Raw genomic sequence first — 54,518 nt, 5'->3', positions numbered from 1 at the left:
CCCAATAGGGCGGCTCAAATTCCCTGGGGGTGATGCCGAAGTGCACGATGCGCAGCAGCACCAGCACGGCAATGCCAAGGTAGAGCGCCACGCCCACCGACCATGACATGACCGCGAGCAGGCCGATCAGGTATTTTCCGGTGGAAACATGGGGCTGGATCACGCTCATGCCGATGGCCAGCGACTGGCTGGCCACCGCCCAGATGAACCAGGTGCCGTTGGTGCGGGAGAGGATCGGCCTGCCGTCGCGGGTCATCAGCACCTGCCAGGGCAGCAGGTAGCCGAACACGAACCACAGGCAGGCGGCGAAGAACACCAGCGGCAGGCTCAGCTGGATCCAGCCGGCTGCGCCCAGGCGCACCGCGAGCACATCCGTGCCGGCCACCACGGTGAAGTAGGCGAAGGCGATGTCAGGGGCCCGCAGGTCTGCCAGCATGGCGGCGCGGAAGGCGAAGGCCCGCCAGATATACAGGACCCACAACAGCACATAGCTGGCCGCGGCGATGGCCAGCAGCACCCTGGAGGCCGCTTCCTGGCCCACGTCGTGCAGGCCGATGGAGATGATGCCGGTGCCCATGACCAGGGCGAAGTAGCCCGGCGAGAGGTGCTCCAGTTCCCGGAGCAATCCCGGATTGCCCGCCGCAGTGGCTGTCCGGCGCTCGTCTTGCCCCTGCTGCGTCCTTCTCATGTTCCCAGCCTAAGACCCGGCGCTAGGGGCGGGGAAGCCAGGCGGCCAGCTGCTTCGAGGAGAGTTCCGCCAGCCACTTCTGCCACAGCGGGCCGAAGCTGACCCGGCGCACGCCCAGGGCCTGAAGCTCCCCCAGCCCGCCGGCGCCGTGCCCGTTGACCGGGTGCGCGGTGACGTTCACCGGCACGCCCACCGCCTGCACCATGGCCGCCACCTGGTCTGTGGTGCCCAGCCCCACCGGGTAGACGCTGCGCGCCCCTGCCTGTTCCATGAGCTTGATGCGCGCTGCTGCTTCTGCCAGCGGGTCGGCGAAGACCGCGGTGCCGGCCTTGAACGCATCGGTGCGGCCGTTGATGACAAATGGCTGTCCCGCCTCATCCGCGGCCTGGCGCGCCGCGGCGATGTAGTCGGCGTGTTCGGCGCGCTCGCGCAGCCTGCCGCCCTGGCTGTGCACGGTGTCTTCGATGTTCGCCCCGCTGGCTCCGGCCTCCAGCAGCCTGCCGATCAGTTCTGCAGGTTGAAGCCCGTAGCCGGATTCGACGTCGACGCTCAGAGGCAGGTTCACCGCGTCGACGATGCGCCGGGTGATCTGCAGGTACTGGCCGAAGTCCATCTTCTCGCCGTCCTGGCTGCCGATGGAGTCCGCCACCGGGTGGCTGCCGATGCTCAGCGCGGCGAATCCGGCATCCGCCGCCACCTGCGCGCTGAAGGTGTCCCAGACGGTGGGCAGCACCAGCAGGCCTCCGGAGGCATGGGCCGCGGCCAGGGCTTCGGTGCGGGTGCTGAGCTCAGACATGGCATGTTCCTTTCAGGAAACAGTGTTCGGGTTCTGAGCCCAGCCTAGGCGGTGCACCGGGCACTGGCAACGGACGCAGGCAGTGGGTGCTGGCAGCGGCTCAGGCGCCCAGCCTGCCCGAGTCTTCGACCTGCGCCACCAGCTTCATCAGCAGCGTGCCCAGCTGCGCCACGTCCTGCGGATCCCAAGCATCCAGCAGCGACCGGTACTCGGCATAGCTGTTGCGCTTGAGCTGCCGGTAGCGCTGCTGGGCCAATTCGGTGGGCAGCACCTGGAAGACCCTGGCGTCTTCGGTGCTGCGGGTCAACTCGATCAGCCCCCAGCTTTTCAGGTCCCGCAGCTGCCGGGAGACCACCGACTTGTCCATCTGGGTTTCGGCGACGATGTCGGAGACCGCCAGCACCCTGTCGGGGGTGCGGGCCTGGTGGATCAGCGCCATGCGCAGCACCGTGAAGCCGGCGCTGCGCAGCTGGGGGTGGAAGAGCGCGGCTGAGTCAGCCATGCGCACCTTCATCAGCGGCCCGAGCCGGGCGAAGGCGGTCTGGATGTCGTCCAGGTCGCCGGCCGAGCAGCCGTTCACGGCCGCTGCGCTCCCGCCTCCGTTGGCTGCTCCGGCTGCATCGGCTGCGCCTGGGCATCCTGCTGTGCCTCCGGCTCAACTGCTTCAGCCGGCTTCTCAGCTTCGGCGGCGTGGGCCTTGAGCTGGTCGATGGCCGCGTGGCGTCCCTGCAGGCGAAGCTCCCGGCGTTCGGCGTCCAGGCGTTCAAGGCGCTGTTCCAGCTCGCGCCGCTCGGACTCGACGACCTTGTCGCTGAGCAGGTTCAGCCGCTGGTCAAAGGCCTCCAGCGCCGATTGGGCATGGGCGAACTGCGCCTCGATCTGTGCGTGGGCGTCGCGGGCCTGCGCCAGCGCGCCGGAGAGCTCTTCGATCATGACCCTGGCGCGGCCTGCCTCGTGCTGGGCATCCAGTTCTGCCTGGGCCAGCGTCAGCTCGGCCTTCTCGCGGCTGCGCACCACCTGCTCGGCCAGGTCGCGTTCGTCCATGCGGCGCACCTTGCGGTGCTCGGCGCGGGCGGCCGCCAGTTCCTTCTCGTCGGGCAGGGTGATTGCTCCGGTGGCTACCAGCTCGTTGAAGCCGCTGCCTCCACGTTCTGCAGGCTCCAGCGCGGAGAGCTCTGCGCCGAGCTCTTCTTCAATCTGCTCGGAGGCGGTCTTGCGGGACAGCGGCTTGTTCGGCAGGAAGATCGCGCAGACCAGGGTGACGATTGCCAGCGGGACCACCAGTAGGAACAGGAAGGCGATGGATTCGCCGTAGGCGCTTTCCACCACGGTGCGCACCGGCTCGCACAGGTCGTTGACCGCTGGCACTTGGCCGCTGGTCAGCGCCTTGAGGCTCTCGGCGCAGTCCGGGTGGTCGACCAGCAGCTGTGGGGCGCCGGCGGCCTTGTTGATCTTTTCCATGATCGAGCCCATGCCGTCGGTCATCTTGCTGGCCACCTGGGTGCCCAGCACGGAGCCGAGAATGGAGACGCCGATGGTGCCTCCCAGCGAGCGGAAGAAGGCGATGGCTCCGGAGCCGGCGCCCAGCAGGCGCGGCGGCAGCGAGTTCTGCACCACCAGCACGAGGTTCTGCATCAGCACGCCGGATCCCAGGCCCAGCAGGAACATGCCCAGGTCCACGAACCACAGTTCGGTGTCGTAGCTGATCAGGCTCATCACGTACAGGCCGGCGGTCAGCACCACGCCGCCGCCCACCACGTACTTCTTCCAGCGTCCGGTGCGGGAAATCAGCTGGCCGACGACGATCGCGCCGAGCATGGAGCCGAGCACCATGGGCAGAGTTTGCAGGCCCGAGTGGGTCGGGGTGAAGCCGCGGGCCAGCTGCAGGTACTGGCTCAGGAACACGGAGGTGCCGAACATGGTCACGCCCACCGCAATGGAGGCAATGGAGGCCAGGGCGAAGGTGCGCTGGGCGAACAGGCGAATCGGGATGATTGGTTCCTTGGCGAAGTATTCCCAGATCACGGTGGCAATGATCAGCACGCCGGAGGCGCTGGCCATCACGATGCTCTGAGTGGAGTCCCAGGCGAAGCCGCCGGAATCCGGGGTCTTGCCGCCCAGCGAGATCCAGATCAGCAGCAGCGAGATGCCACTGATGATCAGCGCGGAGCCCAGGTAGTCGATCTTGGTCGATCCCTTGATCTGGGTGATGTGCAAGGTGGTCTGGATCAGGATGAATGCGCCCACGGCGAAGGGCACGCAGACGTAGAAGCACCATTCCCAGCCCCAGGTATCGGCGATGACGCCGCCCAGCAGCGGGCCGCCAATCTGGCCCACGGCCATGACCGCGCCCATGATGCCCATGTACTTGCCGCGTTCGCGCGGTGAGATGATGTCGGCGATGACCACCTGGCCCAGGGCCATCAGGCCGCCGGTGCCTACCGACTGCACCAGGCGCCAGCCGATCAGCCATGACATGGCTCCCTCATGGGTATCTCCCCCGATTTGGCTGGAGAAGCCCGCCGCCACGGTGCCGATCACGAAGACGACCAGGCCGATCTGCAGCATGAGCTTGCGGTTGAAGATATCCGAGAGCTTGCCCCAGATCGGGGTGGATACCGTCATGGACAGGAACGCGGCCACCAGCACCCAGGTGTATTCGGTGTTGGTGCCGTGCAGGTCGGCGACGATTTCAGGCATCGGGGTCGCCACGACAGTGGAGGAAACCAGCACCGTGAACATGGCGGCCATCAGGCCTGAGATGGAGAGCATGACTTGCGATGGTTTCATCGCGGCGGGCTGTTTTTGGTCGGATTGAACCGGGGGCGCAGAAGTTGACATTACTCAACTATCTAAAAATAAGTTGAGACTTGTCAACTTATTGCATAGTTGGACTATGCACTTTCTGACAAACCCTCAGGGCGACCAACTTCCCAAGTCGCAGCCGTAAAACTCGTTTGCCGAGAGCATCCAGCGAGGCGGTTGAGACGGCGAAAAATTCTCAGTTATTTTTCAGGTGCAACAGCGGGTAAGGCCTGCCATCCGAGTCCACCTCACTGCGCCCGACGATAGAGAAGCCCTCGTGCTGATAGAACCCGGCCGCCCCAGGGTTCTGCTCATTGACATCAACTGTCGCCACATCGTCTTCGGAAACAACATGCTTGAGCAGCGCCTTTCCGACGCCGCGGCCTCGGTACGAATCATGCACGAAGAGCATTTCAAGGCTGCCATGGAGCGTCCCGGCAAAACCGACAGCTACCCCGCCCACCTCGGCGACGCTCAGTTTTACCTGCGGGAAATAGTCGGAAGCCAAATGGGCCTCGATTTCCAATTTGTCGGCGGGCGAGAGGAAATCATGGGTCGCATCGACAGCCGAACGCCAGATCTGGACAAGGCGCCCATATTCGGCCGGTCCGCTACAAGGACGGATGGAAACAGGAGAAGCATTTTCGGTCATGCTTCAATGCTATAGAGTGATTGAGAATTCTCAATCATGAGCGGCCCGGAATGGGGAACATCACGTGGAGCACGAAAAATGGCAGGCAAACAGGGACCGGAACTGCCCCGAAGACGCTGCCCGGCTCCTAGCCACCGTCCCTGAATGGTTCGGGCAGCCTGATTCCAACGCCGCGTATATTCGCGATGCACAGACTTTGGATACGTGGACCGTCCGCAATGAGCGAGGCGAGGTTCTCGGCCTGACCCTGGTCAGCCACCACTTCCAGCACGTCAGCGAAGTCCACCTCACCGTGGTCAGCAAGAATGCCCACGGCTGCGGCATCGGCACCGCCATGCTGCAGGCCATTGAAGTCGACGCCCGGCACCGCGGCGTCAAGCTCCTGGAAGTCAAGACCCTCGGCCCATCGCACCCCGATCGGGGCTATGCCCAGACCCGGCGCTTCTACAAGAAATTCGGCTTTCTCCCCCTGGAAGAAACCGACCTCTGGGGCGCCGAAACACCTTGCCTGATCATGGTCAAGCCGCTGACTTCTTAGCCCGGCACCGTTATGACTGCAGGCGTTCCGCGGCAACCAACGGATGTTGGCGGAAACTCCAGACTTCCGTCAAAGAGCTTGACGGATTGGCCTATGATTGCCAACCCTAAACTCGAGGCGGGCATGTGATGGCCTGCTTCGCGGTGGAACGAAGCCACCGCCTTGCTCGGGTCCTTGATCCGAGGACCGTGTTCGTGGAAGAAGAGCCATGCTTCGCGATGGTGGACAGATTATGAATGAGATTCCGGGCGCTGGCCCGGGCAAGGTCTTCAAGCTTCACCGGCTCATCCCGGCGGTCTTCAGGTCCTCTCCTCCCTAGGGGCTGCTAGCACGGCCCACTCAGCCGATTCAGTGGCCATGCGGTCAGGCCGCTGCCGGGATCTAAGATTTTGCACAATTTGAATGGGGTGCTCGTCGGGGTCGATGATCCATGCGATCAGCAGTCTGCCGAGGTATTCGTGAGGTCCGTGCAACACTTTGAAACCCCGCTCTTTAAGACTTGCCACCGCTGCACGGGTGTCCTCGGTCCACAGGGTGATCGTTGCACGTTGTCCCTCATCAACCGGGTTCAGGCCATGGTCGGTTCGAGCAGAATCTATGAGCGCAAATCCAATGCGATATCCGTCCAACTCCATATCGATGTGAATCGGTGTTCCTTCTGTCGGCACCCTGAACACTTCTGTAAAGCCAAGGAGCCGGTAGAAGTTGGCTGATCTGTCGACGTCTGCGCTGAAGAGAATGGTTTGCGGGCTGCGCAGTTCAGTAATTGCTTCCATGGCGCCACCCTAAAAAATAGTTCTGCGGCTTTCCAAGGGCTCTGAGCAACTGCCAAGCATGTCAACGATTTTCCGCTCCACCTGCCAATCCCCTAGGCAGGGCGAACCCAAGGCAGTAGCATCGCCAAATGGAGCTGGAAGACATAGAGCAATATCTACAAAGTCTCGGCGGCTGTCAGCCGAGAAAAGTGGCGGGTCGAATCGGGTGGTACGTGGAAGGGCTGCTGGTGATGCGGCCCGACGTCCCCGGCACGATTCTGATCCGCGTCCCGCACAGCCACCGGGAGCAGCTGCTCATTGACTATCCCGAAACTTTCGGGGTGCCGCCGCGCTGGGAAGCACATGACAAGGTGCAGGCTCAGCTTGCTGGAGATTCAAAAGCCATCAAACTGGCATTGAGCATGACGTGGGAGTATCAACGGGCGAAGCGAAATAGCACCGGCGGCCTGTAGCCTCGGCAGCTAGCGTGCTATTGCTTCAAAGATCATTATTCTTTGGCTTGAATCAAATGGGGTTTCATCCCAGTCTCCAAATACATTCAGCACGTCGAATCCGGCATTCTTCAGGTCTGCAGCAATGCGTTCTCGGCTGCGAAAATTCAACGTCACCTCCTCGACGACCAGTTCTCCGGCGTCGCGAAAGTTGTTGTACGAGCGAAGCAAGATCCGACCGGCTCCAAGGTCCGCAACGGTGCACCATTCCTCCAATACCCCTTGCCTGGTGTTGGAAATTGTCTTTGGCTCCATGGCCCATTGCTCCCAGGATCTGGCCAACGGGCTGCGGCTCTCAAACGCTAGTCGGGCGTTGGGTGCCGCGGCGGACCGGAGAGCTTCCAGGGTGCTCTGCCATTGCTCTTCGGGGATGTGCTGCGCAACGTTGCCGCTCATGATCATCAGGTCGTAGCCGTTGTCCGGGATTGAACGCGAATCGCCGTGAACCCACCGGATGCGCTCGGATCCTGCCCGAGCCGATGCAAAGTTCAGCATGGCCGACGACGGATCCAAGCCAGTGACTTGTCGATTATCTTTCGCCAGTGTGACCGTCAGTATCCCTGTCCCGCAGCCCAGGTCGAGAATCTTTTGCGCCCGGTGTTTATATGCCAGTCGACGGTAGAATTCGTGGTCCGGGCCGTCGGGATTCTGCCCGTCATAGAGGTCGACAATCCGTGGATCATAGTCTTTGGAGCTCATGGTGCCAGATGTATTCCTGCCTGTGCAAGGATCGTTTCTTCTTGAATGCGCGGGCGCCAGTACACTGCCTCGGCTGCGGTGAGTTCTCGCAGATGTGGGGAAGTCAGCTCGTCCAGCGCCTTGATGTAGTCGGGGACGATTTCGCGGGGCAGCCTCAAGCCAAGGGTGAGGTGAGGTGTCCACCGCGGCCCGCGTCCCTCAGGATTCCGTGCGCTGATATTGCGAGCGGCAATTTCCAAGTCGTCGCTGGCTTCCAGCAGCCATGCGACCGTCTGCTTCCGCTTCGTCCCAAATACGACGGTTCCCACCCTGCGTAGCTTCGAGGGGATGAGTGGAGGAAGCAGTTGCGAGGCCAACTGTATGACGTCCGGCGCTATGGCCGGGGCAAAGGTGAGGGAGATATGCGGAGTCTGCTGCTGCCGTGGAAATCCTCGTGCTTCCAACTCCGCGAATAGCCCGCGGATCTGTTGATCTTCGGACGGCGAAAGGTGCAGCAGAATGTTTTCGGGCGATCTGCTCATACGTTCTCTCCCTGCATCATCCGGATCAACCAGGTCCAGGCAAGCTTTCCCAGACTGCTGCTCCAATCTAGCAAGGTGAACGGTTCTTGTACTAGTCACAAAGGCAATGCGGCTGCTGATGTTCGAACCCAGCGCTTTTGCCACAGGGTTTCCACCGCGCGCTTGCGGTAGTGCTCCCGAACCCACTTCACGGCGTCTTCTGCCGGTACACCGCTGAGAATTGCCATGATCGATAGTGCTGTTCCGGTTCGCCCGGTACCACCATTACAGGCGATTTCCACCCGTTGGGTCGCTGCTCGCCTGTGGGCTTCTTGCAGTAGTTCAATGGCCTGCTCAGTTGATTTTGGAAGGCCAAAATCCCGCCATGGTATCCACAGCGTTGGCCAGTTGGCTTCCGACGGCCTCTGGCCCAACAGGTACACTCCAAGCTCTGGTTCCTGCGAAGAATCGATCGGCTTGCTCAGACCCCTGCCTCGCACGCGGCGTCCGTCGGGAAATTCGATAATTCCTGGTCCTGGCTGCCATGCCCCCATGTCAGACTCCCCCATTCTTTGCGAAGTAAGCATCGATTGCCGACGCCAGATGCTCTGCCGGCCACAGCCGACGAAGGTCTTGGGAAAGATGCAGCTCCCCAGGCGCCAACCCTTGCTCAAGGCCCTGACAAATCTCCCGGGCCAGCAGCTCAAGGTGCGAGGCTTGACATACTAAGAAGTCCCGGTCGACAGCATCACCATGGCCCGGAATGAGCGTGGCGTCCGGCCGAATAGTTTGAGCCAGCTCATGCAGCACGACTGGCCAACCTGCAATATCCGAGTCGGGACCGAACATGGGCGGTCCAGACTGCTCGATCACATCTCCTAAGAACCAGACGTTGGCGTCGGGGACATGAACAGCTAAATCACTATCGGTATGCCCATGCGCCAACGGAACAAGGCAAATCGTTCTTTGATCAAGCTCCAGTTCGGTGCAGGAAGCAATCTCAAACCCGGGTGGAGTCAGCCGGACGTCTTCCCAATTCTTGTCCGGTTCCGAGGCAGGACTGTTCTTGACCCGTGCCAGATGCGGGCCTTCGTAGTTTTCGAAGTGCCTTTTCATCAGCGCATGACCATAGATTGGGACACCTGCGTCGGCAAACACCTGGTTTCCAAAGCAGTGGTCGTAGTGTGCATGGGTGTTGACCGCAGCCGCGATGGGGACGCCGAAGTCTTTCAACACATCGTCCATCAGCTCGCGTGCTTCCGCCGGGTTATTGCGCGTGTCAATGACCAGCGCACTTTGCTCGCAGAGTATTACGCCGACGCTCACATCGACCGGTTCATATCTTCGGTGGAATGCCCGGTTGCCAACCTCGACCCATGTCCCGTGGCCCATGAAGCTCCCTTGGTTTGTCTCTTGGCATAACCTTCGCGGTAATGACTTCACAGCATAGTCTTCTCCGGCACAATGGCCTCATGATCCGCGCAATTGTTTTCGATCTTGATGGCGTCCTTCGACACTTCGATTCCAAGTCGATAGACGAGATAGAACAGCGCCATAATCTAGCTCATGGGGCAATCCATTCGACAGCTTTCAGCACACCTCTGCTAGGGATGGTGACTACAGGCGCAATCACTCGCCGAGAATGGGTTGAACAAGTCGGAGAGCAGATCGGAAATTCCCAAGCAGCTGTGGAATGGAGCAAGTTGCGTCCCAGCGTTGATGGCGAAGTCCTAGAACTGGTCGATGAGCTTCGGACAAGTGACTTCGCCACCGCTATCCTCACCAACGGCACCGACGAAGTTCCCTATGAACTTCACTCACAAGGTATTGCCCCGCATTTTGACCACATCTTCAACTCAGCAGAGATCGGTGTGGCCAAGCCCGAACCAGAAGTATTCGACTTCGTTTTGCGTGTTCTAGATCTGCCAGCCGACAGCGTGTTTTTTGCCGACGACTCAGCTTCGAAACTAACCGGCGCCCATACTCGTGGAATCCACACTCATCATTTTCGTGACATCGCTGGACTGCGTCGGGCGCTGCGCGACGTCAACGTCATCTAGATTCCTGCTCCTTGTATTCAAGCAGCTGCAGAAAAGCCTTCGCTGACGGGGATGACGGCCGATCCGAAGGAGTCGCTAGAACAAGGTCGCGGGTGATCGCCGGTTCAATTTGTATCCCAATGACATTCTTGCTGAGTTCAATCGGGCCTGGAGGAAGCAGCGCGACTCCCATCCCCTTACCCACTAGCTGTACCAATTCCGAAATGTCATCGATCTCGCAGCAGATGCGCCGGTGCAATCCTTCAGCGGCATACACGGCGTCGAGCCTAGCTCGCAGGGATGAATCGGCTCTGAACTCCACGAAGTTCCTCTCTTGCAATTGCGCCAAGTCCACTGAGTTCTGCTGTGCCAGCGGGTCTTCTGCGGAGACTGCAAGGACGAGGGTTTCACTGCCCAGAGACTGCATCTGCGCAGTACGGGGATCCAACGGGCGGTCGACAATTGCCATGTCCAGCATGCCCGAGCCGATGGATTCAATCAGCGAATCGACACTGTCGTGGACTACCGAAATTTTGATTCCTGGAAACTTCCGGTGGTACTCGACCAAAAGCGACGGCAAGTCCAGAACGCCGAGGAATTGGATGCATCCGATGGCAAACGTGCCCCTCAGTACGCCCTGCACGGCATCGACGGCAGCGTGCCCATCTTCGACTGCAAGCAATGCCCGGCGCGCAGAGGGCAGAAATGCCCGGCCAGCTTCCGTCAATTCGACGCGGCGGCTATTGCGAATGAGCAAAATGCTGTTGAGTTCCTTCTCCAGGCTTCTAATCGATGCAGAGAGGCTCGGTTGGCTCAAGTGCACCCGGGCAGCTGCCCTCGTGAAGTGCTTTTCCTCGGCAACAGCAAGAAAGTGCACCAGTTGTCGGAGTTCCATACATAGACTCTTCTATGCTTTAGATCAGAATAAACACTTGGACTGATGCATCTTATGGCACGACCCTTAAATCATGAGCATTTCGCAGAAACCAGAATGGTCCCGCTTTCATTCGACGTCTGCTCATGAACAGCGGGCTGCTAAGAATCCCCTAGCTCCGCAACGCAGCACGGCTGAACGGCGAGGCATCATTGTGGCAGTGGTACTTGCCACCGCCATTATCATCAGCGCCGTTGTTCTCATTCTTCCGATGAAGAATCTTGTGGCCACACTCGCTCCGAGCGGTCAAACTTCCCATCAAGTCACCGCAAGCGTCATCGCCAACGACTTCGCTGATTCAGTCGACATCAACCAACAAACGATCCAGTGGTGGTGGAACGGGGAAAGATTCACCGATCAGCTGGTCCTCTATGAAGACCGAAATCAAAGTACAGAGGTGTTGATCAGCGTCGATGATTCCGGCCATCGCGTCGTCTCGTCCACCGCAGATCTCGGCGCGGGAACAATCACAGTCCTTTTCATAGCGACGCTGGCTGCCATCACCTCGTGGGCGCTGCGCTGGCTCCGCCGAGCACTGTCGTGGTGGTTGATGAAATGCTGCTTGGATTCGTGGGCCGCAGCTTGGGAAGAATTCGATGCTTCGGGTCTAAGCAAGCCATAGGCCTAAAGCCCAAGGACCGGTTAAGTAGCAGCACTTTATCGGGCGAAAATACGAGTTCGATCGCACGCAAATGGGCAGAAGAAGGCCCAGAAGTTTAGGGTGTACGCATTGGCAACTCCGGCGCTTCAGCCTTCAGATGATTCGAGCCGAAAGCTACAAGCAGCCCCCGACTCGAATTCTGAATTTTCAGCCCAGTAGCGATTTCACAGCAACAGATGGCAATCAACTACCCGACTTTGGTGAAACCGTGCCCGAGAATACCGCCACTGTGGCTCACGAGCAGTTCGGCCAGGCAACTATTTCAATATCGGAAATGAGATACCTCGGCAGTAGTCACAGCCCGGTCGCCAAGTTCAACTATGATTCTTCGTCGCCGTTCGATTTTTCGCTGAGCCGTTCCTGCAGTCCTGCCAATTCTTCCTCAACCGCGGCGAGGACTTCTTCGTCGTCTTCCCAGAGTTCGCGGAATTCCGACCCTTCTTCGAGCATGGTGCTTAGAAGCTCCTTCCCACGCTCCAACAGCGAATCAAGTGCGTCAAGATCGCCGGGCCAGACGTAGGTACGCCCAAGGACGTTGAGCATGTAGCACGCTGCACGGATCTGATCATGCTCGTCTTCATCTTCAAAAGCGGCGGTAATTCGGGCATCCACATCAACGCTGTCAAAGAAATCGGCAAACCAATCGGCTGCGTCGTCATTGTCCCAAGGACTCGTTCCCCATGCACCCATATACGGCACCTTCTTCTTTAGTCGACCGCGTTTGCGGCCGAAGATGTCATTTTTGCGTTGCCCCTTCATCGTGCCCTACACCACCGACATATAGGGCCCGCAAAACTAGCCGCTCTTGACGCCTCGGAGAATGCCCGCAGGTACGATCCCACGCTATCCAGATTTCCAACGGTGCTGAAAAAGAAAGTACACAAGGAATAGCAGAAGTTCTCCGCTCGTTCTAAGGCGAGCCTCGCCGAAGAGCTACACCCAGCCGTACGCTTGACTGACTGCAATGCAATGGTTTCCTTCGAACAAAGGCAGTCAATGACGCAATACATCATTTATTTTCATCAGCAGTGGGTTGGCCAGCATAGTGACGAATGGTTCGCCAGCCGCGGACCATTGGCAAATGCGGTGATCGAGCAAGCCAAGGCCGAGGGCATCTTGGTGGCAGCTGCGGGTGTCGAAGAAGATCTGGACAGGGCAGTCGCCGTCGATGCCACTAGCGGCTCGCCGCAGTTCAGCTCCGGTCTTGTTGCACCTGGACAGCAGTACCTCGGCGGGCTCACGATTATCGACGTTGAGAATGAGGAGGCTGCTCGCATGTGGGCCGGAAAGATTGCCGAGGCCTGCGGTTGGCCGCAACAGCTCAGGCGACTCTACTAGCTTCGAGTTCTCCGCTTTTCATTGACGGTTCATCAGGCAGTGGCTACTTTCCAAGCATGGAAAACATTGAGATGTTTTATCGTCCAGTTCCCGATCTGGCCAAGGCTCTTGACTACTACTGCAATGTGCTTGGCTGGGACGAGCATTGGAGGGAAGGCGACACCACGGCGGCGGTCAGCCCTGCCGACGGCAAGGTCACGCTGATGCTGGATGTTTCAACCTCCGACAGCGTTGCGCCGGGCCCGATTCTCAGCGTGGACGACGTCCGCTCTTGGGTCCGCGCTCGGAGGGAGAAGCTGACAGTCCTGGAGGAGCCAGTCCCGATCCCAGGCGGCTGGTGGGCGAGCTTGGCTGATCCTTTTGGCGGCCGGATCTACCTCATTGACCAGTCCACGACGGACCAGCCCAATAAGTAAAGCTGCCGCAGCCGTTGGTTCAACGGTTGCGGCAGCTTTGGGCGCTTAGGGCTGAAGCACGTAGCGCAGGGTTTCGACAACCTGGTCGGTGGTCTTGCACCAGCCCTGGGCATCGGCATCCACTTCCTTCAGCGGGTGGACGATGTCCTCGTCGTGCAGGGTGACGTATGGCTTGCCCAGCGCCGAGCAGTAGCCTGCGTCGAACGCGGCATTCCACTGCTTGTACTTGTCGCCGAAACGCACCACCACGAAATCGGCTTTTTCGATCAGCGTGCGGGTTCGGATCGCGTTGATCTTCGAGGACTGGTGGTCGCGCCAGAACCCTGGGGTGGTCTCGCCCAGGTAGTCGCCTGCGGCGTCGCTGGCAGGGTGGTCGGTGACCGGTGCGGTGAAAACGACGTCCAAGCCGGCGGCTTCTGCCCCGCGCTGGATTTCTTCGCGCCAGTCGGTGTGGATCTCGCCGGATAGGTAGACGTTGAAACTCATGCTTCAAGGCTCCTTAAACTCAGATGGATGGACTCGTCAGGTCCTCGAAATTCCCATCCTATTAGCAAGCCGCAGGATCTCTGCCTTGGGCGGTTCACGCCGGCTTAACAATCGAGGCAGCTTGCAGGTCTCACTGCTCGCCGTCGTGGCGGTGGACCGTGTGGCCTTCCTGATCGAAAATCATGATCATTTCTGCCGGCCCGCCCTCGGCGACGAACGCGTGAGGCGTCATGGTCGCGAATTCAGCAGCTTCTCCCTGCTCGACAATGATCACCCGATCCCCGAGAAACAGCTTCACCCTACCTTCGAGGACGAAGAACCAGTCGTGCCCTGGATGGACGCGCTGTTCAGGAATTTTGTCGGTCGGCTCGCCGCGTACCTTCTGCGCTTTGATATTCCCCGTTGCCTTGGACAGCATCCAGACGGTGTGGGCTCCCTCCTGGCAGGGCACCGGACGGATCACGACGTCATCGTCGCTATCGTTTTCCAGCAGTGCCTCCACATCGGTGCGCAATGCCCTGGCCAACGGAAGCAGCACGTCAAGACTGATCGCGCGCTTCCCTGTTTCGATGCGGCTGATGGTCGAAGGGCTCAGATGGGAACGTTCGGCCATGTCGTCAAGGGATAGCCCCTGTGCCTGGCGCAGGCTGCGCAGGCGGGTGCGGACAATCTGTTCAATTCCGGACATGGCGACTTCCTCACTGGCAATTCGGCATCTTGCGAATACTGCAAGACTCTTTGCAGTATACGCCAACGTTGTTATCGTGGAAATATGAACACCACCAACCAGCACCCAGAACACCAGCATCACCACTCCTCGCCCGCACAGCGAAACATCACCCGCCACGTGGACGTTGCAGTGATCGGAGGCTCTGCCGCAGGCCTAGCCGCCGCACTGCAGCTCTCACGCCAGCGCCGCTCGGTGATCGTGGTTGATTCCGGAACACCGCGCAATGCCCCCGCTGAAGCCATGCACAGCTACCTCGGCCACGAGGGCCGCTCCCCCGCAGAATTCCTCGACATCGCACGCGCCGAGGTCCGCTCCTACGGCGCTGAAATCCTCAGCGGGCAGGCCTCGAACCTTACGAAGTCCGATGAAGGATTCCTCATAGAGCTCACCGGCGCCACCCGCATCTACGCCCGCCGGGTCATTGCAGCCACAGGCCAGCGAGACGAACTGCCGCAGATTCCCGGGTTGGCTGAACATTGGGGAACCGCGGTCTTCCACTGCCCGTTCTGCCATGGATACGAGGTGCGAGACCAGGCAATCACCGCCATCGTCACCTCCGCCGCATCCCTGCACGCCCTGCCACTGCTGCGCCAGCTCACTGGCCGATTGAACATCGTGCTCCACCAGGATGTCTCGCCCGGCGAACCGCAGCTGCAGAAGCTTGAAGCCGCAGGTGCCCGGATCTATGACTCCCCCGTTCTTCGGGTCATCAACGATGACAGCGGGGCGCTGCAGGCGCTGGAACTCGCCGACGGCACTCGTGTCGCCAGCGAAGCAGTACTGGCAGGCACTCGGCTACATCCACGCGTGGAAGCCTTTACCGCACTTGGCCTGAGTATTGCCGAGCACCCCAGCGGCACTGCCAGCTATGTCGAATCCGATCCCCTGACCGGAGCCACCAGCGTTCCGGGACTCTACGCCGCAGGAACACTCACCGAGCCGATGCTCCAAGTGTTGCCCTCGGCAGCCGCCGGAAGCCGGGTAGGCTCGATGGTCGCCTTCGACCTGGCCCATGAAGATCTCGAAGCCGCCGCCCGTCCGCTGGCCCACGCAGCCGACTGGGAAGGCCGCTACAGCGGCGAGCAGCAGTGGAGCGGCAACCCCAACGGAACACTAGTGGCGGAAGTTCAGTCCCTGCCTGCCGGCACCGCACTGGACATCGGAGCCGGTGAAGGAGGGGACGCCATCTGGCTGTCCCAACAGGGCTGGAACGTCACCGCCAGCGACATCTCCCAACGCGCACTTGCACGCGTGAACGCAGGAGCAGAACAGCAGGGAGTGCAAGTCAAGCTGTTGAACGCAGACGCGAACGCCGCAGACCCATTCGGCGGCCAGCAATTCAACCTCGTCACAGCCAGCTACGCCTCGATCCCGCGCACCCCCGACCACCGCGGCATCGCCAACTTCCTCAACGCCGTAGCACCGGGCGGACAGCTGCTGATCGTCAACCACGACGTAGAAGAGATGAGCGCGGCGCTGGCACGCGCCGGCCATACCGGCACCAGACCCTTCGACCATGAAGCATTCGTATCAACTCAAGATTTCATCACCGCGCTTGAAGCATCCCCGCACTGGGTAATCCTGGTCAATGAACGCCGCGACCGCCCACACGGTGCAGCCTCAGGCCACCACGTGCGCGACGAAGTCCTTCGCGCTCGCCGATTGAGCTAGCAGCTCAGCAAGAAGTGCCTTCCGAGTCCTGAAATGATTCCGGGAGGCACTTTGTACTATGCACAGCATGCCCGTACTAAGCTGAACCTGAATGCAGTTCCCGGCCCAAGGAGTACCCTCAATGACATTGCATCCAGGACTACAGGCTGTTGCTGGGCTTCTGGGCACCTGGCGCGGCGAGGGCAGCGGCGAATACCCCACCATCAAGTCATTCAGCTACACCGAAGAGCTGACCTTTACCGATGTGGGCAAGCCATTTCTGCATTATCAACAGCGCACCTGGTCGCCAGCCGGTGCTCCCATGCACACTGAAACAGGGTTCCTGCGCGTCATTGATTCACAAACCATCGAGTTCGTCTTGGCCCAGCCCACCGGGCAGACCGAACTGGCCCAAGGTGCTTTGAACCTCACCGATGCAGGTTTCATCTGCAAGCTTGATTCCCAGGTGGTGAACTCGGCGAGCGCGAAGCAGGTGCAGACAACGCGACGCCAGCTGGAACTGTCAGCAGACCAGCTGTCTACTAGCTTCGCCATGGCGGCTGTTGGTGTCCCCCTGACTCACCATTTGGCTTCTGTGCTCCACCGTCTATCAACTACAAGCTAACTTTGTAGCCAATTATCCGACGGTCTCTCAGCACTATTTACAGCTCAGTGTTGATCAATCGTCTCCAGTGCTGCCACTTGGGTGACTTGATGACCAAGCACTGCCCCAGCAGGTTGCGGTAGCGATATCTTCACAGCCTGCAGGTGGAGTCCATTTTCGCAGATCAATTCATCAAACCCTCATGGTCGCTTTTTTAGTTCTCCAAGCTTTCAATCCAAGCCTCAAATGGATCAGGATCTGGGCATTCTTCCCAAGTTAGGGGAACTTCGACACCGAACTCAGAAATGACCCAAGAGCGGAATTCTGCGTGTGCGGTGGCTTCTTCATCTTCGGCTTCCATGGTCAACAGCAGAGAATCAAGTTCGTGTTTTCCAATGGCTATCAACCGCAAAAAATCGATGGCGCTCTCCGCTAAGAGGAACGGTCCAAATCCGCCCAATCCAGCGAAAGCGATTTCGCCGTCGCCTCTGAGCCACATCAAACCGATGCCACCATCACCGGAAATCTCTGCAATCGGAAACATCTTATCGAATCCATTTTGGCCTTCTTCGAACCAGCCTTCTAGGGTACGGTCTGTTGAAAACACGATTCCCATTTGCCGTTCTCCGGCATAAGGAGTCAGAAAATACTCTTCGCCTTCCCCACTTCCCCAACCTTGCGCTTCCATCCAGTTCCAAGCACGCTCAAGAGGTTCGGGAATTGTCATTCCTGTTGGCAGCTTCTTGATCAACTGATCCTTCATGTATGACATGGGTTCTCCTATCCGACTTACCTTGCTGAAGAAAAAGCGTATAACGGCCGAGCCGCACTCAGGTAGGAAGAACCATGGTCAGAATTGCCCATGGATCTCTCGTTGACGTATCCATACCTCAACAATCTTGACGGTCATCTAGTTCAGACGTTGCAAAGAATGAAAACCCCGATGACAGTGAAGGCCTAGTCGGATTTTGCGTCTGGCTTCATCCAGAACGGCGAATAGTGATAGCCGTCTAAGTCGTCGAATTGGCGCTGATACATGAACGGATACTCATCCGTATCGCCTATTCGCCCGCCGGCCGCAGCTGCGCGTTCGACGAGTTCATCAACAGCCTCTCTGCTTTCCACGTCGAAAGAGATCGTGACCTTCGATGGAGTATCCGGGCCGCCGATCAGCTCTTCAACGCCGCCGACGCTCGCGTACATCTCACGGCTTCCAAGCATGACATATTGGTCTTTCGCAATGGCAAAGCATGCGACAGATTCATTAGACATCTCCGAATTCAGCGTCCATCCTAATGCCGAGTAGAAGGCCTTGGCACGCTCGACATTATCGACTGGGCAGGTGATGTAAAGGCTCATTCCACTATGTTCAGGAGCTTCGGCCACCCCGTCAATGCTTCTTGGAAAATTAGCGGTTCGGCAAGTAAGTTTGATGGCCACGATCCCTAGGTCAAGGTTCCCCTAACGGATTGCAATGATCGCACCGTTGTCAAGCACTGGCACCGTGCTCGATGAGTTTCTTTCGAGTGCTACGTCGACATCGTCCTCGAACCCCATGGCTTGAAGTTCCAAAGCGCTCGCGCAGCCGCGAATCGTTGCGCTGAGGTTTTTAGACCTCATTACATACAGGTCATCAGCACAGCTTGCTTCAGGGGTCATCAGCTCTCTAAACCCACGGGCTGTCAGCTCAGACAGGATGACCCCTACACCTAAATAGTCTTCAATTGCAGGCCGCAATGAACCATCTGATGGCCATCGTTCCCCGGCGGCGATGATGGCAACGCTTTCCCCTAGTTCTAAACGTGCTTGAAGAAATTCAGCTACCGCAGAAGCATTGCGCAGGCAGCCTGCGATTACGTGGGTTTTTGCTTCATCAAGCCGTGTCGTAATCGTGGAACCATTCGGGGATGGCAGGACAATGCGCTGTCCGAAGTTTCCTCGGAGCAAAGCTGAAGGAGACAAAGTTGGTAAATTCGATTGGGAGCTTGCCTTTGCTTCAAGGCGGCCCACTGCCAGAATGGCTTCTTGCTGGCGGGCAAATTCCTGGGCCTTCTCGTCTTTCCACCGATACGGAAAAACGGTCATGCCACGATCCACCGCGACGCTTACTGAAGTTTAGAAGCTCAAGACATCGACAACCACTGCCGTGTCGATATCAAGGGCCATCGCCCCTGACGCGCCCCATTCGAATCTCAGCCGATGGCCGCTCTGGCGCAGTGGGTCAGTCGTCAACGTGTTCACGCGTCAACCTCCTAATTGAATTGTTCGTGCTTATGGCCAGCCATCATGAGCGAACGGACAAGGGCTAGTAGGTACGCATCGAAGTCCGCAATCGCCTAATTGCGAAACGTGATTTTCAAGCGCCCTCGCCGCCATCTGCTCCGTTGCAAAAGTGCTATCTGATGACCAAGAGTGGGCCTTCGTCAGTCGTCGGCGGCTCGAATTTCCGAAAGTACTCCGTGGCTTCCTGTTCAGATAGCCGCCAATCATCGGCTTGTCTGCCATGTCTGCCGCCGAGGCGGCTCAAAATCGTTTCTAGATCGGTGGCGAGGTAAATAGTTTCAGGCGTTACTCCCAAGGGCGCAAGCAGTGCCCTGTATTCATCACGCTGGCGTCGAAACCAAAATCCGAAATCGAGAACGACGTCGCGCCCCTCTTCCACAAATTTCAGCAAACGAGCTTTAAGGTCGACAGCAACCTCAGCGACGACATCATTAGTCGGCATTGTTGTAATGCCGCGGTTCCAGAACTCCACTTCGAACGACAGCCGTTCCCAACCTAAGCGTTCCAATCGTTTCGCGTACGTTGTCTTTCCGGCACTTCCGGGCCCGCACATCATCACTACTCGTGGGTCTTGCCCATTCGCCGCTCCCATCCAGCCAACACTACTCGTCGCTGCGGCCTGGGAAAGCTCTTGCCGAGAGTCGAATTGAAATTTTGAGCATTGATGCAGGACGCATTAGCTAGGAATGTTGTGCTGTTCCCCTGCCAGGATGAACACATGGAAGCAGCTGATTTCTACACCGGGATCGTCCCCGAGGTCTACATTGCCCTGAGGGGACGCATTTTAGCTCGGATCAATATCGGTAGTTTATCCAAGATCATGGGCAGCCAGCACTCGAACTAGGCTGCGGTGATAACGGTCCGTTTTATGAACGGGCGGCTGCCGGTCTAGATATTGTAGGTGTCGACTCATCTTCAGACATGATTGTTCGAGGTCGTGAACACTTAGAGCGAGAAGGAATCACCGCGCAGATCCTTCACCAGAAGATGGAAGAACTGAATCTGGAAAGCACCATCGCCAGCATCTAACTTGCAGGACCGACTTTCAATCTGCCCCCAGACGACACCGCCGCGCTGAGCGCCTTGAAGGCCATCGCAAGCCACCTCCAAATCAATGGAGCGGCACTAATTCCATTGTGCACTCCCCCACCGACTCCACCCGAACTCATCGGAATTACGACTGTTTCTCAATCGGCACTTGGACAAGCTCGGTACCCCATCATCGATGAAAACCACGACCAAGACCAAAGGACTCGTGCAACACGCGTCAAATGTGAACTAGTCACCGAGAACGAGAAACTAACGGCAACCCGCGAATGGATCATCCACTGGTTCTCAGAGGAGAAGTTCCGTAAATTGGCGACAGCTGTTGGTCTTCAGGCTACGTTCACTGGGCTGAATTTAAAGCAAGTCGAAGCAGTATTACGGCGAGTATAAGCAATAGACCTTCAACTCGGCTGCATGAACAAGGGCTGTAACCGCCTAGGTACGATGGGCTCATGAAGCTATTCAGACCGGATCGCCCTTGCGGTACCGGGGTGCTAGTGCTTGCAGGATCAAGCGGACGTATCGACTATGGTCGGGCTGAGCTATTGTCGGATCATGGCGCACTGAGTATGCCGCTGCAATGGTTCGGATCCACGGGCCTTCAACCAGGTCCGTGGGAGGTCCCGATTGAAACTTTCCTCGAAGCCCTAGATATCCTCGCGCCCGAGGTTGATCAGCTGGCGATCGTCGGCACCTCATTCGGAGCCGAGGCGGCGCTTATCACCGGATCAATTGACCAAAGGGTCAATGCTGTCGCCGCGTTCGCTCCAACTTCGGTAGCGTGGTCCGCTTATGATTCAACGGCAAAACGAGCAACCTCTAAATGGACTTATGGTGGTGAGCAGCTTCCCTGCCTTCACATACGTAGACCGAAGCACATGCCTGCAACTGACGTTGATGGGTACCTTCCAATTTATGAATTCTCAATACAGACGGCGAAACGCGAACAGCTGGAATCAGCTACTATCGCGACTGAAAAAATTGCAGAAATCCTGCTCGTTTCCGGTGGTGATGACAAAGTCTGGCCTTCGGCTCTGTTCGCTGAAGCCATCCAGCGACGACGGACATCCTTTGAACTAGAAACAGACCATGTATACATGGAAGCTGCGGGGCATCGTGCCACCCTTCCCGGAGAAGAAATCCCACCAACTGGTTTGCGTGATATCGCCCGTGGTGGAAGCCCTGCTGCCGACGCTGAGCTAGGCAGACGAGCCTGGCAACCTTTGCGCAGGATCCTTAATCTGAACGTTGAACGCTCGTAGGATTTCCGAAGAATTGCTCTGTCTTAAACTAGGCACAATTGACTTACTGATAATCCGGCACCGTGGTTACCGAAGATCTCAAGCTTGTACTCGCTAAGCTGCATCACGCTACATAAGCTGGTGGTAATTCTGCCACTCGATCATCAACGATTTCGTGCATATGAAAAACGTCAAAGAGTTGCCCCTCGTTCAGGAACATCGTGCGGTACCCAAGAATCCTAAATAATGCCTCGAACAATTGCTTGCACATCTGTTCGGTGATCTGATTCTGGGTCTTGTACTCCATGGACACTAGTTAGTACTCTCAGTGAAGTGCCGATCGGCACCCTGCTACGAGGAGAGCTCATGTCATTTCAGGCCTATCTGGACACTATCGAGAAAAAGACTGGTCTCACCCCGAGACAATTGGTGGATATCGCACATGAGAAGGGACTCGACCAATCTGGAGTCAAAGCAGGTGAGATCCTCACTTGGCTTAAAGACGACTATGGTCTCGGACGCGGCCACGGCATGGCACTTGTACACGTGATCCAGAAAGGTCCGACCATCAGCAGCAAGCACGTCGGCTCAGATGGTATACATCGGGATGCTTCCGAGGCCCTCTGGCTCGACGGAATCGCGAGCAAACCTGTAAGTTAAGGCTTTTCCCTTGGGTTCACTGGCAACTGACTGCCATGTTCAAAGTCAGGAAATAGGCGTTGGTGCGCAACTCGACGAAGTTGCCATACTTGGAGACACCGTCGCCCCGTGGTGATAAGGATCCGCTCATCCTAGCCTCCTCGACACCGGGGGTAGAAAGAGAACGGGCCCGCCTCTCATCTAGAGAAGCGAGCCTTCGTTCTGGCATGTGCGCCTCGGTTGTCACCGTCGGCGCTAGGGCGAAATGCGACTACACGTTGAAGCGGAACTCCACGACGTCGCCGTCCTTCATGATGTAGTCCTTGCCTTCGATGCGGGCCTTGCCCGCAGACTTGGCATTGGCTACCGAACCGGCGGCAACCAGGTCGTCGAAGCCGATGACCTCGGCCTTGATGAAGCCGCGCTGGAAGTCGGTGTGGATCACGCCGGCGGCCTCAGGTGCGGTGGCGCCCTTGCGGACGGTCCAGGCGCGGGATTCCTTAGGACCTGCGGTCAGGTAGGTCTGCAGGCCCAGGGTGTCGAAGCCTACGCGGGCCAGCTTGTCCAGCCCTGACTCCTCGATGCCTGCATCTTCGAGCATCTCCAGAGCCTCGTCCTCTTCCAGCTCGGCCAGCTCGGCCTCGAACTGGGCGTCGAGGAAGATCGCTTCGGCCGGGGCAACCAGCTCGGAGAGCTTTGCCTGCATCTCCTTGTCGGCCAGGCCAGCTTCATCGGTGTTGAACACGTAGATGAACGGCTTGGTGGTCATCAGCTGCATCGGGGCCAACTCGTCCATATCGATGCCTGCGGCCTTGCCGGCGGCGAACAGGGTCTTGCCCTCTTCGAGCACCTTCTGGGCAGCCAGCAGGTTATCCATGAAGGACTTCTCGATCTTCTTGCTGCGCAGCTCCTTTTCAAGGCGCGGCAGCTGGTTTTCGATGGTCTGCAGGTCGGCGAGGATCAGCTCGGTGGCGATGGTCTCGATGTCCGACTCCGGATCGACTTTGCCGTTCACGTGGATCACATCGTCGTTCACGAACGCGCGGGTCACCTGGCAGATGGCGTCGGCTTCGCGGATGTTCGCTAGGAACTTGTTGCCGAGGCCTTCGCCCTCCGAAGCGCCCTTCACGATGCCGGCGATGTCAACGAAGGAGACGGTGGCCGGCAGGATGCGCTCGGAACCGAAGATTCCTGCAAGCACCTTCAGGCGCTCGTCCGGCAGCGGCACGACGCCCACATTGGGTTCGATGGTTGCGAAGGGGTAGTTGGCCGCCAGCACCTGGGCACGGGTCAGCGCATTGAACATGGTGGACTTGCCGACGTTGGGCAGTCCGACGATTCCGATAGTAAGAGCCACGGGAGAAAATTCTACCTTTGTTAGAGGGGGTAAATAATGGTGAAGCTTTTAGCGCGAGTCCGGGCGGTGTCCGCGGCCGCCCAGGGCACGGTCGTCGTCGCCGGCTTCCTTGAGCTTTCCGCGGATCTCCTTGGGCAGCGAGAAGATGATGTCCTCTTCCGCGGTGGTGACCTCTGAAACGTCGTTGAAGCCGTATTCGGCCAGCAGGTCCACTACCTCGCGGACCAGCACTTCAGGCACCGAGGCGCCGGAGGTGACGCCCACGGTGGACACGCCCTCGAACCAGGACTCGTCCACCTCGTTGGCGAAGTCCACCCGGTAGGCGGCATTGGCGCCGTGGTCCAGCGCCACCTCGACCAGGCGCACCGAGTTCGAGGAGTTGGCCGAGCCGACCACGATCACCAGTTCCGCCTGCGGGGCGATGTTCTTGATGGCCGCCTGGCGGTTGGTCGTGGCATAGCAGATGTCGTCGCTGGGCGGATCCTGCAGGTTCGGGAAGCGCTTGCGCAGCCGGCGCACGATCTCCATGGTCTCGTCAACGCTCAGGGTGGTCTGCGAGAGCCAGATCAGCTTGTCGGGGTCCTTGACCTGGACGGTGTCGGCTTCTTCGGGGTTGTTCACGATGGTGGTGACCTCTGGCGCTTCGCCGTAGGTGCCTTCCACTTCCTCGTGGCCTTCGTGGCCGATCAGCAGGATCTCGTAGTCGTTCTTGGCAAAGCGCACGGCCTCGCGGTGCACCTTGGTCACCAGCGGGCAGGTGGCGTCGATGGTGCGCAGGCCGCGGTCCTCGGCCGACTGGACTACCGCCGGGGACACGCCGTGGGCGGAGAAGACCACCAAGGCGCCCTCCGGGACTTCTTCGTTTTCTTCCACGAAGATCGCGCCGCGGGATTCCAGCTCGGAGACCACATGCACGTTGTGCACGATCTGCTTGCGCACGTAGACCGGCGGGCCGTAGTGCTCCAGCGCCTTCTCCACCGCCACTACCGCACGGTCGACGCCGGCACAGTAGCCGCGCGGGGCCGCCAGCAGCACCTTGCGCTCGGTGACCTCAGGAGAGGCAGCGAGGATCTGCGCCGGGGTGCGGCGAAGGCGCGGGACGCGGGGCATCGAAAGGGATACCGGAACGGATGTGGAAGTAGCCATGCTTCTATTCTACGAAGCCCATGCAAGTTAGTGCATGCTCATATGAGGCGAACCACATTCGCGGCTCCGGCGTCTTGGCCCGCTCCCGGGGTGTCGGCCTCATGGTGTAGCGTCGCGTGTATGGAAAACCAGCAGTCGGCAGGCCCCGCCTCATCCCTGCCGCCCACCGCCGCACAGACCAGCGCCGAGAACCCCTGGCCGCTGCGGGTGCTCTCCGAAAAGCTGAAGATCCACATCGAGAACTCGCCGGTCACCTGGGTTGAAGGCCAGCTGCTGGAAGCCAATGTGCGCAACGGCCACGCCTACCTCACGCTGCGCGACGTGGACGTGGACAATTCCTTCTCCGTGACCGTCTGGGCCTCGGTGATGCGCACGCTGGACTCCACCCCGCAGGTCGGCTCGCGCGTGGTGGCGCGGGTCAAGCCGAGCTTTTACGCCAAGACTGGCAGGCTGTCGCTGAACGCCTCCGACCTGCGCCCGGTGGGACTTGGCGAACTGCTGGTGCGCCTTGAGCGCCTGCGCCAGGCACTGGGCGCCGAGGGCCTGTTCGACGCCGAGCGCAAGCGCAGGCTTCCGGTGCTGCCGGGCAAGATCGGGTTGATCACCGGCCGCGACTCGGATGCGGAGAAGGACGTGGTGCGCAATGCGACGCTGCGCTGGCCGGCGGTGCAGTTCCGCATCATCAATACAGCAGTCCAGGGCGTGGACGCGGTCCCCCAGGTCATCAAGGCGCTGCATGAGCTGGATGCCGATCCCACCGTGGAGGTGATCGTGATCGCCCGCGGCGGCGGCGCCCTGGAAGACCTGCTGCCCTTCTCCAACGAGGACTTGGTCCGCGAGGTCGCGGCCGCGCACACCCCGGTGGTCTCAGCCATCGGCCATGAGGCGGACCGCCCGATCCTGGACGATGTGGCCGACCTGCGAGCCTCCACCCCCACCGATGCCGCCAAGCGCATCGTCCCGGACCTGAATGAAGAATTCGCCGGGCTCGATGCGGCTCGGCAGCGCCTTGACCGCGCGGTGAACACCCTGCTGCAGCGCGAAGGCCAGCTGATCGCCTCGCTGCGGGCCCGGCCGGTGCTTGCCAACCCCCAGGTCATGGTCAGCAGCCGCGCCGAAGATTTGGAGCGCTGGCGCGAACGGGCCACCGCCGTCTTTTCCCACCGGGTGCAGCGGGCCGGAGATGAGATTTCCCATCTGCGGGCGCAGATGCGCGCGCTCTCCCCGCAGCAGACCCTGGACCGCGGCTATTCGGTGACCCAGCTGGCCGACGGCCGGGTGCTGCGCGATGTGCGCGATGCAGCGCCGAATGACCAGCTGCGCATCCGCGTGGCCGCAGGCCAGCTCACCGCAGCGGTCCACGACATCTTCCCTGCAGAAGCACCCGCCGAAAGCAACTAGTTTGGAGTCCAGAATGAATACCCAGATCCCCCAGGACATTGCAGAACTTTCCTATGAGCAGGCCCGTGAGGAACTGATCAATGTAGTCAACCAGCTGGAGACCGGCGGAGCCCCGCTGGAGGCATCCCTCGCGCTGTGGGAACGCGGCGAGGCGCTGGCCGCCCACTGCGAAAACTGGCTGGCTGGCGTGTCCCAGCGCCTGGAGGCGGCCCGCGCCAAGCACCAGGACAACGAAGGCTAGACCCCTTTAGCGGGCGGCTTCCAGCCGCGTTTTCTCGGCGGCCACGTCGAACTTGGCCGCAGGCCACTGCGGGTTGATCTGCCGCAGCTGGGCCAGGAGCAGCTCTGCCACGCACAGCCGCGCCCGCCATTTCTGGTCTGCCGGGATCACGAACCACGGGGCCGATTCGGTATCGGTGCGGTTGATCGCGATCTGGTAGGCCTTCTGGTAGTCATCCCACAAGAGCCTGTCTTCCACGTCGCTGGCAGCGTACTTCCAGTACTTGTCCGGGCGCTCCAAGCGTTCGGAGAGCCGTGCGAACTGTTCGTCCTTGCTGATGTGCAGCATGATCTTGATCGGGTGGATTGCCCGGTCCCGCAGCCGCTTCTCGAAGTCGACGATCTTTCCGTAGCGGGACTCCACCTGGGCTTCGGTGCTCAGCTTCTGCACGCGGTGGATCAGCACGTCTTCATAGTGCGAGCGGTCGAAGACCCCGATCCGGCCCCGGGCTGGCAGCCGCTTTTCCACGCGCCATAGGAAGTCGTGGCTGCGTTCTTCTGGACTCGGCGCCTTGAAGGCGTAGTGCTCCACGCCCTGCGGGTCGAGCATGCCCATCACATGCCGGACGATGCCGCCCTTGCCTGAGGTATCCATGCCCTGCAGGATCAGCAGCACCGAGTCTTCCAGCTCATCTTGCAGCGCCTCGGCGAAGAGCCGCTCCTGCAGGTCGGAGAGTTCGCCGGCCAGCTCCTTCATGCGCGAAGCCGCCTGCTTCTTGTCCTGAGGTGCATCCTCGGGCCACCAGTCAGGATTCTTGGTGGCCCGCTGCTCCAAGCGGATTCCCGGGTCGGCGCGCAGGCACTTGATCAGATTTGCTGGGTACGAACTCATCAACGGCTCCTCAAAGACGGCTGGTGTTGGTCTCTACCCTAGTCGCGATGGAAGTGCGCGCGAAAGGCTTGAGAAATCTAGGCAATGCCGTTGGCAGGTGTTAACAGCGGCGGGCGCCGTGAAAGTCATCAACTTTCACGGCGCCCGCTCTCGCGTGTTGGATCTAGGCGTGGGCGCGCCAGTCCTCCAGGAAGGTGCCGATGCGGCCCACCGCGTCGGTCAGGTCCCGCACATTGGGCAGGGTGACCAGACGGAAGTGGTCCGGGCGCACCCAGTTGAAGGCGGTGCCCTGGGAGATCAGGATCTTCTGGCTCTTGAGCAGTTCGAGGGCGAACTTCTCGTCGTCGTGGATCGGGTAGACCTCAGGGTCCAGCTTCGGGAACATGTACAGCGCACCCTTCGCCTTCTGGACCGAGATGCCCGGGATTTCGCGCAGCAGGTTGTACGCCGCATCGCGCTGCTCCAGCAGACGCCCGCCGGGAAGGATCAGGTCGTTGATCGACTGGTAGCCGCCCAAGGCGGTCTGGATTGCGTGCTGCGCTGGAACATTGGCGCACAGGCGCATGTTCGTGAGCAGATTGATGCCTTCGATGTAGTCCGCCGCCTGGTGGCGCGGCCCGGAGATGGCCATCCATCCGGCGCGGAAGCCGCACACGCGGTAGGCCTTGGACAGGCCTGAGAAGGTCAGCACCAGCACATCGTCGGCCAGGCCGGCGGTGTTGATGTGCACCGCATCGTCGTAGAGGATCTTCTCGTAGATCTCGTCGGAGAAGACGATCAGCCCGTGCTTGCGCGCCAGCTCCAGGATGCCTTCCAAAGTTTCCTTCGGGTACACGGCTCCGGTGGGGTTGTTCGGGTTGATGATCACGATGCCCTTGGTGCGATCGGTGATCTTGGCTTCCATGTCCTCAAGGTCAGGCAGCCAGCCCTCTTCTTCCACGTTCAGGTAATGCACCGGGGTGCCGCCTGCCAGGGAGACCGAGGCGGTCCACAGCGGGTAGTCGGGCGCCGGGATCAGCACTTCGTCGCCGTTGTTCAGCAGCGCGTTCAGGCTCAGGGTGATCAGTTCGCTCACGCCGTTGCCCAGGTAGACGTCGTCCACGCCGATGGTCTGGATACCGCGAGTCTGGTAATACTGGGAGACCGCGGTGCGGGCCGAAAGGATGCCGCGCGAGTCCGAGTAGCCCTGGGCGTTGGGCAGGTTGCGGATCATGTCGACAAGCACCGCGTCGGGCGCCTCGAAGCCGAACGGCGCGGGATTGCCGATGTTCAGCTTCAGGATGCGGTGGCCCTCGGCCTCCATGCGGGTTGCATGCTCAAGCAGCGGCCCGCGGATGTCGTAGAGCACGTTGTGCAGTTTCGTCGATTGTTTGAATTCCGCCATGGGTACACTTTCTCACGTCAAGCGCGTTCTTCGCGCCTTGGTTACCGTTGGGTTGCGCTAGTTGTCGATGAGCCATTTCCAGCGGTTGGCCGCATCCTGCGGTGAAACGCTGTTAGGACCTGCAGCCAATCGGTTCAAGCCGATCACTGCTTCCTGGCTCAGCTGCCTGGTCGTGTCTTTGATGCTCTTGGCGGCGTCCTCGTCCACTGCCTTGCCCAGCAGCGGCATGTAGGGGGCCGCGTCGAAGAGCTGCGAGCTGCCGTCGATGATCTTGAAGCCCTCGTCCCCGATGAGCGCATCCTGGGCCGACAGGGCGACCACCTGGTCCACCGAGGTCCGCAGGGTGCCGGGCAGCGCGCTGGCCTTTTCGGTGGCGAACTGCGGCTTGGCGCAGCCGGCCTTTTCCAACGCGGTTTTCAGTCCGGTGCTCGGCCCTGCGTCTCCCACGAAGGTCAGCTTGCCGCAGGCGGCGGCCGCGGTGGGCACCGAATCGATCTTGTATTCGGCAGCTTCAGCAGCGGAAATGACCATCACCTTGCCGGCGTTGGCGGCACTCAGCGGTGAAGCGGTGAAGCCCAGGTCCTGCTGGTTGATGGTGTTCACCAGATCGGCGGCTTCCTCGATGGACAGGATCCCGTCCTCGCCGCGCGGATCTGCAGCGGGCGCCAGCTTCACCGCATGCACAGCGGTGTCGATGGCTATGTCCGCCTGCCCCTTGGCCACCTGCTCATAGGGTGCATCGGTGGACTTGGCGATTTTCACCGTATATCCCTGATGCTCCAGGGCGTCCGCGTAGACATGGCCAACCGCCTTGCTTGTTGCATCGGCGGGAAGGGCCATGGTCAAGGTGATATTGCGGCTCGGCTGCGGCTGGGCTTCGTTCTGCCCGCCGGCGGTGCAGGCGGCCAGCGACAGGCTCAGCGCACACACTGCTAGGGCAGCAAGGGATACACGTGGGGATTGTACAAACTTCATCTCCCTTGCCATTTTAGGCCAGCCGCCGTTTATTCCGGGGTTGCGCGCGCCGGGCGGCGCGGATTCTGCGCAGGTTCGCCGCTATCGTCCAGGCGCCAGCCGCAGCATCGCGTCCACACGCTCGATGCGGTTCAGCTTCTTGATTTCCTCGCGGGTGAACCAGGCGGCCTCGCTGGTGGAGCCGTCGACTTCTGCGCGCAACGCTCCCCCGGCCAGCTGGGCGCGGTAGGTGACCGCAACGGTCTGCATCGGATGTCCGTCCCCGGAGTAGCGCTTGGCCGCCGGGATCACCCCGGTGCTCACGTCCAGCAGTTGCAGCTGGTCCACGTGGTAGCCAGTCTCTTCGAGCACCTCGCGCTTCACCCCGTCCTCAATGGGTTCTCCCAGCTCCACGCCTCCGCCGGGCAGCGACCAGCGCGGAATGAACCTGGGGTCGCGGCGGCGCATGTCCCACAGGGTCAGCAGGATCCTGCCTTCGTGCTCCACCAGCGCGTAGGCCGCCAAACGGGTATCGTAGAGTTCTCCGGTAAGCTCGCTGCGTCGTGTCATGCCTACCAATATATCCGCATGTCGCACGCAGTTTGTGCGGGCGGGCGAATCGAAGTAGTGCCCGTCTGCCACGGAGTGTGATGAAATATTCTTATGTCATCGCAATCTGAGCAGTCCCACGGCGCCGATCTCGACGAGATTGACCGAATCATCATCGACGAGCTGGTCGCCAACGCGCGCATTTCCAATGCGACCCTGGCCCAGCGGGCGGGAATTGCCCCGTCGACGGCGCTGTTGCGCACCCGGGCGCTGGTGGACCGCGGCATTCTCACCGGATACCACGCAGAAGTTTCCCTGCGCAGCGTGGGGCGCACTGTGCAGGCGCTGATCTCCGTTAAGCTGCGTGCCCACGACCGCGAGAAGATTGACGCATTCGTGGCGCGTATTCCTCAGCTGCCAGAAGTGCTTTCCATGTTCCACGTCTCCGGAGGCACCGACTACCTGCTGCACATCGCAGTGAGCAGCACCGAAGCGCTGCGCGACTGGGTGCTTGACAACCTCGCCACCGACGAGTCGGTGGGCCATACCGAAACCACGCTGGTCTTCGCCCACCACCGCGGCAATCGCGGACCGCTGCCGGCTGAAGAAGACTAGGTCCCCGCGCACATAAAAAAGGAAGAACCCTTGCGGGTTCTTCCTTTTTTATGTGCTCAAGTTTCCTAGGCCCGGCGGCGCTGCATCACGTCGTCCAGGTTCAGGCGGCTCTTGGGACCGGTTGGCTTCGGCTCTGCAGGTTTCACTTCTGCCGGCTTCACCTCTGCCGCCGGTTCGGCAGGCTTCTCGATGGCAACCTCAGGTGCAGACTTGGCCGCAGGCGCCTGGGCCGACTCGCGCTTGGCTGCCACGCTGGCCACCGCTGCGCGGTCCTCCGCGGAGACTTCGCTGGCGATGCGTTTGGCGCCTTCGGAGGCCTTGAGGCTGATCGGCTTGCTTGGCCGCAGCGGCTCGGAGACCGGGATCGGCTGCGGGCTGACGCGGGCCGCAATTTCCTTCTGTGTGGATTCGCGCACCTGAACGTAGGTAGGCAGCGGAACTTCCTTCGGCTCCCAGGTTTCAGGCTGCTTCACGCCGCCCAGGCCGTGGGCTACGCGCAGTGCTTCGGCGCGCAGCTCCTCTGCGGTGATGGCAGGGGCCTTAAGCGATGAACCCGGGCGGGCGTCGAAGACCTTCTCTTCGACGTCCTTGCGGATCACCACATGGTTTTCTTCCTGGGCAATTGCAGGGGTCTGCATGGCGCGCTTGCGGGTGGCCTCAAGATTCTCAAGCAGGCGGCGGTTGCGGTCGCGCACTGCCAGCACGCGCAGCGCGGCGAAGGAGCCGAAGCCTACGAGGAAGAAGATGCCCACGGTGCCAAAGCTCAGAGCGGTGAATGGCGCGAGGACCAAACCGACCACTGTGGCGATGATTGCCAGCAGACCCAGCAGGGCGAGGGACAACCGGCCATAGCGCACGCGAATCTTGTACTCGGAAGCAGACTGTGCCTTCGAAGCGTTAAGTGACGTGCCAGCCATGTGGGTCCTCCATCACCGATGGGTTCGGTCAGTTCTTAAATAAGGAACCTGGTGCGGCTCCTCACGTCAACACTATGCAACAGCGCCGGTATGAGCATGCACATGTGTAGGCGTGTTGCGAAGTTTTCGCCCACTGTATGTGCTCCTCAGGTGAGGATTTATGGTTTAGCCATCAATTCGCCGCATTCATTCGCAGATACGTTCGAGCATCGTAGTATCCAGCTCTTCGCGGTTCAGCGCAAACGTCCGGTGGTCGCGCCACTGGCCGTCGATGTGCAGATAGGCCCGGCGCAGCCCTTCATCGCGGAAGCCGAGCTTATGCACCACCTTCAGGCTCGGTTCATTTTCCGGCCGAATGTTGATTTCCAGCCGATGCAGTCCCAGAACTCCGAAGCAGTAGTCGACTACCAGCGCGCAGGCTTCCGGCATCAGCCCGAATCCTGCATGGCTGCTGTCGATCCAATAGCCGATGGAAGCAGTGCGGGCCGCTCCCCACTGCACCCCCGAGACGCTGACCTGCCCGATGATCGGAGGCTTGCCGCTGTGCAGCTGCGGCAGCGTCAGCACCCATGAATAGCCTGTCCCCTCGCGCGCGGCAGCATTCTTCTCGCGGATCATCTGCTTGAAGGTCAGCGTGGGCGGCGGGCCCTCCGGAGTGGTCGGGTCCCAGGGCTTGAGCCAGGCGAGGTTTGCATAGCGCAGCATCGAGAATTCCGAGGCATCCGCCACGGTCAATTGGCGCAGCAGCAGCCGCTGCGACTCAAGATCTGACACGCCAGCACCGCGGCGCCATAAACCACTCATGAGCACCATCGTATAGTCACCGGTTGCGTACAGTTGACTGCATGGATCAGCAGTCGAAGAAATCAGCGCGCGCCGCGGTGCGCGAAGCACGCAAGAACCTTCCGGACACTGTGCGCACCGAGCGCGCAGGACAGATCAGCACGCATGTGCGCGAGTACCTGGCGGCGTTGACCCCGGTGGTACGGTCGGTGGCGCTCTACAACTCGCAGCCCGATGAGCCGGATACCGAGACCCTGATGCGTCAGCTCTTCGATGACGGCATCAACATTTACCTCCCGGTGTGCGAGCCCGAATATCAGCTGTCCTGGGTCCGCTGGGAACCGGGAATCGAACTGGAACGCAGCCCGCGAGCACCGGTCATGGAACCGGTGGGCCAACGCTTCGGAGTCGAGCTCTTCGAGGCCGAGGACGGAATCAGCACGCTGTTCATCCCGGCGCTGTCCATCGACTCCAACGGCTACCGGCTGGGACAAGGCGGTGGCTACTACGACCGCTTCCTGCCGCGCATTGCCCATACCCCGGTCCAAGTGGCGGCGATGGTCTTTGACGAGGAGTTCGTCCCGGCAGGCAGCTATGAGCTCAACGAATACGACACCGCAGTTGATCTGGTGATCACCCCTGCTGGGGTGCACCACATCATCGACTAATCCACAGCTCGCCGCCGGCGGTGCATCCACGAGGCGGGTGCGGGCTGTACTTGGTGCATGAGCCTCTTTGCAAAATCCCGAGCACCCGTCATCCCGCGCCCCAAGCTGCGCCCGGTGCGCACCCGCAGCGAGGTGCTACGCCGCTACCGCCGCCCCGCCGGAATCGCCTGCCTGCTGCTGGCGGCGGCTGCGGCCCTGAACCTCCTTGCCGACGGCCAGCTGGGACAGCGAGAGATCGTGGTAGCGGTGGCAGACCTGCCGGCGGGCGTGGTGCTGACCTCCAGCGATGTGCAGCTGCAGCAGATCCCGGCCGATGCGAATGACCATCAGCTGCTCACCGATGTCCAGGACCTGGTGGGCCAGCGCCTCGCGGTGGCTGTCCCGGCTGGCACCGCGCTGCGCGACTATCTTTTGGTCGGACCGCAGCTGTTGACCGGTTCGCCCCAAGGAACTGTGGCGGTGCCGATCAGGCTCACCGACGCCGCAACCGTAGGGCTGATCCATCCGGGGCAGCTGGTGGACATCGTACTGACCACCGGCGACGGCTTTGAAAAAGAGATCCGCTCGGAAACCATCGCCCACGCGGTCCCGGTGCTCTGGGTTCCAGCAACGGCGAAAAGCGAGTTCGGAATGCTCTCCCCCAGCGCCACATCAGGAGACGGAATCATTGTGGTGGCCGCTGCCTCCACGCTGTCCGACGACCTGGCAGGTTCCATGTCCCGTGGAAAGGTTTCGGCGGTGCTGGTGAATTAGCGGGCGCAGTCACCCCCAGTGGGGCGGCTTCTCCCGCTTCATCGACTCCATCAGGTCTTCCGACGTGTCTCCCCAGCCACGCGGATCTTCGTCCTTGGCGCGCAGGCCGGCCAGCGGGTCGCGATGTGCGCTCTTTCCAGCTGCCTGCGCTGCGGTGGTGTCGGCAGGCAGGGCGTTGGCGATCGCCTCGTTGACCGACTGGGAATGGGCTACAGGCGTGTAGCTGCCGGTGAGCTTGACCGGGTTGGGCAGGTGCTGCGGAGGCGCGATGACCCGCGGGCGCTTGGTGCGCTTGCGCGGGCCATCGGCATTACTTGGCTGAGTCACCCTCGACTGCGCTTTCTGCTGCCGAGATCGGCTTCGGGGTTTCAGGCTGTTCTTCCTGCACCTTCGGCGCAGCCGGTTCGCTGGCTGCCTCGCTGGCAGGCACCGGAGGCGCCGGGGCCACCGACGCGCGGGCGGCAGGCTCCTCAGCAGCCACGCGGGCCGGCTTCAGCTCCAGGTAGCGGGCCAGCCGCTCGGTGACGGCGCCCGGGTCGGTGAATACGTCGATGGTCCACAGCGGGACGTAGCGCCAGCCGTGGTTCTCGAAGAAGTCAGGGCGCAGCCGGCTGCGTTCGCGCACGGTCAGCTCGGCGTAGTGCTCGGTGCCGTCGTAGACCACTGCCAACGGACGGATGTCCTTGCCGTCCACGTCGAATGCGTGGGCCGCGAGGTCAAGCACACCGCGGTAGTCCTCGGAGACGATCGCGCCGCGTTCGCGCAGGCGGCGGGCCAGGTCGGAGACCAGCGCGTCGAAGCGCGGATGGTTCAGCGACGGCATGCCCGAATCCCCTGCTTGGACCCGGCTGAACAGGTCGAAGAAGGCCTTGGCTCCATGGTGCAGGCGCGAGGTTTCAAGTTCACTTGGCTGCAGGCTGGAGACCAGCGTGAGCCGGGTGCGCGAGCGCGTGACAGCCGAAACGAACAGCTGCTCGCCGTTCTTAGCCGACAAGTCGCCGAACTCGTGCAGCGTCTTACCGTGCGGGGTGCGTCCGTAGCCCCAGGCGAAGATCACCGCATCGCGGCGCAGGCCGATCAGGCGGTTGACCGTGGTGACCACAAACGGCTCGCGCTTGGCGCGCAGGTGCTCCATCGCGTACTTGTGGTTCGGCAGCTGCACGCGGATGGCCTCTGCAATTGCCGCCGCGTGGATGCGGTTGGTCGCCACCACTGCCAGGGATTCGTCCGGGCGGGCGGCGAAGTGCTCGAAGACCAGGTCTACGATGCGCGCCACCTCGGCGGCCGTGGTCTGCACCCCGTCCTCGCTACTGGACAGCGTGCCGGTGGCATCAGGAACGTACTGCGCGGTGAGCTGGTCGCTGTGCGCGGCGGTGGCGATGGCCTGCGGCAGGCGAGAGATCGCGCCGTCGTAGTAGTCCTTGGACAGCTGCGCCACCAGGCCCTCGTCGATCCCCCGGTAGACGGTGGACAGGCGGCCGGAGACCAGCACCTTGTTCAGCGCCGACAGGGCAGAACGGTCTGCGCCGCGTTGGCCGATGCGGGCGGTGGGGTCCACCGACACCTCGAAGGGCTTGGGCCCACCGAGCATTTCATCGCCGATGGCAATGACCTGGCGGGAGCGGCGCACCGCGTCCAGCACCTCGCGCAGCGTCAGGTAGTTGGCTTCCAGCAGGATCACCGCATCGAACTCGGTGTCGTCGGGCAGCGCGGTGCCCAGCAGCAGTGGAGCGGAGACGAAGACAGGGGTCAGCGAGTTGACCAGCTTCTCCCCCAGCGCCAGCACCTGGGCGATGGAAATGTTGCCGCCCTTGAGCATGTCGCGCAACGCCTTGGAGGCGGCGCGATGGTCGTTCAGCGCTGCCTTCCAGTTCTTGGCCAGCTGCCAGCGGATGCGCGCAGGACCGGCGGCGATGTGTGCGCCGTCGGCCAGGCGGTAGTCCGCCTCGATCTTTTCAAGCTTCGCACCGTCGTTCATCGCCAGGAAGTCGTCCCCGGAGATCATCGCGTCGAGCACCGACTGCCACCAGGACAGCTCCAGCTCGGCGTCCACGGCGTCGGCGTCGATTTCCCGTTCGGCAAAGTCCGCCAGCAGGTCGCCCAGTCCGGCCTCTGCCAGCTGTTCAGCGATCAGCGTGCGCTCGGGCAGCTCGGTCAGGTCTTCCTTGTGGTCCACCAGTTCTGCGATTAGATCCAGCAGCTGGGCAATCGGCATTTCGCGCAGCTGGGCTCCGGTGCGGGCGGGCAGCATGGAGGCGAGCTTGTCGATGCGGGCCCCGGCGTCATGGTAGCCGGCCTCCACGTCAAGCAGCCCGCCCGGAACCTGCGGGTTGCGCTGGGAGGTGGCGTGGGCGCGCCAGGCATCGCGCTGCAGGGCCACCGCCTGCAGGGCTGCCTGCAGGTCTGGAACGTGCATGCCCGGGCGCACGTATTCCTTGGCGATCTTGCGCAGGCGCGAGCGCACCAGCGAGCCCATTTCCACACCGTGTTCGCGGCGCCAGGCGCTGGTGGCGGTGGCGGCGATCAAGTCGTCGATGTCACCCTCGAAGATGTCGGATTCGAACTTGTCCAGCGATCCGCGCACGGCAACCAGCAGCTGCAGCTGGTCGCCCCACTTGTCGTAGCTGTTCTCCAGGCGGATCTGGGACTGCTCGGCGATCTTGAGCATGTGCTCATGCAGGATCGGCAGGTCGCGGCCCAGGCCGCTGGCAAGGTTCAGCGCCTGCGCGGTGGCTTCCTGGTTGCGCAGCGGCGCCCCGTGCCACGGGCTGGTGGTGTGCTCCTTGGAGAACGCGCCGAGCTGCGCGGCGCGCTTGAGCTGGGCGGCGACGTGGCCGCGCTGGCCCATGGAGTCCAGCACCGAACGCTTCAGCCGCACGGTGGTGCTCGGCGCAGGGTTCAGCGCGGAGAGGCGCGCCAGCTCCTGCATCGACTGGTAGGGCGAGCAGCCCCAGCGGCTGCGCACCGAGTGCAGCGACTTCACATGTTCGCCCAGCGCATGCCGGGTTTCGCGCAGGCGCTTGAACAGGTTCCCCAGCTGCGGTTCTATGGCCCGCTCGTTGCGCAGGATGGCACGGGTCAGCTGCTTGCGTACAGCCTCCGGATCCTCGTTGGGCTCAAGCAGCAGGCTGGCCGCATCGAGCTGTTCGTTGAAGCGCGCAACGAACTCTTCGGCGGCGCTGCGCTGTTCGGCGATCACCAGCACGCGCTTGCCGGAGGCGGCCAGGGCTGCGGCGGCGTTCAGTGCGGTCTGCGTGGCGCCGGTGCCAGGGGCCGCGTTGATAGCCACGGATTCGCCGGCGGCGATGTATTCGAGCATGCGCGACTGCGATTCGTCGGCATCCAGCAGGTAAAGCTCGGATTCAGGGTCGCGCTCATCGGAGTTCGTGGCCAGTGTGGTGGTGCCGGTGTGCACCTTGCGGGTCTTGGACTCCTCCGATTTGCGGCCCAGCAGGTTCTTGACCAGCGAGCGGCGCGAGCTCGGCTCCTGCGACGCATCATCCGAGGCGGCCGGGGCGGCGGTGCTCACCGGCTTGGCGTTCTTGGAGGCAACAAGGTTGGCCAGCGCGGTGGAGCCCTTGGTTGCTTCGGCCACCTTGGCGGCGCGCACCGCCTGCTTTTCGCTGGCGTCGTAGTTGATCAGCGCCTCGATCACCGGGTGCGAACCGGTCAGCTTCTTGGGGTCTGCCGGGTCGATCAAGTCGGAGAAGGTGGACAGCAGCAGGCGGTGGCCTACCACTACCCCGGGAACCTCTGCCATCTGGTGGCGCAGGGCGTCCATGCCGCGCACCGGGTCAAAGCGGGCGATGGAGTAGGCAGCGGCGTCCACCGCAGCCACGTCCACCTTGGCGTTGTGGTCTGCCTCGAACTGGCGCACGAAGGCCGGGGAGACCTCGGCGCGGCCCACCAGCTGCAGGTCGTAGTCGTCGGCGTCCTGGTGCTTGGTCAGGGTGATGCGACCGAGCATGATCGGCGCGGAGACCGGCTCGCTCTTGCCCTCGTGCACGGCGCGCCAGTTGGCTACGCCGGCGGCCAGGTAGCCCACGTCGATGCCGCGCTCGTCCCACAGCTGGGAAATCTTGGAGGACAGCGCCCGGGCGGTGCGGCGCGCGGTGGCGTACTGCTCCGCGTCGTGCAGCAAGGTGGACAGGCGCGTGCGGCGCCCTGCCAAAAACTGCGCCAGGCCCGAGGGGTTGGAGTGGGTGATGTCGATGCTATTGGATGTCGACGGCGCAAAGCGCAAAGTAGTGTCGGCCCCGGCACTTTGTCCCAGGGATTTCACCCAGAGAGCCACGCGATCGGCAGCAGCATTCTGAGAACTGGTCACGACAGTAATTCCCTTCACTTACCCGCACCTACAGCGGTGCTGCGCACCTGCGCACGCACCTCTTTCTAACGTAGTGCACGGGCGGCGAATCTGCGGTGCGCGAAACACGTTTTGCAGTTAAACGCAGGAAGTGAAACTCCCCTCCGATTGTTTTCGCCTCGACCTGAATCGGCGGCAGAGTTATGCACTGGAACGAGGGTCGAAGGCTAGTGTTCTGCCGCAGCCGGTGCCGCCCAGCGGAACCGATCAACGAACCCAGCCAGGCCCGGAACCAACATGAGGATTCGCAGCAGGACATATCCGAGCGCTCCGCCGGCGACATTCGAAACAAGGTCGCTTGAATCGGCGATGTGTCCACCGCCGAATAGATCTTGGACCAGCAGCTGGGTTGCTTCAATTCCCAGGCTTGAGGCAATGACGGCAAGCATCACTTTCCACCATGCGGGCTGGGAAAGCACTAGTGCAAACAGGATGCCCAACGGGACAAAAACCAGCATATTGGTGAGCGCATCCATGAGTTCATAATCGGCGAAGGGGACGTAGACAATGCCTGAATCCCAAGCCTCCGTGCGAGGCGGCGCGTTGAGGATGATCGGGAAAATCGTATTCCCGACGATGCCCGCCGCATAAATTCCCAAAGCGGCGGCGACCAGGACGCGGGGAATGGAGAAGAGCTGTTTCACCTTGAGGCGCCACGCCAAAAGCACGAAAACCACGAGGCCAAGCGGCACTACGACCGGAAGCACCGGAACCTCAACAAATGGAGACTGCATGAGCTTAATTTTAGATATGCCGCAACAGCTTTCATGGCTAGCAAAACCGCAAGTGCGGTTAAACGCACAGAGCGAAACCTGCGCAGTGCACAAGTTTCGCTCTGTCATGGTCGGAGCCTAGAAGGCTACTCCCATTCGATGGTTGCAGGCGGCTTGCTGGTCACGTCCAGCACCACGCGGTTCACGCCGTCCACCTCATTGGTGATGCGGTTGGAGATGCGCGAAAGCAGATCGTAGGGCAGGTGCGACCAGTCGGCGGTCATGGCATCCTCGGAGGATACCGGACGCAGCACGATCGGGTGGCCGTAGGTGCGGTGATCGCCCTGGACGCCCACGGAGCGTACGTCGGCCAGCAGCACTACTGGCATCTGCCATACTTCGTTGTCCAGGCCGGCTGCGGTCAGCTCGGCGCGGGCAATCGCGTCGGCCTTGCGCAGGATCGACAGGCGCTCCTCGTTGACGGCGCCGATGATGCGGATGCCCAGGCCTGGGCCCGGGAACGGCTGGCGGTTGACGATTTCCTCTGGCAGGCCCAGTTCGCGGCCCACTGCACGGACCTCGTCCTTGAACAGCGCGCGCAGCGGCTCGACGAGCTCGAACTGCAGGTCCTCCGGCAGGCCGCCCACGTTGTGGTGGCTCTTGATGTTGGAGGTGCCTTCGCCGCCGCCGGACTCGACGATGTCCGGGTACAGGGTGCCCTGGACCAGGAACTTCACCGGCTCGCCCTCGGATGCAGCCTCGGCGACGATTGCTGCCTCTGCCGCTTCGAAGGCGCGGATGAATTCGCGGCCGATGATCTTGCGCTTGGTCTCCGGATCGGTCACGCCGTCCAGAGCAGTCAGGAAGCGCTCGCGCTCGTCGGCGATGTACAGCTTGGCGCCGGTGGAAGCGACGAAGTCCTTCTCCACCTGCTCTGCTTCGCCTTCACGCAGCAGGCCGTGGTTCACGAACACACAGGTCAGCTGGTCGCCGATGGCCTTCTGCACCAGGGCAGCGGCCACAGCGGAGTCGACGCCGCCGGACAGGCCGCAAATGGCCTTGCCGGTGCCGACCTGGGCGCGGATGATTTCAACCTGCTCTTCGACAATGTTGTCAGCGGTCCAGTCGGCCTTCAGGCCTGCACCGTTGTACAGGAAGTTTTCCAGCACGTCCTGGCCGAACTCGCAGTGCTTGACCTCTGGGTGCCACTGCACGCCGTAGAGGCGCTTCTCTTCGTTGGCGAAGGCGGCAACTGGTGCGCCGGCGGTGGTGGCCAGCACGTCGAAGCCCTCTGGAGCCTTGGAGACGGAGTCGCCGTGGCTCATCCAGACGGTCGGAGGGACGGTGGCGCCGGCAAGGATCGAACGGGCTTCGCCGTTGAACTCCGAGGCGGTGCGGCCGTACTCGCGCAGGCCGGTTTCGGCTACGGTGCCGCCCAGGGCGTTGGCCATAGCCTGGAAGCCGTAGCAGATGCCCAATACCGGCACGCCGGCGTCGAACAGATCTGCCCCGACAGATGGGGCGCCATCGGCGTAAACGCTGGAAGGACCACCCGAGAGGATGATCGCTGCAGGGTTCTTGGCCAGAATGGCTTCGGTGGACAGGGTGTGCGGAACGATCTCCGAGTACACTCGGGCTTCACGAACGCGGCGGGCGATGAGCTGCGCGTATTGGGCCCCGTAGTCGACGACCAGAACCGGCTTATGTTCTGGAGTTTGGGAAGCAGTAGTCACCATTACAGTCTACGTGCTCAACAGGGTGTGAAACAGCACAGTTCGCGTTATCCGGTACACCAAATTCGTCACAGTTGAAGCAAACAGCAGCGGGCCGCACTCCCCCGGGTGGGAAGTACGGCCCGCTGGCGAAATCTTTCCAGGCTCTAGTAGCGCTTTGCTGCCTTCGGATGCGCTTCAAGTTCGCGCATGACATCGGCGTGCACGCGCTTCTCGGTGAAGAAGGACAGGAACGGCACCACGCCGCCCAGCGCAATGGTAATGAAGCGGGCAAATGGCCAGCGCATTAGCGACCAAAGGCGGAAGTCCGCGAACAGGTACACAACATACAGCCAGCCGTGGGCGATCAGGATGCCCAGCGAGGCGTTGAAGCCGCCGGAGACTTCTGCGCGGTTGAGCAGGCCGATGGAGTTGGTTCCGCCGTCGATCAGGTCGCCGCCGATGAACAGCTCCAGCTGCCAGAAGTACTTGAGGACCATTTCAAGGCACAGCAGCAAGAGCATCACGCCGGTGACGTAGGCGAAGACCTTGTAGAACGCCGCGGCCGAACGGATCTGTGCCGGGGTGCCTCCGAACTTGCGTGGGCTGGAGGCTGGGGTGGTGCTGGACATTGTCACGTGATCCTTCCGTGGCGGTCAGTGCGTTGTTCTTGGTAGTTCTAGTATGCCCGGTCAAGAGCAGCGGGCAGGCGGCTCTTAGGCGTGGGAGCTGTCCTGGCCGCCGGGTTCTTCCGCCGCATTCTTTCTTGCCTGGGCCGCCGCCTGTTCGGCAATCTGCTCCATGTCGCGCTGGTAGTCGTCGCGAACCATGCGGTACCAGAGGAAAAGTGCGAATCCGGCGAACACGACCCATTCGATGCCATAGAAGACATTAAGCCAGTTGGTCTGCGCTTCCTGCGGCTGCGGTCCGACGTACACCGTGTCGATGCCTGCCTGCTTGACCTGGTCTCCGCGGGCGGTTTTCATGTCGTGGGCGACGATGAATCCGGAGTAGACGGTGTTGTCCCAGGTGTTTGAGAGCTGTGCCGAGGACAGGGTTGCCAGCGTAGGGCTGCGCAGGTCGTGCTCGTTTTCAGGGCCTTCTGATGGCATGAGCCGGCCGGTGATTTCCAGCTTTCCGCTGGGCACCTCGCTGGGCTTGGTTGCTTCCGGCTGCCAGCCGCGCACCACGGCAATCGAGGCGTCATCGGGTGCGCCGTCGACCATGAATTCGGAGACTACCCAGACGCCTTTTTGGCCATCATGCAGGCGCGGGGCGATCATCTCATCGGTGCCTTTGACGAAGCTTCCGCTCATGGTCACGATCTGGTCGGCTTTGTTGCCCATCAGTTCGACACCGACGTTATGGTGGCCCACCAGCGGAACGGCCTTCTCCGTTTTGTCGATTTTCACCGGAGGTTCAGTTTCGGATGAGCCGAACTGCCATCCGGACAGTGCGACGAAGCCGGTCGCCAAAAGCAACGCGGCAAGCAACGCAAGAAGCCATTTAGGTTTGAAGGCAGTTTTCAGCACCCTTTAACCGTACTTCTATTGGGCGTAGAAGTCATAACGCCCCAGCGTGCGGTTGCTTACCTTGCGTCTGGCCATTCTTCGTGGACGCCATACCGGAGGATAACGTGTCCATGCGAGCTCCCAGGCTGCATCACGAACCATCAGTGACAAGTCGTTCTCCAGTCCAAACCCACTTCAACCTCTCCCCTGGCCGAACACCCCAGGGTGTCCGGTGTGGGAGCGGACTGCAAAGATCTCGGAGGAGGCCGGTCTGGCCGCACGGGATGATCACCCCCTGCTCATGCCGAAACGCGGTTCTCTTTCAGAAGCCCTACGAGAGCGTCGCCATGTGTCAAGTGCAGGTGGTGGCCAGCTCCTTCAATAGAAATCAGTTCCCTGTTTGAAACATCCTTGAACAGTTCGATAAATTCAGGCATCAGCGGATCACCAGTTCCGGTGATGATGCGAACCGGTCCGCGGAATCGAGCCAAGGCGCTTTGGAGCTCACCTCGCCATTTTCTTGATCCGGCTCTGGCTAGTTGTGCTGCAACATGCTTGGAGCTGCCTCGCCGCAAGTCCTGGACGCTAGACTCAAGCTCGTCCTTGTACGCAACCGCCCCTGTCAGCCGCTGCGACAGTTGAGCGGGATTCACATGCCGCAGGTAGGCACCCACAAAAGTTTTAAAGCGTGCAATTCCACCCTTCGAATCTTGGAGGAAGAACGGCGCAATCAACGTCAGGGACCTGACCTGCTCAGGGAAGCGATCGGCCGCTGTCACGGCTGCCGCTGCACCCATCGAATGGCCGATCAGGTCAACGGGGTCCTGTGGGAGTACGGCAGGGAGCCAGCGGTCCCAAGAATTGATTCCTTCGCCGCCGCTGAGCCCTAGTCCAGGCAGATCTACTGCCTTGCCGTTGATTCTTTCGGCCACCGATGCCCAGGTGTCGGCGTTGACTGGCAATCCGGGGAAAATCAGTTTCTCCGACCCAACCGTCCCTAGTTCGAAAGTCTTTATTCCGCCGAGGTCGCTGAAACGGCGCTGCCCGCCACTGGTTTGGCCGAAACGGCGTGCAGCCATATAGTCCGCCCAACGGTGTAGCGCCCCGTTTACCTCCGGCATGCTGATGCCATGGCGGTCGGCCAGGGCCAAGGCACTCTCTGTCGGATAGCGGTCTTCCGACAAGAAGACCAGAGTTTCTGGATCGGCCTTGCTCATCCAGTGCGGCAGGCGCTTGATGATCTGGACCGGCACCGTCAGCCGCGGAACTTTGGCCCCCAAATGTTTGCCGATATCAGCCAGAAGCCCCGCGAGTGGCGGAGTATTGTCGTCAAGGACCCAATAGGACTGCCCGGCGGCCTGTTGATCGACTGCTGCCGCTGCCATGAACTCGGCCAGGTAATCCACCGTGACCACGGGAAGAAACGTCGATTCGTTACCTGGCAACGCGGTGGCCTTGCCCTCCCAGATTTGTTTGACCGTACCGGCCAGACCGATGATCTGGTCTGATTCGCCTGTCTTGCTGTCCCCAATCACGCTTGATGGATTAACGATCGTCCAAGGAATGCCTCGTTCCTGGACCAGTGCTTGGAAAATCGCATCCGATTCAATTTTCGATGCTTCGTACGGTCCAAGATCACGGTATGCGACGGTGCGATATCGCTCTGACCATGGGATTAGCGAGGGGTCCTGCCCGCCTACCCTGTAGCCAGAAATATGCACAATGCGCTGTAGTCGGGGAAGGTCTTCGGCAAAATCAATCAGCTTTTCGACGATTCCGACGTTCGCATGCCTTGCTTCTTCTGCGTTCATTCCGAATTTGAAAGAGGCGGCGCAATTATGGATCTCCGTAATATCGGAGAAAGCCTGCGAACCGCCGGCAAGGATTTCCGAAGCCTCAAAGTCGACGAGCACGGTGTTGACGTCGTTATTCAGCCCTTGAGAATGAAGCCATGTTTTTAATCGCTGGCCAGACGCTGCGCTGCGGACTGTAGCGGTGACAGTTGTTCCGGACTGGGCGAGACAGAGTACGAGGTATCGCCCCACAAGTCCGGACGCCCCGAAGACCAGTGCATGGCGAGGGTGGGTAAGAGACGTCATGACCGCTCCCCTGCCATTTGGCATCGCTGATTAATGAGTGCTGCTACCACGTCAGCCGCGGACTTGAGTGGTTGAGTACTCTGCATAGCGCGTGAAACGATCACCGAACCCTCGATCGTAGAAACAATTACGGTAGCCAGATCACGAGCTTCGGCTGAGAGCAATCCGCTGGCTTCCAGCAGCGCCGTCGTCGGTGCAATCCAAGATTCGAATGCCTGGGCGCAGGCCTGTCTCAATCGTTCACTTTCCGCCCCCATCTCTAGGGTCACGACGGATACAGGGCAGCCCAGCCGAAAATTGCTCCGCCCCACGATATCCGCCAAGGCCTCAATTGCGTATCGAGCAGCAACGGCGGGACTACCTGCTGAATTCGATGCCTCGGCAATGAGATCTCCAAACTGCTTCGCGGCAAGTTCTACGGCTGCTACGCCCAACCCTTCTTTGCCATCAGGGAAGTGAAAATACACGGAACCTTTGGGTGCTGAGGCATGGTCAATCACCGCGTTGAGGCCGGTGCCGCTATAACCATTGGCCTGTATGAGCTCAAGCATGGACTCTGCGAGCCGAGCTTTTGTTTGCTCTCCTTTAGTTGTCATGAGTTAAAAATAGACCAGTCTATATATTTTTGCAATCTGCCGGTGAACTGAAAATTAGTTCGCGATCAAGGCCGAAGGGGCATATCAAGTCGGATGGAACTTTTACCCTTGAAACTAGGGCAATTGACACTTGATGATCGAGATTTGGCCTCTGCAGCTGTCCCAAACGCAGTAACGTCCGCCATGAACTCATGGCGGACGCTACTTGATGCGCTATTTACTTAGTTAGATCGTCTCGAACGTCCTTTGCGGCGTCCTTGACGTTTTCTCCGGCCTGTTTGGCCTTCGCAGCCGCTTGGTCCTTCACTCCTTCGGCTTGCAACTTCTCATTGTCAGTTGCATCGCCGACACTTTCCTTGATCTTGCCGGAGACTTCCTGCGCTTTGTTCTGGATCTTATCGCCGAGGCCCATACTGCCGCCTTCCTTCCGAACTGAGATGGGTGGAATGCCAAGCAGTCAATGTTCCGCTTGGTGTAATGCCACGCTACCGATCGGTATATTGGACTTCCAACTGTTCTCAGCTAGCACCCAGATAAGCTAAAAATTCCTTAAATTTCCATGAAAACCAGCCGATGATTCGAGCTCAATTCAGCAGCAAGACAGACAAAAAATCGACAGCCTTATGGTCAACTTGCCAGTTGACCATAAGGCTGTCGTAGATGCTCTGAAGCGTTAAGGCTTAGTAGCGGTCAGACTCGTAAGGCGAAACGACGACGTCCACGCGCTGGAATTCCTTCAACGTGGAGTAGCCGGTGGTTGCCATGGAGCGACGCAGCGCGCCCACCAGGTTCGAGGTGCCATCGGTTTCATGCGATGGGCCGTTGAGCACGCGTTCCAGCGGGCCGACGGTGCCGACGTAGGCGCGGTCGCCGCGTGGGCTTGCCTCGTGGACTGCTTCCATGCCCCAGTGGTAGCCGGCGCCCGGTGCTTCCTCGGCGCGTGCCAGCGCGGTGCCGAGCATGACAGCATCGGCGCCCATGGCGATGGCCTTGACGATGTCACCGGAGTTGCCCATGCCGCCGTCGGCGATGACGTGAACGTAGCGTCCGCCGGACTCTTCGATGTAGTCGCGGCGCGCCGCTGCAACATCGGCAATGGCAGTGGCCATCGGCGCGTGGATGCCCAGGGTGCGGCGGGTGGTGGAGGATGCTCCGCCGCCAAAGCCCACGAGCACACCGGCGGCGCCGGTGCGCATCAGGTGCATGGCTGGGGTGTAGCCGGCTGCGCCGCCCACGATCACTGGGACATCGAGTTCGTAGATGAATTGCTTGAGGTTCAGCGGCTCGGTGCTCTTGGACACGTGCTCCGCCGAAACGGTGGTGCCGCGGATGACGAAGATGTCCACGCCTGCGTCGACCACGGTCTTGTAGAACTGCTGGGTGCGCTGCGGGGTCAGCGAGCCAGCGACGACGACGCCGGATTCGCGGATCTGCGCCAGGCGGGAGGTGATCAGCTCTGGCTGGATTTCAGCCGAGTACAGCTCCTGCAGCTTGGCGGTGATCTTCGGATCGTTGCGGGTGCCGGATTCGCTCTTCAGACCAGCGATTTCCGCCAGCACCGAGGTTGGATCCTCGTAGCGGGTCCACAGGCCCTCAAGGTTCAGCACGCCCAGGCCGCCCAGCTCGCCCAGGGCGATGGCGGTCTCAGGGGAGGTTACCGAGTCCATTGGCGCACCCAGGATCGGGGTGTCGAACTGGAAGGCATCGATCTGCCAGGAGACCGACACGTCCTTCGGGTCGCGGGTACGGCGATTCGGTACGATCGCTACGTCGTCCAGGGAATATGCCTTAGTGGCCCGCTTGCCGCGGCCGATCTCAATCTCATTACTCACGACACTAGGTTATCAAGAGTGGCCGGGTTTCCCGCCGTCCATGACTAGAAACCCGGCTATTCCAGCGTCTACTGCGCCACAATCCTAGACACGAAGCTGAGCAGCGGCCTCGGCGAGCGCGACGGCTGCCTGCTCTTCCGCGGCGGCAATCTGCTCCATGGCATCGGCCATGGCCGCGAATAATGCTGCCGGTTCAAGCTCGGCGAAAATCAGCTGGGAGAAGTCGATCCACAGCGCGGCCAGTGAAGCGTAGTTGGCGGCGTACTCCCCCAGCGCTTCCAAGCCGGGAAGCTCTGCGGCTTCGTCGAGGAAGTCGGCATACTGTCCACGCAGGCCGCCGATGCCGCCGAAGCGGGTGTCGGAGAGGAATCCTGCCAGCTGTTCGAGTGCCTGCTCGCGCTGGCCTCCATCGGCGAACAGCTGCGCCCACCCGGTCTTGCCTTCACTATCGCGCAGCCGGGCCGCGAAGGTGTGCATGCCGGCGATGCCGAAGTTCTTGGCGAAGTGCGCTGGGATGCCGCGCAGTTCGCTGGTGCCCAGTAGACGCGCCGTGGTCTCTGCAATCGCGTCGAGCACGTTGGAAGCCAGTGCTTCCGGCTTGGGCGATCGGCGCGAGACCACCCATGCCTGCCAGAACTTCTCGCGCTTGCGCTTGGCGCGGGCGGCGGTCAGGTCCTCGGGGCTGATCGGGTTCAGCGAACCGGAACCGTCGTCAACCAGGAGGTCGTCTTCGTAGTCGCCGACGACTGCCAGGTCGATGGTGTCTGCCTCGTCGACATCTTCTGGGTCGATCCAGGGCAGGGCGTTCACTGCCACGCGGACCACTACGGCGCGTCCGGCATCCAGGCCGGCGTCCAGGTATTCGGCGGCGCGGATTGGCGAGCTGGTGGTGCGTTCAAGGAGCTTGGCCCCGCTGCGGGTGAGCAGGTTCTGGGTGTACGGCTCGGGGTGGGAACGGGTGATCAGCGCAACCGATACGTCGTCTTCGTCCAAGAAGCTGTGTTGCATGAAGCCGATGCCTCCGGCCAGTCCAGCCAGCATCGCCTCGGTGAATGGCAGCCCGGTGACGGGATTGACGACGCCTGCCTGGGTGAAGACGCGGTGCCACAGCGCGGCGTCGTACTGCATGACGTTCTCTGGCGCCGGGTACTCGGGAAGCTCTTCTTCTTTCTTGGTGGTCTTCTTCGGCTTGGACGAGGAGGAATTCGAAGGAGAAGATGCGGCGGCGGCTGCTTGGTCCCTTTCGCGCTGCTCCTTGCCGTAATTGCGTGCTGCTGCGGCACGGGCGGCCTTGGGGCTTTCCGGCTTGTTGGTCATGATGTTCTTGCGGGCGGTGGTGTAGCTTTCACCGGTGCGTTCCATGCGTTCGCGGGTGAGCTTCTTCAAGTTCTTCGGCTGAACCACTGGGATCAATAACCTTTCAATCACCGGCGTGTTGGCAGGTTGTCCCCGCCATGCGCACCTCGCACCGCCATCAGGCAATTCTACGTGGCCAACTGTCAGTTCACAGCACTGGAGATGCCGGTATTGGATACCTCACTATGACGCCTTCAACTCCCGGTGCAACCTCCCCGACAGTTAGAATTAGTACATTGACTAATCTGCTGGCCGACTGTGCCGCACCTGGGGGATCAAAGAATGACTCGTGTGGGGACACGTTGGATATTCGCTGCAATCGGCGGCTATGCCTTGGCGCTGGTGCTCATCGCGTTGTGGCCTACCCCGGTAGACCAAAGTGCAGGTCCCTGGCTCAATGAATTCCTTGCCAAGCTGCACCGACACGGCTTCCCGAAGTGGATTGGCTATCGCAAGGTCGAATTCGGCGCCAATATCCTGTTCTTCCTCCCGCTCGGCTTGTTGGCCATGTGGTGGACCCGCAGGTTTCGAGTCACTTTGATCCTCGGTGTGGCACTGTCTGGACTTATCGAGCTCTCGCAGCTGCTGTTCCTCCCGAACCGCTATCCGTCGCTGTGGGACATTCTGGCCAATTCCCTGGGAACCTTGTGCGGAGCGGTGCTCTTCATCGCCTACCTGTGGTTTGAAGAACGGCGCATGCGACGCGATTTTGCCAGCACCTGATGAAAATGCCGCAAGCCGGCACACAGGTGCACTTGACCCCCGGAGCGATCGCTTCGGGGGTCAACTTTTTGGTTCGGAGCTACTATGCTTCTTTCGCGACAGCGTAGGCGGTGGCCCACACTTCTACCTTGTCCTTCATGGCAAATGTGACGGTTTCGCTCTGCAGACTGTCTACTGATACTTCGATCCCGGGATCTGCCGGAACGTTTGGACCGCACGAGCCGCTGGCAAAGGTCTTGCCGTTCTCATATTGCAGCTCCCAGGCAGAAGCCGCGCTGCAGTTGATCAAGAATCCAACTGATTCATATTTCACCGGCAGCTCGCCGATGGCAATGCTCGGTGAGCCCTTGGTATGGACCTGGGACAGAATGGTCGTGTCCTTGAGCAGCTTGTTGACGCTTTCTTGCTGCTTGCCGAAGGGAGAAACTGTTTCTTCTGCCGCTTTGGAGGTCTTGGGTGCCGACGATTGTGCCGGCGCCGCGCTGGGTTCTTGGCTCGGGGCGGCCGCGGAACCTCCACCGGCAGTGCAGCCTGTCAACCCGATTCCAGACATTGCCACAACAGCAAACACACCATAAATTCGAGTCTTCATGGCTAAAGATTATGCGACGTTGCGAATAAAAGTACTCAACTCACGAATATTAAGGCTCAAACGACAAACCCCGCCTCTGCCGCGGCGATGGGCCGGGGCAAAGGCGGGGTTCGTTTAGATGCATTTAGCGCGAACGGTAGTTCGGTGCCTCAACGGTCATCATGATGTCGTGCGGGTGCGATTCCTTCAGACCTGCTGCGGTGATGCGCACGAACTTGCCGCGCTCCTTGAGTGCAGGAATGGTTGGGCCGCCCACGTAGAACATGGTCTGGCGCAGGCCGCCGACCAGCTGGTGAACCACTGCCGACAGCGGGCCGCGGTAGGGAACCTGGCCTTCGATGCCTTCCGGAATCAGCTTCTCGTTGGAAGGCACGTCCGACTGGAAGTAGCGGTCCTTGGAGTAGGAGGTGTTCTTGCCGCGGGTTTCCATGGCGCCCAGCGAACCCATGCCGCGGTAGGCCTTGAACTGCTTGCCGTTCATGAACACCAGGTCGCCTGGGGACTCTGCGGTGCCTGCCAGCAGGGAGCCGAGCATGACCGAGTCGGCGCCGGCAACCAGTGCCTTGCCGATGTCGCCCGAGTACTGCAGGCCGCCGTCGGCGATCAGCGGCACGCCGGCTGGGATGGCAGCCTTGGCGGATTCGTAGATGGCGGTGACCTGCGGAACGCCCACGCCGGCAACGATGCGGGTGGTGCAGATGGAGCCTGGGCCCACGCCGACCTTGATGGCGTCTGCGCCTGCGTCGATTAGCGCCTTGGCTCCGTCGTAGGTGGCAGCCTGGCCGCCGATAACGTCTACGTGGGCCGCGGCTGGATCCTTCTTCAGGCGCGCGATCATCTCGAGCACGCCCTGGGAGTGGCCGTTAGCGGTGTCGACGACCAGTGCGTCAACGCCAGCGTCGATCAGGGTCATCGCGCGCTCGTAGCCTTCGCCAAAGAAGCCAACGGCGGCGGCTACGCGCAGACGGCCTTCGTCGTCCTTGGTAGCCAGCGGGTACTGCTCAGCCTTGTCGAAGTCCTTGACGGTGATCAGGCCGGTGAGCTTGCCGTCGTTGTCCACCAGCGGCAGCTTCTCGATGCGGTTCTTGGACAGCAGGCCGATGACCTCTTCGCGGGAAACGCCTTCCTTCGCGGTGATCAGCGGGGTGCTGGTCATGACCTCGTATACCTTGGTGGTCATAAACTGTTCGCGCGGCACAAAACGGGTGTCGCGGTTGGTGATGATGCCGACCAGCTTGTGGTTCTCGTCGACTACCGGCAGGCCGGAGACGCGGTACTGGGCGCACAGTTCGTCCCAGTCGGCAAGGGTGGCACCCGGGTGCACGGTGACAGGGTCGGAGATCATGCCCGACTCGCTGCGCTTAACCTGGTCAACCTGCTTGGCCTGGTCCTCGATGGACAGGTTGCGGTGGATCACGCCGATGCCGCCCTGGCGTGCCAGTGCAATGGCCATAGGTGCTTCGGTGACGGTGTCCATGGCGGCCGAGCTGATTGGCACGTGGATGTTAATGCGCTTGGTGAAGCGGGTGGTGGTGTCGGCGTCGGATGGGATCACATCCGTCGGACCAGGCAGCAGCAGCACGTCGTCGTAGGTGAGTCCTTCGAAGGCAAAGGGGTTGAACTCAGTCACGTATGAACCTTTCGGTGCGAAAGCGGAGGTTGCTTATTATGTTAGAACTCTTTTAACCTCCGTGGGATTCCCGATTGACCCACTGTGTCCAAGCTCATGCCCTCGCCGCGTCATACTGTGCTCTCAGCCCTCGGAACTGTGGCCCTTGTAGCCTGTGGCGCGGCGGAAGGCCGCCTCGAATTCATCTGCGGCGCTGTCCACGAAAGTCTTGGACAGGTGGGTGTCATCCAGATAGGTAAGCACATTGCCGATGACCGCCTTGCAAGTGCCTTCCGGACATAGCAGCTCGGTCAGGTCCAGCGAGATGACCTTGCTGCCGTAGTCCTTGGAATCAAGCCATTCGTCCACCGGATTGACCGCATTCAGCCGCTCGGAGGCGGCGCGGTCGCAGCGTGTGGTGTCGGACTTCTTGGAATCCGCGCATTCGGGAATCGAGTATTCATAGCGCGGGGTGTCCCGCACGGCGATCACCTTGCTGCCGGCTTCCAGGAATGGCTGGATGGATTCGTCGAAGTTGTCCACCAGGTATTCCTGCTCGCCGGGGCTGCGCCCGTCCTCATCATAGCTGGCAGCTGTCATGCTGCCTGTTGCCATGACCCAGGTCGGTGCAATGCGTGCAACATACTCCTGGGCGGCATCCTGGAAGTCCGCACACTCCTGAACGTCGCGGGCGGCGTCCGAGCCATAGCGGCAGCCCGGGTGGTAGACCATGATCCAGCTTCCGCCGGAGTTCTCCATCATCTTCGACGCGGCGTCGGACCAGTGCTGGATGTGCGAGTCGCCCAAGAGCAGCAGCACCGGCTTGCCCGGGGCGAAGTCACCACCCTGCGAACAGAAGATGATGCGCTCGTCATCCGGAGAGTTCTCCCCCGAGCATCCTTCGCCCGGAGTCTGCCATTCGCCTTCTAGGTCGGTAGCCAAGGGCAGCGTCAGGGCCGCGGGCGACGGATCCCAATCCTTCGGAGCGGTGGCGCCCGGGTTTTCGGTCGCCGACTGAGTCGCGGCCACGGTGCGGCGGTATTCGACCTTCCCCTCCCAAGCAAGAGCCGGAATGCTGGCGGCGCCCACGCCGATCACCAGAACCAGCAGTCCTCCAACTAGCTGGGCCTGCCGCCCCACGGGGAACCCGCCAAAGTCGACAGTTGACTGCCACTGGGCCAGTGGCTTCTCCACCAGATTGGTAGAGCACCAGGCAAGGGCGATGGAGACCGCGATGAGCACGGAGCCTGCAAGGAAGCCCGCCTCCGCATTGCCGCTGAGGCCAAGGTAGAAGACCAGCAGCGGCCAGTGCCACAGGTACATGCCGTAGGACAGGTCGCCGAGCTTTGTCAGCGGTGCGACTGACAATATACCGGCGGGATTGGCCCAGCGGCGCGGAGCAGGGGCGGCAATGATCAACGCCGCACCAACTGTCGGAACCAACGCCATATAGCCGGGGAACTGCCCCTGGACATCCATCAGCGCACCGCAGGAAACAACGGTGGCCAGTCCGGCCCAGCCGCCGAAGCGACGCAGCATCTGCGGAAGCTTTTCGAACAGCGGCATGGCCAAAGCCACCAGGGAACCAAGGGCGAATTCCCACAGCCGAGCCCCGGTATGGTAGTAGGCGATCTGTTGGTTGCTTGCGGTGATCTGGATTGAGTAGGACAGCGATCCGGCGAAGATGATCGCGAATGCAGCGCCCGCAACCCAAGAGAAGTTGATCTTGGAGAAGAACAGCTTCCACACCACCGCACAGAAAGCCAAGACCAGCGGCCAGATGATGAAAATCTGCCCCTGCACCGACAGCGACCAGAAGTGCTGCAGCGGAGAGGAGGAAGAGTGGTCGAAGTTGTAGTAGTCGACTTGGTTCGCCGCCAAGTACCAGTTCTGCTTATAGAGCAGCGAGGCGAAGGACTGGTCGATCAGCGCCGGCCACTTGTTGGATGGCAGCAACAGCCAAGAAGCGGCAATGATGGAAACAATTACCACGGCGGCCTGGGGCACCAGCCTGGAGAAGCGATGCGCCCATGCACCGAGCACCTTGGGCCTTTCACCGCGCGAAATGCGCTTTGCTGTCGAGGCAGTGAGGAAGTACGCCGAGAGCATCAAGAAGATGTCCACTCCCCCGGAGACCCGGGAGAACCAGATGTGATAAAGCATCACTAAAAGCACGGCCAGAGCGCGCAAACCTTGCAAGTCGCTCCTAAAACCGGCCTTCTTCTCGGTTTCGTTCGGAGTGGCAATTGTTGTCGACACGTAGTGGTGCTTTCGTCGGGGGCAATACCAGCTGGGATTGCGGCCGCGGCCCATCCCAGACATCCGTCGATACTACCAAGGAAGAATTTGTCTTCCATTTGAACAGATAGATATTCATCGGCATTTATCAGGTAGAAGTCGATTTACCGGACGGTGACGTGCTTAAAATTCTTTAGATAGCTCAACAAAGTTTTCTTGAGCTTCAGGTTTGCATGGATGCAGGGAGTAATCTTGCACAGGCAATCCAGGCGACGTTGAACACTCGAATACAGTACTTTTCTAGGATTCCTAGGCGTCCGCTTCTTTCGGTTCAAACATGCGCAATGGATGGCGGGACGCGCAAACTCTAAGCACGAGTCCCACAATCACCAACGTAGGAAGGAATGCCAGCATCTTGTTTCCAAGTTGCGTTCCAGGACTGTTTCCGGGGCCCAAAGCGAAATCTACAGGTATAGCAGCTAGCGGATAGTCGGGATCCAAGACGACATCAAAAGTACTTCCCAGCTCCATTGAACGCAGACCTGGTAAATCCCAAGAGAGATCAAGCCGACGGCCATTTACGTCAACTTTTGCGGGTTCTCCCGAGCGTCCGGATGTCTTATGGCTAACCAGAGTAGCTTGGTGGTGTGGAGCCGTGGCAACCAGTTTCTCGCTACGTTCAAAGTCCTGGTTGTCCGCATCAATGAACCACATCCCTAAGCCAACTGCGACAAGTACGCTCAGCACAATTATTGAAAATCGCACTTTTTTGGTGCAAATTGCAGGGCAAGAACGACCTTTTCAAAACGACCAGGCGCTGGCTTAATTCCCCTCGACCTAGCAATATGTGCCGGCCTGTCAAACTTCAAGAGAATCCCGTCGAGCGCAATCCAACTAATTCCAGCAACGAATATCGGCGCTAACGCAACCAGTTCATAGTCGATTTCTGCAGCAGCCTGCCAATCCTGGTTGGGACCGACTACATACAAGTCACCTTGCATCGCCTCATCAGGGTCTTCAACCAGATATACGCGACTCCCTGTAGACAATAGGAAATTTCCGCAATCGGTGACGGCATATCGTTCAGATTTCGAACCGGCTAAGCCGGTGATCTTGACCTTGATACTGCAGTCGTCGAGATCTTGCGATACAACCTCGCCGACAAATGATTTCTCAGTCAAGGTGAATTCGGCTACTCTTCGGTTCTCGTCAATCGCCACAACGGAAATCAATAGCGTCACGCAAACCATGAATACTAAGCTGCACGCTACAAGGACTTTGCGTCCTTTCCGCGAGATTGACCGGCGCAGATTGTACCAAGGAACGCGTTTGCGCTGAGGATGATACCGCCCATATCGCCGCTGTGACATGACCCCAAACTTTCCACGCAGGATATTAGATATTGCTACAAATTACCGTGTGCACGGTCGAAGCTCTAATTTGAGTGCAGAAATGCCGCTGCCGGATCAAGCGAAAGATCAATCCGGCAGCGGCATCAGCTACTGAGGTTGGGAAACCTT

General features: G+C 60.7%; 59 protein-coding genes (1 of these 59 running past the window's edge). 18 read left to right on the top strand and 41 right to left on the bottom strand.

Going from position 1 to position 54,518, the window contains the following annotated elements:
• The 5 genes from AUR04nite_RS15725 to AUR04nite_RS15705 form a co-directional block, all read right to left on the bottom strand.
• Nucleotides 1-688, bottom strand: the 5' portion of a protein-coding gene (locus AUR04nite_RS15725; RefSeq protein ID WP_141366873.1) for a tellurite resistance/C4-dicarboxylate transporter family protein. 407 nt of this gene lie to the left of the window's left edge; 688 of the gene's 1,095 nt are visible here — the first part of the coding sequence; its start codon is at nt 686-688; its stop codon lies beyond the left edge, outside the window.
• A gap of 22 nt (nt 689-710) precedes the next feature.
• Nucleotides 711-1,484, bottom strand: a complete 774-nt coding sequence (locus AUR04nite_RS15720; protein WP_141366871.1) for an isocitrate lyase/PEP mutase family protein — start codon at nt 1,482-1,484, stop codon at nt 711-713.
• A gap of 100 nt (nt 1,485-1,584) precedes the next feature.
• Nucleotides 1,585-2,064: a MarR family winged helix-turn-helix transcriptional regulator gene (locus AUR04nite_RS15715; RefSeq protein WP_141366869.1), complete on the bottom strand. Its 480-nt coding sequence runs from the start codon at nt 2,062-2,064 to the stop codon at nt 1,585-1,587.
• The gene (locus AUR04nite_RS15710) at nt 2,061-4,274 is read right to left on the bottom strand and encodes an MDR family MFS transporter (protein ID WP_141366867.1); all 2,214 of its coding nucleotides are present in this window, start codon (nt 4,272-4,274) and stop codon (nt 2,061-2,063) included. Before AUR04nite_RS15710 ends, AUR04nite_RS15715 begins: the two co-directional genes overlap by 4 nt.
• Nucleotides 4,275-4,485: 211 nt before the next feature.
• Nucleotides 4,486-4,941 carry an acetyltransferase gene (locus AUR04nite_RS15705; RefSeq protein ID WP_141366865.1) on the bottom strand — a complete coding sequence of 152 codons (456 nt, stop codon included), beginning with the start codon at nt 4,939-4,941 and terminating at the stop codon, nt 4,486-4,488.
• A gap of 64 nt (nt 4,942-5,005) precedes the next feature.
• On the opposite strand from AUR04nite_RS15705, the gene AUR04nite_RS15700 reads away from it, so the two are divergent.
• Nucleotides 5,006-5,479 carry a GNAT family N-acetyltransferase gene (locus tag AUR04nite_RS15700; RefSeq protein ID WP_141366863.1) on the top strand — a complete coding sequence of 158 codons (474 nt, stop codon included), beginning with the start codon at nt 5,006-5,008 and terminating at the stop codon, nt 5,477-5,479.
• 299 nt (nt 5,480-5,778) lie between these two features.
• On the opposite strand, the gene AUR04nite_RS15695 is transcribed toward AUR04nite_RS15700, so the two are convergent.
• On the bottom strand, nt 5,779-6,255 hold the full coding sequence (locus AUR04nite_RS15695) for a VOC family protein (RefSeq protein ID WP_141366861.1): 477 nt from the start codon (nt 6,253-6,255) through the stop codon (nt 5,779-5,781).
• A 128-nt stretch (nt 6,256-6,383) separates the two neighbouring features.
• Here AUR04nite_RS15695 and AUR04nite_RS15690 point away from each other — a divergent pair, with 128 nt between their 5' ends.
• Nucleotides 6,384-6,707, top strand: a complete 324-nt coding sequence (locus AUR04nite_RS15690) for a hypothetical protein (protein WP_141366859.1) — start codon at nt 6,384-6,386, stop codon at nt 6,705-6,707.
• 9 nt (nt 6,708-6,716) lie between these two features.
• Here AUR04nite_RS15690 and AUR04nite_RS15685 read toward each other — a convergent pair whose 3' ends face one another.
• From AUR04nite_RS15685 to AUR04nite_RS15670, 4 genes are all read right to left on the bottom strand, one after another.
• Nucleotides 6,717-7,445 (bottom strand): class I SAM-dependent methyltransferase, encoded by a 729-nt coding sequence (locus AUR04nite_RS15685; RefSeq protein WP_141366857.1) that lies wholly within the window; start codon nt 7,443-7,445, stop codon nt 6,717-6,719.
• Nucleotides 7,442-7,966 (bottom strand): 2'-5' RNA ligase family protein, encoded by a 525-nt coding sequence (locus AUR04nite_RS15680; protein ID WP_141366855.1) that lies wholly within the window; start codon nt 7,964-7,966, stop codon nt 7,442-7,444. The genes AUR04nite_RS15685 and AUR04nite_RS15680 overlap by 4 nt, the downstream gene beginning before the upstream one ends.
• Before the next feature lie 95 nt (nt 7,967-8,061).
• The gene (locus tag AUR04nite_RS15675) at nt 8,062-8,499 is read right to left on the bottom strand and encodes a protein-tyrosine phosphatase family protein (protein WP_141366852.1); all 438 of its coding nucleotides are present in this window, start codon (nt 8,497-8,499) and stop codon (nt 8,062-8,064) included.
• A 1-nt stretch (nt 8,500) separates the two neighbouring features.
• Nucleotides 8,501-9,337, bottom strand: a complete 837-nt coding sequence (locus tag AUR04nite_RS15670; RefSeq protein ID WP_141366850.1) for an MBL fold metallo-hydrolase — start codon at nt 9,335-9,337, stop codon at nt 8,501-8,503.
• Between the two features lie 80 nt (nt 9,338-9,417).
• Here AUR04nite_RS15670 and AUR04nite_RS15665 point away from each other — a divergent pair, with 80 nt between their 5' ends.
• Nucleotides 9,418-10,005, top strand: a complete 588-nt coding sequence (locus AUR04nite_RS15665; protein WP_141366848.1) for an HAD family hydrolase — start codon at nt 9,418-9,420, stop codon at nt 10,003-10,005.
• On the opposite strand, the gene AUR04nite_RS15660 is transcribed toward AUR04nite_RS15665, so the two are convergent.
• Entirely contained in the window at nt 9,998-10,879 is an 882-nt protein-coding gene (locus AUR04nite_RS15660) for a LysR family transcriptional regulator (protein WP_141366846.1), read from the bottom strand. The two genes, AUR04nite_RS15665 and AUR04nite_RS15660, sit on opposite strands and share 8 nt — an antisense overlap.
• 73 nt (nt 10,880-10,952) lie before the next feature.
• On the opposite strand from AUR04nite_RS15660, the gene AUR04nite_RS15655 reads away from it, so the two are divergent.
• A complete protein-coding gene (locus AUR04nite_RS15655) occupies nt 10,953-11,540 on the top strand; it encodes a hypothetical protein (protein WP_141366844.1) in 588 nt (195 codons plus the stop codon).
• A gap of 357 nt (nt 11,541-11,897) precedes the next feature.
• On the opposite strand, the gene AUR04nite_RS15650 is transcribed toward AUR04nite_RS15655, so the two are convergent.
• Complete coding sequence (locus AUR04nite_RS15650; RefSeq protein ID WP_141366842.1) at nt 11,898-12,338, bottom strand: DUF4259 domain-containing protein; 441 nt, start codon at nt 12,336-12,338, stop codon at nt 11,898-11,900.
• A 237-nt stretch (nt 12,339-12,575) separates the two neighbouring features.
• On the opposite strand from AUR04nite_RS15650, the gene AUR04nite_RS15645 reads away from it, so the two are divergent.
• Nucleotides 12,576-12,917: a YciI family protein gene (locus AUR04nite_RS15645; protein ID WP_141366840.1), complete on the top strand. Its 342-nt coding sequence runs from the start codon at nt 12,576-12,578 to the stop codon at nt 12,915-12,917.
• A gap of 56 nt (nt 12,918-12,973) precedes the next feature.
• Nucleotides 12,974-13,333, top strand: coding sequence for a VOC family protein (locus AUR04nite_RS15640; protein WP_141366838.1), 360 nt, complete (start codon nt 12,974-12,976; stop codon nt 13,331-13,333).
• Nucleotides 13,334-13,378: 45 nt separating this feature from the next.
• On the opposite strand, the gene AUR04nite_RS15635 is transcribed toward AUR04nite_RS15640, so the two are convergent.
• Together AUR04nite_RS15635 and AUR04nite_RS15630 are read right to left on the bottom strand one after the other, a co-directional pair.
• Nucleotides 13,379-13,819 (bottom strand): YtoQ family protein, encoded by a 441-nt coding sequence (locus AUR04nite_RS15635; protein WP_141366836.1) that lies wholly within the window; start codon nt 13,817-13,819, stop codon nt 13,379-13,381.
• A 130-nt stretch (nt 13,820-13,949) separates the two neighbouring features.
• Nucleotides 13,950-14,507, bottom strand: coding sequence for a helix-turn-helix domain-containing protein (locus AUR04nite_RS15630; RefSeq protein ID WP_141366833.1), 558 nt, complete (start codon nt 14,505-14,507; stop codon nt 13,950-13,952).
• Between the two features lie 84 nt (nt 14,508-14,591).
• Here AUR04nite_RS15630 and AUR04nite_RS15625 point away from each other — a divergent pair, with 84 nt between their 5' ends.
• Nucleotides 14,592-16,220: a bifunctional NAD(P)/FAD-dependent oxidoreductase/class I SAM-dependent methyltransferase gene (locus AUR04nite_RS15625; RefSeq protein ID WP_141366831.1), complete on the top strand. Its 1,629-nt coding sequence runs from the start codon at nt 14,592-14,594 to the stop codon at nt 16,218-16,220.
• Nucleotides 16,221-16,341: 121 nt separating this feature from the next.
• Nucleotides 16,342-16,824 (top strand): FABP family protein, encoded by a 483-nt coding sequence (locus tag AUR04nite_RS15620; protein ID WP_141366829.1) that lies wholly within the window; start codon nt 16,342-16,344, stop codon nt 16,822-16,824.
• A 193-nt stretch (nt 16,825-17,017) separates the two neighbouring features.
• Here AUR04nite_RS15620 and AUR04nite_RS15615 read toward each other — a convergent pair whose 3' ends face one another.
• The 4 genes from AUR04nite_RS15615 to AUR04nite_RS15600 form a co-directional block, all read right to left on the bottom strand.
• Complete coding sequence (locus tag AUR04nite_RS15615) at nt 17,018-17,575, bottom strand: hypothetical protein (RefSeq protein WP_141366826.1); 558 nt, start codon at nt 17,573-17,575, stop codon at nt 17,018-17,020.
• 185 nt (nt 17,576-17,760) lie between these two features.
• Nucleotides 17,761-18,162 carry a VOC family protein gene (locus AUR04nite_RS15610; protein WP_141366899.1) on the bottom strand — a complete coding sequence of 134 codons (402 nt, stop codon included), beginning with the start codon at nt 18,160-18,162 and terminating at the stop codon, nt 17,761-17,763.
• 102 nt (nt 18,163-18,264) lie between these two features.
• On the bottom strand, nt 18,265-18,888 hold the full coding sequence (locus tag AUR04nite_RS15605) for a 2-phosphosulfolactate phosphatase (RefSeq protein ID WP_218024696.1): 624 nt from the start codon (nt 18,886-18,888) through the stop codon (nt 18,265-18,267).
• Nucleotides 18,889-19,198: 310 nt separating this feature from the next.
• A complete protein-coding gene (locus AUR04nite_RS15600) occupies nt 19,199-19,639 on the bottom strand; it encodes an AAA family ATPase (RefSeq protein WP_281285135.1) in 441 nt (146 codons plus the stop codon).
• A gap of 165 nt (nt 19,640-19,804) precedes the next feature.
• Here AUR04nite_RS15600 and AUR04nite_RS18460 point away from each other — a divergent pair, with 165 nt between their 5' ends.
• The 4 genes from AUR04nite_RS18460 to AUR04nite_RS15585 all read left to right on the top strand — a co-directional run bounded on the left by AUR04nite_RS18460 (nt 19,805) and on the right by AUR04nite_RS15585 (nt 22,034).
• The gene (locus AUR04nite_RS18460) at nt 19,805-19,930 is read left to right on the top strand and encodes a hypothetical protein (RefSeq protein ID WP_281285134.1); all 126 of its coding nucleotides are present in this window, start codon (nt 19,805-19,807) and stop codon (nt 19,928-19,930) included.
• Entirely contained in the window at nt 19,897-20,115 is a 219-nt protein-coding gene (locus AUR04nite_RS18550) for a class I SAM-dependent methyltransferase (RefSeq protein WP_141366894.1), read from the top strand. The genes AUR04nite_RS18460 and AUR04nite_RS18550 overlap by 34 nt, the downstream gene beginning before the upstream one ends.
• Nucleotides 20,116-20,585: 470 nt before the next feature.
• A complete protein-coding gene (locus tag AUR04nite_RS15590) occupies nt 20,586-21,395 on the top strand; it encodes an acyl-CoA thioester hydrolase/BAAT C-terminal domain-containing protein (RefSeq protein ID WP_141366824.1) in 810 nt (269 codons plus the stop codon).
• Nucleotides 21,396-21,740: 345 nt separating this feature from the next.
• Nucleotides 21,741-22,034 (top strand): DUF4287 domain-containing protein, encoded by a 294-nt coding sequence (locus tag AUR04nite_RS15585; RefSeq protein WP_141366821.1) that lies wholly within the window; start codon nt 21,741-21,743, stop codon nt 22,032-22,034.
• Between the two features lie 250 nt (nt 22,035-22,284).
• On the opposite strand, the gene ychF is transcribed toward AUR04nite_RS15585, so the two are convergent.
• The gene (gene ychF, locus AUR04nite_RS15580) at nt 22,285-23,370 is read right to left on the bottom strand and encodes a redox-regulated ATPase YchF (RefSeq protein WP_141366819.1); all 1,086 of its coding nucleotides are present in this window, start codon (nt 23,368-23,370) and stop codon (nt 22,285-22,287) included.
• Between the two features lie 48 nt (nt 23,371-23,418).
• Nucleotides 23,419-24,516: a 4-hydroxy-3-methylbut-2-enyl diphosphate reductase gene (locus tag AUR04nite_RS15575; protein WP_141366816.1), complete on the bottom strand. Its 1,098-nt coding sequence runs from the start codon at nt 24,514-24,516 to the stop codon at nt 23,419-23,421.
• A 120-nt stretch (nt 24,517-24,636) separates the two neighbouring features.
• On the opposite strand from AUR04nite_RS15575, the gene xseA reads away from it, so the two are divergent.
• The gene (gene xseA, locus AUR04nite_RS15570) at nt 24,637-25,917 is read left to right on the top strand and encodes an exodeoxyribonuclease VII large subunit (protein WP_141366814.1); all 1,281 of its coding nucleotides are present in this window, start codon (nt 24,637-24,639) and stop codon (nt 25,915-25,917) included.
• 13 nt (nt 25,918-25,930) lie between these two features.
• Nucleotides 25,931-26,158, top strand: a complete 228-nt coding sequence (locus tag AUR04nite_RS15565; RefSeq protein ID WP_141366812.1) for an exodeoxyribonuclease VII small subunit — start codon at nt 25,931-25,933, stop codon at nt 26,156-26,158.
• Nucleotides 26,159-26,164: 6 nt separating this feature from the next.
• Here AUR04nite_RS15565 and AUR04nite_RS15560 read toward each other — a convergent pair whose 3' ends face one another.
• From AUR04nite_RS15560 to AUR04nite_RS15545, 4 genes are all read right to left on the bottom strand, one after another.
• On the bottom strand, nt 26,165-27,028 hold the full coding sequence (locus AUR04nite_RS15560) for a PPK2 family polyphosphate kinase (RefSeq protein WP_141366810.1): 864 nt from the start codon (nt 27,026-27,028) through the stop codon (nt 26,165-26,167).
• Nucleotides 27,029-27,191: 163 nt separating this feature from the next.
• Nucleotides 27,192-28,412 carry a pyridoxal phosphate-dependent aminotransferase gene (locus AUR04nite_RS15555; RefSeq protein ID WP_141366808.1) on the bottom strand — a complete coding sequence of 407 codons (1,221 nt, stop codon included), beginning with the start codon at nt 28,410-28,412 and terminating at the stop codon, nt 27,192-27,194.
• A gap of 57 nt (nt 28,413-28,469) precedes the next feature.
• Nucleotides 28,470-29,387: a glycine betaine ABC transporter substrate-binding protein gene (locus AUR04nite_RS15550; protein WP_170184244.1), complete on the bottom strand. Its 918-nt coding sequence runs from the start codon at nt 29,385-29,387 to the stop codon at nt 28,470-28,472.
• 81 nt (nt 29,388-29,468) lie between these two features.
• Nucleotides 29,469-29,936 (bottom strand): NUDIX hydrolase, encoded by a 468-nt coding sequence (locus AUR04nite_RS15545; RefSeq protein WP_141366804.1) that lies wholly within the window; start codon nt 29,934-29,936, stop codon nt 29,469-29,471.
• A 93-nt stretch (nt 29,937-30,029) separates the two neighbouring features.
• Between AUR04nite_RS15545 and AUR04nite_RS15540 the strand changes: the two genes are divergently transcribed.
• Nucleotides 30,030-30,530 carry an Lrp/AsnC family transcriptional regulator gene (locus AUR04nite_RS15540; protein ID WP_141366801.1) on the top strand — a complete coding sequence of 167 codons (501 nt, stop codon included), beginning with the start codon at nt 30,030-30,032 and terminating at the stop codon, nt 30,528-30,530.
• A gap of 65 nt (nt 30,531-30,595) precedes the next feature.
• Here the strand turns inward: AUR04nite_RS15540 and AUR04nite_RS15535 are convergent, their stop codons facing one another.
• Together AUR04nite_RS15535 and AUR04nite_RS15530 are read right to left on the bottom strand one after the other, a co-directional pair.
• A complete protein-coding gene (locus AUR04nite_RS15535) occupies nt 30,596-31,447 on the bottom strand; it encodes a hypothetical protein (protein WP_141366799.1) in 852 nt (283 codons plus the stop codon).
• 186 nt (nt 31,448-31,633) lie between these two features.
• Nucleotides 31,634-32,251 carry a GNAT family N-acetyltransferase gene (locus AUR04nite_RS15530; RefSeq protein WP_141366797.1) on the bottom strand — a complete coding sequence of 206 codons (618 nt, stop codon included), beginning with the start codon at nt 32,249-32,251 and terminating at the stop codon, nt 31,634-31,636.
• 41 nt (nt 32,252-32,292) lie between these two features.
• On the opposite strand from AUR04nite_RS15530, the gene AUR04nite_RS15525 reads away from it, so the two are divergent.
• Nucleotides 32,293-32,898 carry a 5-formyltetrahydrofolate cyclo-ligase gene (locus AUR04nite_RS15525; RefSeq protein ID WP_141366795.1) on the top strand — a complete coding sequence of 202 codons (606 nt, stop codon included), beginning with the start codon at nt 32,293-32,295 and terminating at the stop codon, nt 32,896-32,898.
• 57 nt (nt 32,899-32,955) lie between these two features.
• On the top strand, nt 32,956-33,651 hold the full coding sequence (locus AUR04nite_RS15520; protein ID WP_141366793.1) for an RcpC/CpaB family pilus assembly protein: 696 nt from the start codon (nt 32,956-32,958) through the stop codon (nt 33,649-33,651).
• Between the two features lie 9 nt (nt 33,652-33,660).
• Here the strand turns inward: AUR04nite_RS15520 and AUR04nite_RS15515 are convergent, their stop codons facing one another.
• The 11 genes from AUR04nite_RS15515 to AUR04nite_RS15465 form a co-directional block, all read right to left on the bottom strand.
• Entirely contained in the window at nt 33,661-33,978 is a 318-nt protein-coding gene (locus tag AUR04nite_RS15515) for a hypothetical protein (RefSeq protein WP_141366791.1), read from the bottom strand.
• Nucleotides 33,962-37,978 carry a DUF4011 domain-containing protein gene (locus AUR04nite_RS15510; protein WP_174787894.1) on the bottom strand — a complete coding sequence of 1,339 codons (4,017 nt, stop codon included), beginning with the start codon at nt 37,976-37,978 and terminating at the stop codon, nt 33,962-33,964. Before AUR04nite_RS15510 ends, AUR04nite_RS15515 begins: the two co-directional genes overlap by 17 nt.
• A gap of 206 nt (nt 37,979-38,184) precedes the next feature.
• On the bottom strand, nt 38,185-38,751 hold the full coding sequence (locus AUR04nite_RS15505) for a VanZ family protein (protein ID WP_170184243.1): 567 nt from the start codon (nt 38,749-38,751) through the stop codon (nt 38,185-38,187).
• A gap of 125 nt (nt 38,752-38,876) precedes the next feature.
• Entirely contained in the window at nt 38,877-40,466 is a 1,590-nt protein-coding gene (gene guaA, locus AUR04nite_RS15500) for a glutamine-hydrolyzing GMP synthase (RefSeq protein ID WP_141366786.1), read from the bottom strand.
• 143 nt (nt 40,467-40,609) lie between these two features.
• Nucleotides 40,610-41,074 (bottom strand): DUF3817 domain-containing protein, encoded by a 465-nt coding sequence (locus AUR04nite_RS15495; RefSeq protein ID WP_141366784.1) that lies wholly within the window; start codon nt 41,072-41,074, stop codon nt 40,610-40,612.
• 84 nt (nt 41,075-41,158) lie between these two features.
• A complete protein-coding gene (locus AUR04nite_RS15490; protein WP_141366781.1) occupies nt 41,159-41,974 on the bottom strand; it encodes an SURF1 family cytochrome oxidase biogenesis protein in 816 nt (271 codons plus the stop codon).
• 278 nt (nt 41,975-42,252) lie between these two features.
• A complete protein-coding gene (locus tag AUR04nite_RS15485) occupies nt 42,253-44,052 on the bottom strand; it encodes an alpha/beta fold hydrolase (RefSeq protein WP_141366779.1) in 1,800 nt (599 codons plus the stop codon).
• A complete protein-coding gene (locus tag AUR04nite_RS15480) occupies nt 44,049-44,648 on the bottom strand; it encodes a TetR/AcrR family transcriptional regulator (protein WP_246055561.1) in 600 nt (199 codons plus the stop codon). Before AUR04nite_RS15480 ends, AUR04nite_RS15485 begins: the two co-directional genes overlap by 4 nt.
• Before the next feature lie 217 nt (nt 44,649-44,865).
• Nucleotides 44,866-45,060, bottom strand: a complete 195-nt coding sequence (locus tag AUR04nite_RS15475) for a CsbD family protein (RefSeq protein ID WP_141366777.1) — start codon at nt 45,058-45,060, stop codon at nt 44,866-44,868.
• 268 nt (nt 45,061-45,328) lie between these two features.
• Complete coding sequence (locus tag AUR04nite_RS15470; RefSeq protein WP_141366775.1) at nt 45,329-46,480, bottom strand: GuaB3 family IMP dehydrogenase-related protein; 1,152 nt, start codon at nt 46,478-46,480, stop codon at nt 45,329-45,331.
• Between the two features lie 84 nt (nt 46,481-46,564).
• On the bottom strand, nt 46,565-47,884 hold the full coding sequence (locus AUR04nite_RS15465) for a DUF4872 domain-containing protein (RefSeq protein WP_141366773.1): 1,320 nt from the start codon (nt 47,882-47,884) through the stop codon (nt 46,565-46,567).
• 243 nt (nt 47,885-48,127) lie between these two features.
• On the opposite strand from AUR04nite_RS15465, the gene AUR04nite_RS15460 reads away from it, so the two are divergent.
• Nucleotides 48,128-48,559 carry a VanZ family protein gene (locus tag AUR04nite_RS15460; protein WP_170184242.1) on the top strand — a complete coding sequence of 144 codons (432 nt, stop codon included), beginning with the start codon at nt 48,128-48,130 and terminating at the stop codon, nt 48,557-48,559.
• A gap of 82 nt (nt 48,560-48,641) precedes the next feature.
• Here AUR04nite_RS15460 and AUR04nite_RS15455 read toward each other — a convergent pair whose 3' ends face one another.
• The 4 genes from AUR04nite_RS15455 to AUR04nite_RS15440 all read right to left on the bottom strand — a co-directional run bounded on the left by AUR04nite_RS15455 (nt 48,642) and on the right by AUR04nite_RS15440 (nt 54,239).
• Entirely contained in the window at nt 48,642-49,151 is a 510-nt protein-coding gene (locus AUR04nite_RS15455) for a hypothetical protein (protein WP_141366769.1), read from the bottom strand.
• A 124-nt stretch (nt 49,152-49,275) separates the two neighbouring features.
• Nucleotides 49,276-50,781, bottom strand: coding sequence for an IMP dehydrogenase (gene guaB, locus AUR04nite_RS15450; protein WP_141366767.1), 1,506 nt, complete (start codon nt 50,779-50,781; stop codon nt 49,276-49,278).
• A 123-nt stretch (nt 50,782-50,904) separates the two neighbouring features.
• Entirely contained in the window at nt 50,905-52,959 is a 2,055-nt protein-coding gene (locus AUR04nite_RS15445; protein WP_170184241.1) for an acyltransferase family protein, read from the bottom strand.
• A 788-nt stretch (nt 52,960-53,747) separates the two neighbouring features.
• Nucleotides 53,748-54,239 (bottom strand): hypothetical protein, encoded by a 492-nt coding sequence (locus tag AUR04nite_RS15440; protein ID WP_141366762.1) that lies wholly within the window; start codon nt 54,237-54,239, stop codon nt 53,748-53,750.
• Between the last annotated feature and the right edge of the window lie 279 nt (nt 54,240-54,518).

The sequence above is a fragment of the Glutamicibacter uratoxydans genome, assembly GCF_006539925.1.
In the GTDB taxonomy this organism is placed as follows: Bacteria; Actinomycetota; Actinomycetes; order Actinomycetales; family Micrococcaceae; genus Glutamicibacter; species Glutamicibacter uratoxydans.
This window is presented reverse-complemented; position numbering and strand designations above follow the sequence as displayed.

Excerpts from the sequence above, each read along its gene's own strand:
- AUR04nite_RS15585 (WP_141366821.1), top strand. The coding sequence starts at position 21,741 with ATGTCATTTCAGGCCTATCTGGACACTATCGAGAAAAAGACTGGTCTC.
- AUR04nite_RS15550 (WP_170184244.1), bottom strand. The coding sequence starts at position 29,387 with ATGAAGTTTGTACAATCCCCACGTGTATCCCTTGCTGCCCTAGCAGTG.
- AUR04nite_RS15640 (WP_141366838.1), top strand. The coding sequence starts at position 12,974 with ATGGAAAACATTGAGATGTTTTATCGTCCAGTTCCCGATCTGGCCAAG.
- AUR04nite_RS15530 (WP_141366797.1), bottom strand. The coding sequence starts at position 32,251 with ATGAGTGGTTTATGGCGCCGCGGTGCTGGCGTGTCAGATCTTGAGTCG.
- AUR04nite_RS15560 (WP_141366810.1), bottom strand. The coding sequence starts at position 27,028 with ATGAGTTCGTACCCAGCAAATCTGATCAAGTGCCTGCGCGCCGACCCG.
- AUR04nite_RS15655 (WP_141366844.1), top strand. The coding sequence starts at position 10,953 with ATGAGCATTTCGCAGAAACCAGAATGGTCCCGCTTTCATTCGACGTCT.
- AUR04nite_RS15610 (WP_141366899.1), bottom strand. The coding sequence starts at position 18,162 with ATGAGCCTTTACATCACCTGCCCAGTCGATAATGTCGAGCGTGCCAAG.
- AUR04nite_RS15575 (WP_141366816.1), bottom strand. The coding sequence starts at position 24,516 with ATGGCTACTTCCACATCCGTTCCGGTATCCCTTTCGATGCCCCGCGTC.
- AUR04nite_RS15535 (WP_141366799.1), bottom strand. The coding sequence starts at position 31,447 with ATGGCTGGCACGTCACTTAACGCTTCGAAGGCACAGTCTGCTTCCGAG.
- AUR04nite_RS15495 (WP_141366784.1), bottom strand. The coding sequence starts at position 41,074 with ATGTCCAGCACCACCCCAGCCTCCAGCCCACGCAAGTTCGGAGGCACC.
- AUR04nite_RS15670 (WP_141366850.1), bottom strand. The coding sequence starts at position 9,337 with ATGGGCCACGGGACATGGGTCGAGGTTGGCAACCGGGCATTCCACCGA.
- AUR04nite_RS15625 (WP_141366831.1), top strand. The coding sequence starts at position 14,592 with ATGAACACCACCAACCAGCACCCAGAACACCAGCATCACCACTCCTCG.
- AUR04nite_RS15615 (WP_141366826.1), bottom strand. The coding sequence starts at position 17,575 with ATGTCATACATGAAGGATCAGTTGATCAAGAAGCTGCCAACAGGAATG.
- xseA (WP_141366814.1), top strand. The coding sequence starts at position 24,637 with ATGGAAAACCAGCAGTCGGCAGGCCCCGCCTCATCCCTGCCGCCCACC.
- AUR04nite_RS15705 (WP_141366865.1), bottom strand. The coding sequence starts at position 4,941 with ATGACCGAAAATGCTTCTCCTGTTTCCATCCGTCCTTGTAGCGGACCG.
- AUR04nite_RS15660 (WP_141366846.1), bottom strand. The coding sequence starts at position 10,879 with ATGGAACTCCGACAACTGGTGCACTTTCTTGCTGTTGCCGAGGAAAAG.
- AUR04nite_RS15720 (WP_141366871.1), bottom strand. The coding sequence starts at position 1,484 with ATGTCTGAGCTCAGCACCCGCACCGAAGCCCTGGCCGCGGCCCATGCC.
- AUR04nite_RS15480 (WP_246055561.1), bottom strand. The coding sequence starts at position 44,648 with ATGACAACTAAAGGAGAGCAAACAAAAGCTCGGCTCGCAGAGTCCATG.
- AUR04nite_RS15690 (WP_141366859.1), top strand. The coding sequence starts at position 6,384 with ATGGAGCTGGAAGACATAGAGCAATATCTACAAAGTCTCGGCGGCTGT.
- AUR04nite_RS15675 (WP_141366852.1), bottom strand. The coding sequence starts at position 8,499 with ATGGGGGCATGGCAGCCAGGACCAGGAATTATCGAATTTCCCGACGGA.
- AUR04nite_RS15600 (WP_281285135.1), bottom strand. The coding sequence starts at position 19,639 with ATGTGCGGGCCCGGAAGTGCCGGAAAGACAACGTACGCGAAACGATTG.
- AUR04nite_RS15630 (WP_141366833.1), bottom strand. The coding sequence starts at position 14,507 with ATGTCCGGAATTGAACAGATTGTCCGCACCCGCCTGCGCAGCCTGCGC.
- AUR04nite_RS15555 (WP_141366808.1), bottom strand. The coding sequence starts at position 28,412 with ATGGCGGAATTCAAACAATCGACGAAACTGCACAACGTGCTCTACGAC.
- AUR04nite_RS15695 (WP_141366861.1), bottom strand. The coding sequence starts at position 6,255 with ATGGAAGCAATTACTGAACTGCGCAGCCCGCAAACCATTCTCTTCAGC.
- AUR04nite_RS15650 (WP_141366842.1), bottom strand. The coding sequence starts at position 12,338 with ATGAAGGGGCAACGCAAAAATGACATCTTCGGCCGCAAACGCGGTCGA.
- AUR04nite_RS15540 (WP_141366801.1), top strand. The coding sequence starts at position 30,030 with ATGTCATCGCAATCTGAGCAGTCCCACGGCGCCGATCTCGACGAGATT.
- AUR04nite_RS15590 (WP_141366824.1), top strand. The coding sequence starts at position 20,586 with ATGAAGCTATTCAGACCGGATCGCCCTTGCGGTACCGGGGTGCTAGTG.
- guaA (WP_141366786.1), bottom strand. The coding sequence starts at position 40,466 with ATGGTGACTACTGCTTCCCAAACTCCAGAACATAAGCCGGTTCTGGTC.
- AUR04nite_RS18460 (WP_281285134.1), top strand. The coding sequence starts at position 19,805 with ATGGAAGCAGCTGATTTCTACACCGGGATCGTCCCCGAGGTCTACATT.
- AUR04nite_RS15565 (WP_141366812.1), top strand. The coding sequence starts at position 25,931 with ATGAATACCCAGATCCCCCAGGACATTGCAGAACTTTCCTATGAGCAG.
- AUR04nite_RS15635 (WP_141366836.1), bottom strand. The coding sequence starts at position 13,819 with ATGAGTTTCAACGTCTACCTATCCGGCGAGATCCACACCGACTGGCGC.
- AUR04nite_RS15525 (WP_141366795.1), top strand. The coding sequence starts at position 32,293 with ATGGATCAGCAGTCGAAGAAATCAGCGCGCGCCGCGGTGCGCGAAGCA.
- AUR04nite_RS15475 (WP_141366777.1), bottom strand. The coding sequence starts at position 45,060 with ATGGGCCTCGGCGATAAGATCCAGAACAAAGCGCAGGAAGTCTCCGGC.
- AUR04nite_RS15605 (WP_218024696.1), bottom strand. The coding sequence starts at position 18,888 with ATGACCGTTTTTCCGTATCGGTGGAAAGACGAGAAGGCCCAGGAATTT.
- AUR04nite_RS15520 (WP_141366793.1), top strand. The coding sequence starts at position 32,956 with ATGAGCCTCTTTGCAAAATCCCGAGCACCCGTCATCCCGCGCCCCAAG.
- AUR04nite_RS15645 (WP_141366840.1), top strand. The coding sequence starts at position 12,576 with ATGACGCAATACATCATTTATTTTCATCAGCAGTGGGTTGGCCAGCAT.
- AUR04nite_RS15505 (WP_170184243.1), bottom strand. The coding sequence starts at position 38,751 with ATGCAGTCTCCATTTGTTGAGGTTCCGGTGCTTCCGGTCGTAGTGCCG.
- AUR04nite_RS15620 (WP_141366829.1), top strand. The coding sequence starts at position 16,342 with ATGACATTGCATCCAGGACTACAGGCTGTTGCTGGGCTTCTGGGCACC.
- AUR04nite_RS15665 (WP_141366848.1), top strand. The coding sequence starts at position 9,418 with ATGATCCGCGCAATTGTTTTCGATCTTGATGGCGTCCTTCGACACTTC.
- AUR04nite_RS15685 (WP_141366857.1), bottom strand. The coding sequence starts at position 7,445 with ATGAGCTCCAAAGACTATGATCCACGGATTGTCGACCTCTATGACGGG.
- AUR04nite_RS15710 (WP_141366867.1), bottom strand. The coding sequence starts at position 4,274 with ATGAAACCATCGCAAGTCATGCTCTCCATCTCAGGCCTGATGGCCGCC.
- AUR04nite_RS15485 (WP_141366779.1), bottom strand. The coding sequence starts at position 44,052 with ATGACGTCTCTTACCCACCCTCGCCATGCACTGGTCTTCGGGGCGTCC.
- AUR04nite_RS15455 (WP_141366769.1), bottom strand. The coding sequence starts at position 49,151 with ATGAAGACTCGAATTTATGGTGTGTTTGCTGTTGTGGCAATGTCTGGA.
- AUR04nite_RS15545 (WP_141366804.1), bottom strand. The coding sequence starts at position 29,936 with ATGACACGACGCAGCGAGCTTACCGGAGAACTCTACGATACCCGTTTG.
- AUR04nite_RS15680 (WP_141366855.1), bottom strand. The coding sequence starts at position 7,966 with ATGAGCAGATCGCCCGAAAACATTCTGCTGCACCTTTCGCCGTCCGAA.